Here is a 50,612-nt window from a genome sequence, read left to right on the forward strand (position 1 = left end):
GATCAGGACCATCAAGGCCGGTCTTGCCGTGCACATGCTCTGCGGTGATCAAAGGGCGCATCAACGGCCGGTCAGCACCGGCAAATACACGGGTCTCCGGACGACCGGCCAGTTCAGAAATTTTACGGGCATTCACCTCGGTCAACGCAAGCGGCACATTCCCGGCTACAGCCGTAATGCCGAGTATTTCCAGTTCCGGACTGGCGAATGCCAAAAGTATGGCCAAGGCATCGTCTTGCCCGGGATCGGTATCGATTATGATCTTACGTGCCATTTGTTGCTTTCTCTTGCTCTATATGCCGCACTCACTTGAAGTCTCGTGGTCGATAGACCATATCTGAGTACAGGAGCGAAATGCTGTTGAATTACGGGTTTTGCTTTAGGTCGCTTTACTAAAGGACTGCTTAGATGACACGAATGACACCATTTTCAAGCCCATTGCTGCTTGGATTCGACTCGATGGAAAAAACGCTGGAGCGTATCGCCAAATCCGGCGACGGCTACCCGCCATATAATATCGAGCGTATCCGTTGCAATAATGATCGTGAGCAGCTTCGAATTATTCTCGCCGTGGCGGGGTTTTCCAGCGACGATCTTGAAGTAACCACGGAAGACAACCAGCTGATCATCAGGGGCCGCCAGGCCGATGAAGAAGCACGTGAATATTTGCATCGCGGCATCGCTGCCCGCCAGTTTCAGCGCATTTTCGTTCTTGCAGATGGAATGCGGGTCAGTAATGCCGCTTTGAAGAATGGGCTTTTGTCGATTGATCTTGATCGGCCGGAACCCGAACGATTGGTCAAGCGCATAAACATTGCGGTTGAAGACTAATCACGGCTCTAACGGGACAGGGCTCATGAGAGACTGTCCAAATAAGGAGGCTATAATGCAAGCGAATCCTCTGACAGAACTTGAATTCTCCCGTCTTGGCTCCGGTCAGGTTGCGTACCTGCGTAAGGTCAAGACAGATGATCTCGCCACCAGTTTTCCGGCCCTTCCGCCGATGACGCCAGGTGTTGAGCTCTGGGCGCTTTTTGCTGCCAATGGCGATCCTATCGTGCTTTCCGATGAACGCGACAATGTTCTTGTCGGCGCTCAGGAACATGAGTTGCGCACGGTAATGCTGCAGTAATCGCCTAAGCAATTTCAGGAAAAGTGGAAACCGGTTTTCCGTCCGGAATTGCGTAGATTGGAAACCGCGTGGGTCAGACTTTGACAGTCTGCTCCACGCGGTCTTCTGCGCCGAAAATTTCCAGATAGCGTTTGATTTCCGAAGGTTCGCCCGTGGCCTTCTTCGGATTGTCCGAAAGCTTCACTGCCGGACGCCCATTCGCATAACTCACCTTGCAGACAAGCGAAATCGCATTCAACTGATCGTTGAAGCGTGGGGCGCAGTCCTCGAAGTCATTGGTCAGGTTGGTGCCCCAACCGAAGCTCATGCGGACCTTGCCGTCAAAATGCCTGTAGGTTTCTTCAATCGTATCGACATCAAGACCGTCAGAAAACACCAGCAATTTTTCGCGGGGGTCTTTCCCCTTTGATTTCCACCAGGCCAGAATTTTCTCACCGCCTTCAATGGGCGGTGCGCTGTCCGGACGAAAGCCGGTCCAGTCTGCCACCCAGTCCGGCGCGTCTCGCAGGAACGCCGCTGTTCCGAACGCGTCCGGCAACACGATGAGAAGGTTGCCGCCATAGTAGCGGTTCCAATCTTGAAGCACTTGGTATGGTGATGCCAGCAACTCCTCGCGGTTCTTGCTCAAAGCCGCCAAGACCATGGGCAGCTCATGCGCATTGGTGCCGAGAGCTTCCAGATCATTGTCCATCGCCATCAACACATTGCTTGTGCCGGTAAAGGACGCCCCGATCCCTTCTTTCAAGGCCTCAACGCACCAGCGCTGCCACAGGAATGAATGGCGGCGGCGTGTGCCGAAGTCGGAAATCCGGATATCAGGCAGTGACTGGAGTCGCTCGACTTTCGTCCACATCTTTGCTTTGGCGCGGGCATAAAGCACATCCAGCTCAAACCGGCCCATTTTTTTCATCGCGGCGCGGGAGCGAAGTTCATTGATGATGGTCAACGCCGGAATTTCCCACATCGTGGTGTACATCCATGGGCCATGGAAATTCAGTTCATACTGGCCGTCACGTTTGACCAGCTCATATTCCGGCAATTGAAAGTTCGCCAGCCAGCTAAGGAAATCCGGCTCAAATATCTGGCGTTTGCCGTAAAACGTATTACCGCCAAGCCAGATCATTTCCTTTTTGGAGAAGCGAATCTCGCGAGCGTGATCAAGCTGTTCGCGCAATTCCTGCTCGTCAATCTCATCACCCAGCCGTACTTTGGTGGTGCGGTTGATGAGTGTGAAAGTTGCATCGACCTTGGGATAAACACCCCATATCATCTGTAGCATGAGGAGTTTGTAGAAGTCCGTATCGAGAAGACTCCGGACGATGGGGTCCAGTTTCCATGTATGATTGAAAACACGCCGGGCTATATCGGTCTTGGTCGCCATCGAATGCTATCCTTGCGAATATGTCGCCAGTGGTTTGATTCTAACATTCGCGCCCCGTTTCGATCACGCCCGTAGCGAATGTTAGGATCAGACCACTGTTAAGTTTATGGTTCTAGTGGAGTTTACAAATTTGACATTTGCATAAGGCCATTGGCCAGCGAGAGACAAGCGTCAAATTCCTCCACCAGCCATGTTGCACGGCAGGACAGTGTCATCAAGAAGTGCAATTGATAAACTTGAATTATGCGGCAAAGTTGAATGACGCCGCTCTATTAAATCTTTGTAATCTCACCGATTTGTCATTAACGGCGACATCAAAGCGCTTTATTCTCTCCCACAGATAAGTTGTTCGCTGTGGAACGCAGGTGCAGCTATAATGATTTTGCTGGCTCCCTGAGCGGAACCGGCCTTGGAGTGTTGGATGAAGGTCTGGAAACAAATTCTTGTTGCTGCCGTGGTTCTGGTGGGTGCCGGATCTGGCTGGCTGTACTTTTTTCCCGGCTCCAATGAACTGCTGAAGAAGGCCGGCGTTGATCCGACTTCAACTGCCACGACTGAACCCGCTGCCGGATCGGGCAGGCGTGGGGGCGGGCAGGGGACGCCGCTTGTGGTTGTAAAGGCGGCTACCGACGCCAAAATCAATGACCGGCTATCAGCAATCGGAACCGGCAAGGCCAAGAGCTCCGTATCGGTTACGCCGTTTTCTGCTGGCCGAATGACAGAATTGCTCGTTCAGTCAGGCTCCAAGGTGATGGCCGGAGATGTCATTGCCAAGCTTGATTCCGAAGCCGAAATGATTATCGCGGAAAAGACCCGCACCGCGCTCAAGGATGCACAGAACAAACTGAAACGCGCTGAAAATTTGAGCACGACCAACACGGTTTCGGCGGTCCAGGTATCTGATGCCGAGCTTGCCGTAGAGAATGCCGCGCTTGATGTACGCGAAGCAGAACTGGCGCTTGATCGCCGCGATATCAAGGCGCCGATTAGCGGTATTGTCGGTATCCTGCCGGTTAATGCAGGCAATTACATTACGCTTTCAACCCAGGTTGCAACGATTGACGACCGATCCGAAGTGCTGGTGGATTTTTGGGTGCCGGAGCGTTTCGCTCCGCTTCTGACCATCGGCGCTCCGGTATCGGCAAGCTCGATTGCCCGTCCGGGAGAGATGTTCCAGGGTTCGGTAAGTGCCATCGACAGCCGGGTAGATCCTGCAAGCCGCACTCTGCATGTGCAGGCACGGATAACCAATCCGAAAGACACTTTGCGCGAAGGCATGGCGTTTCAGATTACCATCGCATTTCCCGGCGATACTTACTCCGCAGTTGATCCGCTGGCGATCCAATGGGGAACGGATGGTGCTTATGTCTGGAAAATTGCAGATAACAAGGCGAGCCGGGTTCAGGTTCGGATTGTTCAGCGAAATGCATCCAATGTTCTTGTCGATGCGGACATCAAGCCGGGCGACGAGATTGTTGCGGAAGGTGTGCAGTCAGTGCGCGAGGGTGGACTTGTCCAGATAAAGGGACAACCAGCGCCTAAACAGAATACGGATGCGAGGCCGCTTGCCTCTGCCGGAGAAGCTGGCTGAGGGTGGGTCTGTGACAACACAAAGCAATAATTCGGATACGAGCTTTACCGCCCTTTTCATCCGGCGCCCGGTCATGGCGCTTGTGCTCAATGCCTTGATTGTCGTGGCTGGTTTGGCCGCCTATTACGGCGTCGATGTCCGCGAACTTCCGGACGTTGACCGCCCGGTTGTCACCGTTTCCACGGATTTCGAATCCGCTGCTGCTGAAACAGTTGACCGGGAGTTGACCTCTGCAATTGAGGGCGCGGTTTCCCGTGTTTCGGGCGTCAAATCCATCTCGTCTAGCTCGTCATTCGGCAGCAGTAGGGTTACTGTCGAATTCAATGATGGCGTGGATCTGAATGTTGCTGCCGCCGACATGCGCGACGCGATCAGCCGCATTACCAATACCCTGCCGGAGCAGGCGGATCCGCCGCGGATCGTTAAGGCGGATGCTAACTCCGATGCGGTCATGCGGCTTGCCGTAACGTCTGACACGATGGCCGTGGAAGATATGACGGTTCTGGTCGAGGATCAGATCGAAGATGTGCTCGCATCTGTTCCCGGCGTTGCCGATGTGCAGATAAATGGTGACCGCAACAAGATTTTCCGTATCGATATTGATCAGGGCAAGCTTGCCAGCCTTGGCATGAACGTTGCCGATATTCGCAATGCGCTGACCACCATGGCCTTTGACACGCCGGCGGGGCAGCTCAACAGCAATGACCAGAGCATCGTTGTGCGAGCAACGGCGCCCGTCACCACGCCGGAAGAATTTGAAAACATCATTATCAAGGGCCAGACGAAGATACGCGATGTCGCCACGGTCACGCTTGGTCCCGACATCGGCACTTCCAGCTTGCGGGCAAATGGCAAAACCGGCATCGGCCTTGGCATTATCCGTCAGGCGCAGTCCAACACATTGGATATTTCAACCGGCGTGCGTGCTGCCGTTGCCCAGCTTCAGCAAACCTTGCCTGAAGGCGTTGATATTCGTGTTACCAGCGATGATGCAGACTTCATCAATGGTGCTGTGCATGAGGTGGAGATAGCGCTTGCCGCATCTGTCATCATCATCATTGCCATCATTTACCTGTTCCTTTGGGATATTCGCGCAACCTTGATTCCCGCTGTCAGCATGCCTGTCGCATTGATTGGCACAATTTCGGCGATTTATCTGGCGGGCTTCTCCATCAACATTCTGACGCTCCTCGCTCTGGTGCTGGCGACCGGTCTGGTCGTGGACGACGCGATTGTCGTGCTTGAGAACATTGTTCGCCGCCGTAATCAGGGTATGGGCCCGCGTGCCGCCGCAGTGCTTGGCACACAGGAAGTGTTCTTCGCAGTTATCGCAACCACCGTTACCCTTGCTGCCGTCTTCGTGCCCTTGTCATTCCTGCCCGGACAGACGGGTGGTCTGTTCCGTGAGTTTGGCTTCGTTCTGGCAATCTGCGTGCTGCTTTCGGCAGTCGTGGCCCTAACCCTGTGTCCAATGCTTGCCTCGCGTCTTTTAAGTGCAAGCGAGGCGAGTCATCACGAAGTCGCTCACGCTCCCGGCATTGTCGGACGTGCGGGCAATCGTCTTGGCGGCTGGTACAAAACCTTGTTGCACGCTTGTCTTGCTGGGCCGTGGATCGTGGTTGTGGTGTCCATCCTATTTGCGGGAGCCGCATTTGGTGCGTTCTCGCTTCTAAAGCAGGAATTGACCCCTTCTGAAGATCGCGCCGCTGCATTCCTGCGTATCACGGCGCCTCAGGGCGTTAGCCTCGAATACCTGAATGATGAGATGCGTCAGATCGAGACTTTGATCCAGCCTTTGCGGGATTCCGGCGAAATTGAAAATACATTCTCCATTGCTGGTCAGAACGGAAATACCAATCGCGGCTTTATGGTTCTCAGCCTTGCCAATTGGAAAGCGCGCGCGAGAACGCAGCAGGAGATTGTTTCAGACGTTTCAAGGCGTGTCCGCGCTGTTCCCGGTATTCAGGTCTTCGCGTCGCAACCAAATTCGCTCGGCATTCGCGGTGCGGGCAATGGTTTGCAGTTTGCAGTTGTGGGCACAAGCTATGCTGAACTCGGCAAAACCGCTGCCAAAATCGTTACCGAACTGGAAAAGGATCGCCGGTTTGATCGCCCGCGTCTGACAAACGAACCGACGCAACCGCAATTGGCTGTCACGATTGACCGTGAGCGTGCTTCGGACCTCGGCATCGATATTACCGGTCTGGCTGAAGCATTACAGTCTGTGCTTGATGGCTACAAAATCGGTTCCGTCTATATTGAGGATCGCAGCTTTGACGTAAAACTTGTATCCACGACCAACCCGATCAACGATCCCACCGATCTGGAAAACGTCTTCCTGCGCACGCAGGATGGGCGTTTCGTGCCCATGTCCACCATTGCCAAGTTGACGGAAGTCGCGGTTCCGCCAGCGTTGACCCGTGAGCAGCAGATGCGGTCGGTTGCCATCACTGCAAGTCTATCTCCAGACTTCGCTCTTGGCGACGCCTATGCGGAAGCCCAGACAATTGCCGAGCCATTGCTCCCACCCGGCTATCGTCTCATTCCACTTGCAGAAGCTGCAACGCTTGGGGAAAACTCCTCAAGCATGATCATCACATTCGGCTTTGCCATTCTGATCATCCTTCTGGTGCTTGCTGCACAGTTCGAGAGCTTCATCAGTGCTGTTATTGTGATGGCAACAGTTCCGTTGGGCCTTGCCTGTGCGGTCTTTGCGATGGTTATGACCGGCACCAGCATGAATGTTTACAGCCAGATCGGGCTCGTACTTCTCGTCGGCATCATGGCGAAGAACGGTATTCTTATCGTCGAGTTTGCCAATCATTTGCGCGATCAGGGTCGCAATGTGCGTCAGGCTATCGAAGAAGCCGCCACAATACGCCTGCGCCCTGTTGTAATGACAATGCTCTGCGCGATTCTTGGTGGCGTTCCGCTGGTGCTCGCCAGTGGTGCAGGGGCCGAAGCCCGTATCGCTCTCGGTTGGGTCATTGTGGGTGGTCTTGGTCTTGCAACCGCGTCAACGCTGTTCCTCACCCCAGTCGCCTATCTGCTTCTGGCGGGTTTCTCCAAGCCGAAAGCCGAGGAAGAGGCAAGACTCCAGCGTGAATTGTTACAGGTCAGCACACGCGCACAGCTGCCAGCCGAATAATTCCTCGTACTGCTATTGGAAGAATTATCATGCGTGGTTCGACAAGCTCACCATGAGGAATGTGGTCGCTTTCATTAGTCTACAGCTCACGAAGTCCGGTTCCATAAAGTGTATGATCTTCCTCATGGTGAGCTTGTCGAACCACACATAATTGAAATGTAACGAGATGAACGCTTCTCCCATAAGAACATGATTATTGACCATTTGATAAAAAATTTGACCTTTTGTAAAAATATGCCATTCTTTCCATAACGGAGCCGGACATACCGGCTCATCCTGCAAATGGCGGTGATCCACGGGAACCGGAGACTGCCACAGATATGGGAGATGCCATTTCATGGGATCGATGGATTCAGGAATCCGTGACGTCAGGGCCGGGCGGCTCGCCAACGGCAATTACAGCGAAGTGTTTTCCGATCTGCATCCACCGCTTTCGCGGCATGAGGCTTTCGTTGAATCTGACCGGTGTTACTTTTGTTACGATGCCCCGTGCATGAATGCCTGCCCGACGGGCATCGATATTCCGCTTTTCATACGCGAGATCGCAGCAGACAATCCGACCGGCTCAGCCAAGACCATCCTTGCCGAAAATATCCTTGGCGGCATGTGCGCCCGGGTGTGTCCGACAGAAACCCTTTGCGAGCAGGCGTGTGTGCGTGAAGCAGCCGAAGGCAAGCCGGTCAAGATCGGTCTCTTGCAGCGCTACGCCACTGATCATCTTATGGAAAACGGCCAGCATCCGTTCAAACGCGCTGCACCTACGGGTAAATCGGTTGCCGTTGTCGGTGCCGGTCCGGCGGGGCTTTCCGCCGCCCATCGTCTGGCTATGCATGGGCATGATGTGACGATTTTCGAGGCGCGCCCCAAAGCGGGTGGTCTTAATGAATACGGTATCGCCGCTTATAAAAGCGTTGATGATTTTGCACAGAAGGAACTTGAGTTCGTACTGGAAATAGGCGGCATCACCATCCAGAACGACAAGGCGCTTGGACGCGATATCAGCCTTGATGCCTTGCGCGCCGGTTTCGATGCGGTTTTCCTTGGGTTGGGCCTGCCCGGTGTCAATGAGTTGGGGCTTGATGGCGAGGACGCTGCGGGATGTATCGACGCGGTGGATTACATCTCGGTTCTGCGTCAGAGCAACGATCTTTCGGAAATCGCAGTTGGCCGCGATGTCGTCGTCATTGGTGGCGGTATGACGGCAGTCGACGTTGCAGTTCAGACAAAACTGCTCGGCGCGGAGAATGTCATCATCGCCTATCGTCGCGGACCGGAAAGCATGAACGCCAGTGAGTTCGAACAGGAACTAGCGTTGAAGAATGGCGTGATCATACGCCACTGGCTGCAGCCGCGCGCATTGACCCGCAACGATCGCGGCGAAGTTTGCGGCATCACCCTCGACTATACCGTGCTGAACGATGGCAGGCTGGAGACTTCCGGCGAGAGCGTCACATTGGCGAGCGATCAGGTTTTCAAGGCTATCGGCCAGATGCCGGCGGAAAAGATTCTTGCTGATGCAGGTATGGCACTATCGCGTGGCCGTATCAGTGTTGACGAGGAGCGCCGCACGTCGATCTCGGGAATCTGGGCAGGCGGCGATTGTATTGCAGGTGGTCAGGATTTGACCGTGGCAGGCGTTCAGGATGGCAAGCTTGCCGCCGAATCCATCCATCGGATGCTCTCGATGCAGCCGGAAAAGGTGAGTGGTTTTGCTGAGGCAGTGATTGCCAGCAATGCCGAGCCTGCTGCAGCGCCTTCACAAAATCCTGCCAATCCAGGCCACATTAGCGGCTGAAGGAAACCATCATGGCTGATCTTTCTTCGAACTTCCTTGGTATCAAATCTCCAAATCCATTCTGGCTTGCATCAGCGCCACCAACCGATAAGGCCTATAATGTCGAGCGGGCCTTTGCGGCGGGCTGGGGCGGTGTCGTCTGGAAAACTCTTGGCGAGGAGGGGCCTCCCGTTGTCAATGTGAATGGTCCGCGCTACGGCGCAATTCATGGCCCCGACCGCCGCCTGCTGGGCTTGAACAATATTGAGCTGATCACGGATCGTCCTCTTGAAGTCAATCTGCGTGAGATGACTGAGGTGAAGAAGAAGTGGCCAGACCGTGCGTTGATCGCATCAATCATGGTACCTTGTGAGGAAGAAGCATGGAAAGCCATTTTGCCACGCGTCGAGGAAACGGGATGTGATGGCATCGAGCTGAACTTCGGCTGCCCGCACGGCATGTCGGAACGTGGCATGGGTGCTGCGGTTGGCCAGGTGCCAGAATATATCGAAATGGTGGTGCGTTGGTGCAAGCAATATACGCGCATGCCCGTCATCACCAAGCTGACGCCGAACATTACGGATGTGCGCAAGCCCGCTCGCGCTGCCAAGTCTGGTGGCACTGACGCGGTTTCATTGATCAACACGATCAATTCCATTGTTTCGGTTGATCTCGATACATTTGCGCCCAATCCTTCCATTGATGGACGGGGCTCGCATGGGGGCTATTGCGGTCCGGCAGTCAAGCCGATTGCATTGAACATGGTCGCGGAAATTGCCCGCGATGCGGAAACGCGCGGCCTTCCAATCTCGGGCATCGGCGGTATAACCACATGGCGCGATGCGGCAGAATTCATTGCGCTCGGCTGCGGCAATGTTCAGGTCTGTACTGCGGCGATGACCTATGGGTTCAAAGTAGTCCAGGAAATGATTTCCGGCCTGTCTGACTGGATGGACTCTCGCGGTTTCAGTTCCATCGAAGATTTTCGTGGCATGGCCGTTCCCAATGTTACTGACTGGCAGTATCTCAACCTCAACTACATCACCAAAGCGCAAATCGATCAGGATCTCTGCATTAAATGCGGCCGCTGCCACATTGCGTGCGAAGACACATCGCATCAGGCGATCACGTCAATGGTCGATGGGGTCCGGCATTTCGAGGTGATTGATGAGGAATGCGTGGGCTGCAACCTATGCGTTAATGTTTGCCCGGTCGAAAATTGCATTGATATGGTGCCGATGATCTCGGGTGTTGACCCACGCACCAAAACACCAGTTCGACCCGATTATGCCAACTGGACAACCCATCCGAACAATCCAATGGCTAAGGTCGCGGCGGAGTAAAGGAGTTAACTCAACCTCCGGCTTGCAATGCCGTTTTTGCGTGGTTCGACGGGGCTCACCATGAGGAACGTATTAATTTGCACAGGAGTCTAGTTCTGTGGCAGTGCAGGTTGGCTTTGCAGCCCTACAACTTTCCTCATGGTGAGTCCCGTCGAACCACGCGCAGAGCCGGTGCAAAGGCTAAGTAACCACCATATTCAATCGCGCGGTCGTATCCCGTTGAGAATGATACTCAGCACAGCCTGTGCCGTTTGCTCGCGGAAGCCGGGACGACCAACCTGGCTGCCCATGATGGCGCGGACCTGAACATCGAAATCCGCATAGTGCTGGGTGGTTGCCCAGATCATGAAAATCAGATGGTAGGGATCAACGGGCGCAAGCTTTCCTTCACCTACCCAGCGGCGGATGACGACGGCTTTCTCATCCACCAGTGGCTTCAGGTGCTTGGCAAGAAAGTCACTGATCGCCGGTGCGCCATGCAGCACCTCATTGGCGAATAATCGCGAAGCTTCCGGGTGACTTTCGGACATTTTGATCTTGAGCGTGATGTACTTGCGAAGCTGTTCGATCGGATCTCCCTCGGGATCAATGTCCGCAAGGGGCGCAAGCCATTCGGTCAAGGTTTCTTCCAGCAGCGTCACATAGATGTTCTGCTTGCGGGGAAAATAATAAAGCAGGTTCGGTTTAGACATGCCGGCTTTCTCGGCGATCTGGTCGATTGTCGTGCCACGAAAGCCATAGGTTGAGAAAACATCAAGCGCCGCATCAAGGATCAGGCGGCGGTTGATTTCCTGAATACGGGTCGTTTTTTCCGGTCCGCCACTGGTCTTCTGCTTTGCAGCTTTCGCCATCTACCGATTACTCCACCCACCCGCGACAAAATGGCAATTCCGCTATCACTTGCAACGGGTTGAAATGCCTATAAAGCGCTTGACCACCTAACTATGCTCTTCTAGCCTGCATTTTGACCAACTAGTCAAGTTTTTGGCAATTGGTTTTTGAATCCACCAAAGGTTCAATCATTCGGGAACACAAAACAAGCGGTAATATCCGCAATCAGGAGGCTTCGTCACATGTCTAAAGCGGCACTGGGGACAAACAATCTCGACGCGTTCTGGATGCCTTTCACGGCAAACAAGCAGTTCAAGCAAAATCCCCGCCTCCTCGTCAGTGCTAAAGACATGCACTACAAGTCTCATGATGGTCGCGAAATTCTTGATGGCACTGCTGGCCTCTGGTGCTGCAATGCCGGTCATGGCCGCCCGAAGATTGTAGAAGCAGTTCAAAAGCAGGTTGCAGAGCTGGATTATGCGCCGGCATTCCAGATGGGTCACCCCAAGGCATTTGAGCTGGCTGCCCGTCTTGCCGCCATGCTGCCATCGCCGCTTGACCATGTATTCTTTACCAATTCCGGCTCTGAATCGGTCGATACCGCGCTGAAGATTGCGCTCGCCTATCATCGTGCCAAGGGCAATGGCACCAAGGTCAAGTTGATCGGCCGTGAGCGCGGTTATCATGGTGTCGGTTTTGGCGGCATTTCCGTTGGCGGCATTTCCGGCAACCGCAAGACTTTCGGCAATGCGCTCGGCGGAATTGACCATATCCGCCATACCCACGATCTGGCACGTAATGCCTATACGCGCGGCGAACCGGAATATGGCGTCGAGTTTGCCGATGATCTGGAAAGAGTCATTGCTCTGCATGACGCATCAAATATTGCGGCAGTCATCGTAGAACCCGTGGCAGGGTCGACCGGCGTTCTCATTCCGCCAAAGGGATATCTCAAGCGCCTGCGCGAGATTTGCACCAAGAATGATATTCTCCTGATCTTTGATGAGGTCATCACCGGGTTTGGCCGCCTTGGAACACCCTTTGCGATTGACTATTTCGGCGTCGTGCCTGATCTCGTCACCACTGCAAAAGGCATCACCAGCGGGGTTATTCCAATGGGTGCCGTGTTTGCCTCGTCGGACATCTATCAGGCGTTCATGAATGGTCCTGAAAATCTGATCGAGCTTTTCCACGGCTACACCTATTCAGGTCATCCCGTCGCTTGTGCCGCCGCTCTGGCAACGCTTGATACTTACGAAGAAGAAGGGCTACTGACTCGCGCATCTGAGCTTTCCGATTATTGGGCGGATGCGCTGCATGGGCTCAAAGGATTGCCGAATGTCATCGACATTCGAAATCTCGGACTGATCGGTGCCATTGAGCTTCAGCCTATAGAAGGTGCGCCGACCAAGCGTGCGTTTCAGGCTTTCCTGAATGCCTATGAGAAGGGTGTGCTGATCCGCACGACTGGCGATATCATTGCGCTGTCGCCGCCCTTGACCATCAGCAAAGGCCAGATCGAACACCTGTTCGATACACTGGCTGACGTGTTGAAGAATCTCGCATAGGGAACAGGCAAATGTCGCTGACAGGAAATCTTCGGATCAATGGCGACCGGCTCTGGGACAGCCTCATGGAAATGGCCAAGATCGGGCCGGGTTTGCGCGGTGGTAACAACCGCCAGACCCTGACCGATGAGGATGGCGAAGGCCGCCATTTGTTTCAGTCCTGGTGCGAGAACGCCGGGCTGACCATGGGTGTTGATACCATGGGTAATATGTTTTTCACCCGCGAAGGCACAGATCCCGACGCTTTGCCCGTCTATGTAGGGAGCCATCTGGATACACAGCCAACAGGCGGTAAATATGATGGTGTGCTGGGCGTTCTTGGCGGGTTGGAACTGATCCGCACACTCAATGATCTTAATATCAAGACCAAGCATCCGATTGTCGTCGTCAACTGGACGAATGAGGAAGGCACACGCTTCGCACCGGCCATGCTGGCTTCAGGGGTTTTTGCTGGCATTCACGATGAGCAATGGGCCTATGATCGCGAAGATGCCAAGGGCAAAAAGTTCGGTGACGAGCTTGAGCGGATAGGGTGGAAAGGCGATGAGAAAGTCGGTGCCCGCAAGATACATGCGCTGTTTGAACTGCATATCGAACAGGGACCCATCCTGGAAGCGGAAGGCAAGGACATCGGCGTTGTCACGCATGGGCAGGGACTTTGGTGGCTGCAGATCACGTTGACGGGCAAGGAGAGCCACACAGGCTCGACACCCATGCCCATGCGCAAGAATGCCGGTCTCGGCATGGCGCGTATTACCGAGCTGGTTCACAATGTCGCCATGGCACATCAACCCAGTGCGGTCGGTGCAATCGGCCATGTTGATGTCTATCCGAACTCGCGCAATGTCATCCCCGGTAAAGTGGTGTTTACGGTCGATATCCGCTCGCCGGATCTGGCTACGCTTACAGCCATGAAGACTGAAATTGAAGCGAAAGCACCGGAAATCGCCAAGGAACTTGGCCTGAGCATTGAAATCGAAGAGGCGGGACATTTCGATCCGGTCACATTTGACAAAGGCTGCGTGACAGCAGTGCGCAATGCGGCTGAGCGTCTGGGCTACAGTCACCGCAATATTGTTTCCGGTGCGGGTCATGATGCCTGCTGGATCAACCGTGTTGCTCCGACTGCGATGGTGATGTGTCCTTGCGTTGATGGCCTCAGCCACAATGAGGATGAGGAAATCTCGAAAGAATGGGCTGCTGCCGGAACTGACGTCCTGCTGCATGCGGTTCTGGAGACGGCGGAGATTCAAGCCTGATCTAGATTCACACACAGCAGCATGTTCGGCAAAAGACCAAAAAGGGGAACGAACACATGGCTACGAAACTGATCAAAGGTGGCACGATTATTGCCGCCGACCGCACCTACAAAGCGGACGTGCTGATCGACGGTGACAAGATCGCTGCAATCGGCAATGATCTTGCAGGCGATGAGGTCATTGATGCAACGGGCTGCTTTCTCATGCCCGGCGGTATTGATCCGCACACGCATCTTGAAATGCCTTTCATGGGCACCCATTCCAGCGATGATTTCGACACTGGTACAGCCGCTGCTTTAGCGGGCGGGACCACCATGGTCGTCGATTTTGTTCTTCCGGGCGAAGATGGGCTGCTCGCAGCATTGCAGGACTGGTTCCAAAAAGCGGGCAAGGCGCGCACTGATTATTCTTTCCACATGGCGATAACCGGCTGGAACAAGCAGGTTTTTGATGAAATGCCGAAGGTTGTCGAGCGCGGTATCAATACGTTCAAACATTTCATGGCCTATAAGGGCGCGCTGATGGTGGATGACGACGAAATGTTCGCATCCTTCCTGCGTTGCGCCGAGATTGGCGCCATGCCGCTGGTTCATGCGGAAAATGGCGATGTCGTTGCCCATCTTCAGCAAAAATTACTGGCTGAAGGCAATACCGGGCCTGAAGCCCATGGCTATTCGCGTCCGCCGGAAATTGAAGGCGAGGCGGCCAATCGCGCCATCATGATCGCGGATCAGGCAGGCGTGCCGCTTTATATCGTGCATGTCTCCTGTGAACAGTCACACGAAGCCATCCGTCGTGCGCGCGCCAAGGGCATGCGTGTTTATGGCGAACCACTGATCCAGCATCTTGTTCTCGATGAAAGCGAATACAAGAACGAGGATTGGGACTATGCCGCCCGCCGCGTCATGTCTCCGCCCTTCCGTGACAAGATCAACCAGAATGGATTGTGGGCCGGTCTGGCATCGGGAAGCCTGCAAGTTGTCGCAACGGACCATTGTGCTTTCACCACTGAGCAAAAGCGTTTTGGCGTCGGTGATTTTACCAAGATACCGAACGGCACAGGTGGGCTTGAAGATCGTATGCCCGTGCTATGGACGAAGGGCGTACGGACAGGACGCCTGACCCCGAACGAATTTGTAGCCGCGACATCCACCAACATTGCGCAGATTCTCAATATATATCCGCGCAAGGGTGCCATATTGCCGGGTTCCGACGCGGATATTGTCATCTGGGACCCGAACGCAACCAAGGTCATTTCTGCAAAGTCGCAAAAATCCGCCATCGACTATAATGTCTTTGAAGGCATTGAGGTCACAGGCCTGCCACGCATCACGCTTTCGCGCGGAGAGATTGCCTATAAGGATGGCGAGGTAATCGCGCCGACAGGCAGCGGGCGTTTTGTAGAACGTGAGGCCAATCCCTCTGCAAGCCGCGCACTTTCCACTTGGAAGGAATTGACCGCACCGCGTAGAGTGGAGCGTGATCCAAAGAATATTCCGGCAGGCGTCTGATGACAGTCGTCGCGCTTCGACCCAAGGCAAAGATAATGGCTGATGCGGCGCCAAAAAATGTAATTGACGTCAAGGATTTGTCGCTGGTCTTCCAAACCAATGACGGGCCGGTCAACGCCCTTTCCAACATCAACCTTGCAGTCAATAGCGGCGAGTTCGTTTCCTTCATCGGCCCGTCCGGTTGTGGAAAGACCACCCTGTTGCGGGTGATTGCCGATCTGGAGCAACCGACATCGGGCAGCATATCAGTCAACGGCATGACGCCCTCGCAAGCGCGGGAAAAGCGTGCCTATGGCTATGTGTTTCAGGCGGCCGCGCTTTACCCATGGCGTACCATTGGCGGCAATATTTCCCTGCCGCTGGAGGTGATGGGAATTCCCAAGGAAGAGCGCAAGGCGCGCATCGCCAAAAACCTTGAACTGGTCAACCTTGCCGGTTTCGACAAGAAGTTTCCGTGGCAATTGTCTGGTGGCATGCAGCAGCGCGCATCCATCGCCCGCGCATTATCCTTCGATCCGGATATGCTTTTGATGGACGAGCCATTCGGTGCTCTTGATGAGATCGTCCGCGATCATCTCAACGAGCAATTGTTGAAGCTCTGGGCCAAGACGCAGAAGACCGTGATCTTTGTCACACACTCGATCCCGGAGGCGGTGTTTCTCTCAACCAAAATTGTGGTCATGAGTCCGCGCCCCGGCCGCATTCACGAAATCATTGATTGCAATCTGGGTTCAGAACGCACGCTCGATATTCGCGAGACACCGGAGTTTCTTGAAATTGCCCATCGGGTCCGCGAAGGTCTGCGTCATGGTCATTCCTATGACGAGGCGCATTTATGATGGAGGAGCGTAAAGGCTTTTCAGCCATGCTCCACGACAGGGTAATCCCGGTCGGAACAATCCTTTTGGTCATTCTCGTGCTCTGGTATGGGTTTGCAATATTCCTCAATGCACCTTTTGAGCGTGACCAGGCGGCACGTGCCAACACGACCATTTCCACCAGTCAGCTGATTGCCAATACGATGGTGCAAGAGAGGCCGGTTTTGCCCGCTCCGCATCAAGTCGCCGCAGAAATCCGCAAGACAGTTTTTGATATTTCCCCGACATCCAAACGCAGCCTCATCTATCATGGCGGCGTAACCTTATCGTCTACGCTCCTCGGCTTCGCATTCGGAACGCTGCTCGGTATTCTTCTGGCGATTGCCATTGTGCATTCGCGCACGCTCGACAAGAGTCTTATGCCGTGGATCATCACGTCGCAAACAGTGCCGATACTTGCCATTGCCCCGATGATTATCGTGGTGCTCAATGCGGTTAATATTACAGGGCTTTTGCCCAAGGCGATGATCTCGACCTATTTGTCATTTTTTCCCGTCGCCGTCGGCATGGTCAAAGGCCTGCGCTCGCCGGAAATCATGCATCTTGATCTGATGCGAACCTATAACGCTTCAAAGGCGCAAGTTTTCTGGAAATTACGCTGGCCCGCCTCCATGCCTTATCTCTTCACGTCGATGAAAATAGCCGTCGCGATCAGCCTTGTCGGCGCTATTGTTGGTGAGCTGCCAACTGGCGCAGTGGCGGGTATTGGCGCGCGCCTTCTGGCTGGTTCCTATTACGGACAAACTGTCCAGATCTGGGCGGCTTTGATCGCTGCCGCATTGATGGCCGCTATCCTTGTCAGCCTGATCGGCATCATTTCGACGCTGGTTAACCGGCGTATGGGAGTGCGATCATGAGGATTTCGCGTTCACCTTTGGCCATAGGCGCCTTTGTCCTCTCGGCAGTCTCACTGGTATTTTCGACAGGCGCTGACGTGCAAAGCACATTGTCCTATAGTGCTCCAATAGTCCTTTTTGCCGCCGCTGCTGTCGCGCTGTTTGCTTCAGCGTCCACTTCTTCCACGATTGCCCTGCTCGTTCTCGTTCACATCACGGCTTACAGCCTCATATCACTGCTTGGTTCGATGGGCCCGGCTGGTGCTGCGCTCGGTTACTGGTGCATGGTTATCGCCGCGTGGCTTCTGGCCTGGCTGAGCGTACAAAGGCTTGCCGGTTGGCGCCTTGCGTCTCCCGATGCGCAACGCCTGATAAATCTGGCATTGCCCGTCCTGTTCGGCGCGTGGCTGCTCATCCTTTGGGAAGTGATCGTGCGCGGTTTTGGCGTTCCGGCGATCCTGCTGCCGCCACCGTCCATGATTGCCTCACGTATAGCGGCCTCGGTGCCGACGCTCTGGGCGGATTTTCAGCAGACCTATCTGAAGGCAGCAATTGCCGGCTATGTCATGGGCTGCGGTTCTGGTTTTCTTGCTGCGATCATTGTCGATCGTGTGCCCTTCCTGCGTAAAGGCCTATTGCCCATCGGCAATCTCGTCGCAGCTTTGCCTGTCGTCGGCATTGCTCCTATCATGGTCATGTGGTTCGGCTCCTACTGGCAGTCAAAGGCCGCTGTCGTTGTCATCATGACGTTCTTTCCCATGCTGGTGAATACTGTTGCCGGGCTTGCCGCTTCCGGAGCGATGGAGCGTGATCTGATGCGCACCTATGGCTCTAGCTATGGCCAGACATTGCTGAAACTCCGATTGCCTGCCGCGATGCCGTTTATTTTCAACGCATTGAAGATAAACTCGACGCTGGCGCTGATTGGCGCGATTGTTGCCGAGTTTTTTGGCTCACCGATTGTCGGCATGGGCTTTCGCATATCGGCGGAGGTTGGCCGCATGAATGTCGATATGGTGTGGGCCGAGATATTCGTTGCCGCTCTTGCCGGTTCGCTTTCCTACGGGCTGATTACGCTTGTCGAAAGGGCCGTCACTTTCTGGCACCCTTCTTACAGGACTTGAAAAACAACTTTAAAAACAAGAACAGAGGAGAACTAAAACGTGAAAAAAACCATTGCACTCTCGTTGGGGCTGGCCATCAGCACGCTCATGGCCGGCTCAGCGCTGGCGGCTGACAAGCTTACCCTCCAGCTCAAATGGGTCACACAGGGGCAGTTCGCCGGCTATTACGTTGCCAAAGACAAAGGCTTCTATGAAGAAGCAAACCTCGATGTAGAGATCAAACCGGGTGGGCCGGATGTAGCCCCTCCACAGGTCATCGCCGGCGGCGGGGCCGACGTGGTGGTTGACTGGATGCCGTCTGCGCTTGCAACGCGCGAAAAGGGCCTGCCTCTCGTCAATATTGCGCAGCCTTTCAAACGCTCCGGCATGATGCTGACCTGCCGCAAGGAAACCGGTATTACAAAGCCCGAAGATTTCAAGGGCAAGACACTCGGCGTATGGTTTGGCGGCAATGAATATCCATTCCTGTCATGGATGAACCATCTCGGTCTCAAGACCGATGGAGGGCCGGAAGGCGTTACAGTTCTCAAGCAGGGCTTCAATGTTGATCCATTGATCCAGAAACAGGCCGACTGCATTTCCACCATGACCTATAATGAATATTGGCAGGTCATTGATGCAGGCATTCCGGAAGATCAGCTCGTGACCTTCAAATATGAGGACGAGAAGGTAGCAACGCTCGAAGACGGCCTTTATGTCCTGCAGAAGAGCCTCGACGATCCGGCAATGGTTGAAAAGTTGGCACGTTTCGTCAAGGCCTCGATGAAGGGCTGGGAATATGCCCGCGCCAATCCTGATGAAGCCGCGACCATTGTCCTCGACAATGATGCGAGCGGCGCTCAGACCGAAAAGCATCAGAAGCGCATGGTTGCTGAAATCAACAAGCTGACCGAAGGTTCAGATGGTGTGCTTGATACAGCTGCTGCCGACCGCACAGTTGAAACCTTGCTCGGTGGTGGTTCGGACCCGGTAATCACCAAGAAGCCGGAAGGCGCTTGGACGACTAAGGTTACCGACGCAGCGAAGTAAGGCTCTTATCTCCCCCCTTGTGGGGGAGAAAGGGTTTTCTTGGATTTAGCTTTTTGGCTAAATCCTTAGAAAAGCCAAGAGAGGGGGTAATAAATTATGAATCCCCTCTCTTGCGATTTCTAGCACTTAGCAAGAGCTAAGATGCTGAAATCACATTCTCTCCCACAAAGGGGAGAGATAACGCGCGTAGCGCTTCACCTTACTCCCAATGATCAGGGATTTGCCTCACAGCGCCACGGGCAGCGCTGGTTGCCATCGCACCATAGGCACGAAGTGCGGTCGTAATCTTGCGCTTGCGCTTTTCCTCGGGCTTCCAGGCTGCTGTGCCCTTGGCTTCCATATGGGCACGCCGATCAGCAATAACGGCATCATCAACAGCAAGGTGAATCTTGCGGTTCGGGATGTCGATATCGATAACATCGCCTTCCTGCACCAGACCGATCAAGCCGCCTTCGGCGGCTTCCGGAGAAACGTGGCCGATTGAAAGGCCGGATGATCCGCCGGAGAAGCGTCCATCAGTGATGAGGGCGCAGGCTTTGCCGAGGCCCTTTGATTTCAGATAGCTGGTTGGATAAAGCATTTCCTGCATGCCGGGGCCGCCACGCGGACCCTCATAACGGATCAGCACAATATCACCAGGCTTGACCCCACCATTCAAAATACCCAACACAGCGCTGTCCTGGCTCTCGAAAATCCGGGCAGGGCCGGAGAACTTCAGGATCGACTCATCGACGCCTGCGGTTTTGACGATACAGCCATCCTCCGCAAGGTTGCCGTAAAGCACCGCCAGACCGCCATCCTTGGAATAGGCATGTTCCGCATTGCGGATGACGCCCTTTTCGCGGTCCAGATCAACATCCGCGAAGCGGCGGTCCTGACTGAATGCGACCTGTGTTGGCACGCCGCCAGGAGCCGCCTTGAAGAAATCATGAACAGACTGGTTCTTGCTGCGTACAACATCCCAGCGATCAAGCGCCGCACCAAGATTGGCGGCGTGAACGGAATAGACCGAGGTATCGAGCAGACCCGCACGATCAAGCTCGCCGAGAATGCCCATGACGCCGCCCGCGTGATGCACGTCTTCCATATGCACATTGGCAACAGCAGGAGCAACCTTGCAAAGCACCGGCACGCGGCGCGACAGCCGGTCGATATCACTCATGGTGAAATCGACTTCACCCTCATGCGCGGCCGCAAGCAGATGCAGAACCGTATTTGTTGATCCGCCCATGGCAATGTCGAGCGTCATGGCGTTCTCGAAAGCAGCAAACGACGCGATGGAGCGCGGAAGCGCAGTCTCATCATCCTGCTCGTAATAACGGCGGGCCAGATCAACAACCAGATGTCCGGCTTCAACGAAAAGGCGGCGGCGATCCGCATGGGTTGCCAGTGTCGAGCCATTGCCCGGCAAGGAAAGCCCGAGTGCCTCGGTAAGGCAGTTCATCGAATTGGCGGTAAACATGCCGGAGCAGGAACCGCAGGTGGGGCAGGCGGAACGCTCAATAGCCGTTACTTCCTCATCGGAAATGCGGTCATCGGCGGCTGCGACCATGGCATCGACCAGATCGAGCTTCTTTTCCTTGTCTTCCCAGACAACCTTGCCGGCTTCCATAGGGCCACCGGAAACGAAAACGACAGGGATGTTCAAGCGCAAAGCTGCCATGAGCATACCGGGCGTGATCTTGTCGCAGTTGGAAATGCAGACCATGGCATCGGCACAATGGGCGTTGACCATATACTCGACACTGTCGGCAATGATTTCGCGCGATGGCAGCGAATAGAGCATGCCATCATGTCCCATGGCGATGCCGTCATCGACCGCAATCGTGTTGAATTCCTTGGCGACGCCACCTGCGCTTTCGATTTCGCGCGCCACAAGCTGGCCAAGATCCTTCAGATGCACATGTCCCGGCACAAACTGCGTGAACGAATTCACCACGGCAATAATTGGCTTGCCGAAGTCCTCGTCCTTCATGCCGGTTGCGCGCCATAGGCCGCGGGCACCGGCCATGTTGCGGCCATGTGTGGTTGTACGTGAACGATAGGGCGGCATTTTAAAACTATCCTGATAGTGAATTGCGAAAGAACCAGTCTATAGAAGAACTGCTTCCCAAGCAAAGAATGGAATTTTGTTACCCGAATGAGGCTGTTTTATTGCACTCATTACATAGGGGACATCATTATCGCATGAAACGAGACGTAATGTCTCGGTTGTCACGTTAAAATCGCCGCGGGTTGTCAAAATGCCGTGAAGGTCATGGTCGTGAGCGAGCGCGCTATGCCTTGAATGTCGAGGACATTGTCATTGATGAACTTGCCGACATCCTGATCTTCGGGAATGTAAATCTTGGCCAGCAGGTCAAAGTTGCCGCTGGTGGAGTAGAGTTCCGAGACGATTTCGCGCTCGAACAGGGCAGCTGCCACTTCATAGGTTTTACCGGGAAAGCATTGCAGCTGCAGGAATACGGGTTTCATCTATATGCTCCGGAGGGACTGTTTTATCTGCCCTAGCCTATTGGGGTTGCGCGGGCAGCGCAATGTTCACCCGGTCCAAAACGCATTGCGCGCCGACTTATTGCATACTTCTAATAAAAAGTGATCAAGTAAGGGAGTGCGGGAAATACCCCATATTGTGGCGATATGGACACAACGCCAGCGAGCATGGGGTTGGTGTTGGTCTTTGCGGGTTGGCCTGTATGAATCACCATGTTATCGTTTTCTTAAGCTAGAGAGGCGAATTTTAACGATCACAGGATATGGCGTAATCATACCTGTTGGTTTGTGTCACTTTGTTTGAGTTAGGGATTTTACTGGTTGATGGACTTCAAGCGCCCACAGGCCAGTTTGTTTGCCGCCGCTTTGCTGGCTTGCTCAGCCCTCGTATCGCCTGCGCATGCGTTCGATATTTTTGGCATTCATCTTTGGGGTGAAAAGAAGGAAGACGATGCGGATTCCGTCATCGCCGACCCGCAAAAATATACGGTAGAGATCGCCAACGAAGAAAACGAAGAGACCAAGAAGCTTGTCGAAGGGGCTTCCGGTCTTTTCGCCGACAAGGAAAAGCCTGCCTCTGGCGCTGCTGGGCTTCTCGCAAAAGCCCGAGGCGATTACCGCCGTATTCTTGGCGCGCTTTATGCCGATGGCCGCTATGGCGGTAATATCAGCATCAAGGTGGACGGCCGCGAGGCCAGTGATCTGCCTCCTGATACTGTTTTGCCTGAAACTGCAACAGTGGCGATTTCGGTCGATCCCGGCCCGCAATTTCTTTTCTCCACCGCGCGCATCAAAAACGTCGCGCCGCCGCCAGTGGACAGGAAAGACATTGTCGACCTGCCGGAGAAACAGGGATTTGCAGTTGGAGAGGTTGCCCGATCAACCGCCATCGTAAAGGCTGAGCGTCTAGCCGTCGATGCATGGCGCGAGCAGGGGCACCCCAAAGCGAAGATTGTTTCGCGCGAAGTTACCGCCGATCATGACAACAGCAAAGTTGATGCGACCATCGACGTTGATCCGGGTCGCCGTGCATCCTTCGGCCAGACACAAGTTACCGGCACTGAGCGCATGGACCCGGAGTTTGTTGCTTTCATCACTGGGCTTGAACCCGGCCGGGAATATGATCCCGACGAGATAGAGCGCGCCAAGAAACGCCTGTCGCGTCTTGAGGTGTTCCGGTCTGCCCGTATTGAAGAAGCAGACGCCATCACAAGCGATGGGCTTTTGCCGATAACCGTTGCCGTACAGGAACAGAAACTGCGCCGGTTCGGCGTCGGCGGCAGCTACTCGACACTGGACGGGGCAGGCTTCGAAACCTATTGGCAGCACCGCAATCTCTTCGGCCGTGCTGAACGTCTGCGTTTTGATGCCAAGGTTGGCGGTATTGGCGGACAGTCCTACGATCCGCAGGATTACAATTACATGTTGGGTGTCAGCTTCACCAAGCCCGGCGTCTGGACTCCCGATACAGATTTCATTTCTTCGCTGATTGGCGAGCGCAAGGTACTTGATGCCTATACGCAGACATCAGTCACTGCTGAAGCCGGGCTGACCCATATCTTCTCGGACGAACTTTCCGGTAAACTGACGGCAATTGTTTCCAAGTCAAACTTTGAAGATGATTTTTTCGACAGCCGCGATTTTCTCACCGTTGGTGTGCTCGGCGGCCTGACCTATGATAGCCGAGACAGCAAGGTCGATCCCAAGAACGGCTACTATCTCGAAGGGTTGTTGTCGCCGTTCTACGAAGTCGAGTACGGCAATTTCGCCACCAAGTTTACGGCTGAAGGCCGCACCTATTACGGCTTTGGAGCCGAGGATCGCTTTGTCCTCGCCGGACGCCTGAAGCTCGGTTCCATTGTCGGTGCTGAAATTGGCGAGCTTCCGCCGGATCAATTGTTCTTCGCTGGCGGTGGCGGTTCCGTACGCGGTTATGCCTATCGCAATATTGGCGTGAATGTCAGTCGCGATGGCGATGATTATGTGATCGGTGGCCGCTCGCTTATCGAAAGCTCAGTGGAAGCCCGTGTGCGATTCACCGATACAATTGGTGCGGTGGCCTTTGTTGATGCCGGTTATGTCGGTGAAGAGTCGTTCCCGGATTTTGCCGAGGACATGCGCCTCGGCGTGGGTGCGGGCATAAGGTATAATACCGGCCTTGGTCCGATCCGGCTTGATGTCGCCGTACCGCTTGACCGGACCGATGACGACCCCAGTTTTGCATTCTACGTTGGCATAGGACAGGCGTTTTGATCCGGATTCTTGCAACCCTTCTCCTGCTTCTTATTGTTGGCCCGTCTGTGGCGCAATCACCTGCGCCTGCCAGTCCCGAAGCCGAGAAGTCGTATTTTCTGAGCTTTGTTGAAAACCAGCTTTCGACACCCAATCGCCAGATCGTGATTTCCGATATTCAAGGCGTGCTTTCCTCAGAAGCGAATATTGGCAGCATCACTGTCGCCGACCGTGAAGGTATCTGGCTCAAAGTCACCAATGCCAAGATTGTCTGGAGCCGCCTTGCATTGCTGCGTGGCCGGCTGGATATCAATACGCTGGCTGCGGACAGTATCGATGTCATGCGCAAGCCATTGCCGGATGAAAGCCTGCCATCGCCGGAAGCAAAAGGCTTCAGCCTGCCGGAATTGCCGCTGGCAGTCATTCTGCAGGAATTGAAGATCGGCCGTGTCGCTTTTGGCGATACGGTTTTTGGTCTGAAATCCGAGATTTCCGCCGCAGGTAACCTGACGCTTGATGGTGGTTCGCTCGATTCCAATCTGCAGATCAAGCGGCTCGATGGTCCCGGTGGTGATTTCAGCATCAAGGCAGCCTATGCCAATGAAAGCCAGCAGCTCGAGCTCGATCTTTCGCTGAACGAGCCAGCCAATGGTATCATGGCGAACCTTCTCAATATTGAAGGCCGCCCGCCTGTCATTATGGCTCTCAAGGGCTCCGGTCCGTTAAGTGATCTTGCTTTGCAACTGACGTTGGATGCAGCGGGGAAACGCGTCCTCACCGGCAACACCAAGATCGACAGGCAAGCCGATGGGCTTGGCTTCAAGACGACGCTGGATGGCGAAGTCGCAGCGCTGATACCACCAGTTTTCCGGGATTTCTTTGGCAATGATACCGCTCTGATATTCAATGGTGTTGTGCGGGATGCTGGCGGCTTTGCCCTTGATCGCCTCAACATCAAAAGCAATGCGCTCGTTGTTGATGCGACAGGCGAGACCACGAATGACGGTTTTTTGCGTAGTCTCAAAGTCGACGCAACGATTGCTGACCCAACAGGCAAGAAGGTTATCCTGCCCGTTGCTGGCGGACAGACCACGGTCGATAAAGCCGTATTCGCCGTGGATTTCGGCACCAATGCAAATGATGCATGGTCGAGCACATTGGAAGTCACCAGCCTGACAACAGACATGTTTGCGGCCAAGTCCGTCAATCTGGTTGCAAAGGGCCTCGCCCAGAATATTGACAGTCCGACTGCCCGCTCACTGACCTATGATGTGAATGGCGACATATCCGGCATTACAGCCAAGCGTGCGGATATTGCAGAGGCGCTCGGTGAACTCATTCAGCTGAAGATCAATGGTGACTGGAGGGCCGGTACACCTGTCAATCTCACTCAAGCTCTGGTCGCGGCTAACGGCCTCAGCGCTTCGCTGGCTGGAACGATAAACGAACTGGCCTATCGTGGCGATATCCTGGTGAAAGCCTCAAGCATTTCGCCATTCTCGGCACTTGCCGGTCGCGACATGGCTGGTTCACTAGATTTGAAAGCCAATGGCCTTGTTGAACCGCTGACCGGCGGCTTCGATCTGATGCTGGATGGCAATGCCACTGGCATGAAGCTTGGTATAGATGCGGCAGACAAAGTGCTTGCAGGCGAAACGCGGATAACCGGTGGTCTGGCGCGTGGTGAAAATGGTCTGAGTGCCAAGAACTTCAAAGTCGAAAATCCGCAGACCCTTGTTACCGCGAACGGTACTTTTGCCAGCGGTGCAGCGAATTTCGATTTCGGGCTCGATCTTACCGATCTGGCTCTGCTTTCTGAAAAAGCCGGTGGTGCGCTGAAAGTCAAAGGCAGTGCACGCGGGCAGGACAAGATCATCGCACTCGCCTTCAATGCCGGGGTGCCGCAGGGCACATTGTCTGGCCGCAAGCTGACGCAAGGCGATATCTCGTTCAATGGAACGCTGGTAGAGGATAATGTCGATGGCAAGCTTTCAGGTCTTGCGTTTCTGGACGGTATCCGCGCTGATCTGGCGACGGAAATCGCCGTGCGCAAGGATGAGAAGCGCCTGAGCAACCTGCAATTCATTGCTGGTGGAACGCGCCTGCGCGGTGATGTCACCCAAGACAAGAAAGGGTTGCTGCAAGGCAATCTGACTCTAAGTTCAGCGGATGTTTCAACTGCCGCTGCCCTCTTCCTTGTTGAGGCAACAGGCAAGGCAGATGCAACGATCGCGCTCTCCCATGAGGACGATAAGCAGAACCTCGATGTCAAAGGCCAGATAGATAGCCTCAAAGCCAATAATGTTGCCGTGGGCAAGGCTGATATCGCGCTTGTGGCACAGGATATTTTCAATGTCCCTGCCGCAAACGGCTCTGTGACGGCTGCCAATGTCTCGGCCTCCGGCATCGAGATTACAAGCCTTGATGCACAGGCCGATCAAAGCGGCAAGACGACGAACTTCAATCTGAACGCTGCCCTCAAAAATGGTGCAAAGACGTCGGTCGGCGGCGCGCTTGAGCCGACAGACAAGGGTTTCCTTCTTTCATTGGCTAAAGCGGAATTGACACGCGATAAGCTCGCTGCCCGTCTCGTCCAGCCTGCCGCAATCAATGTTGCCGGCAGCGACGTATCGTTCGGCGATATTATTCTGGACATCGGTAAAGGCAAAGTCACCGTCAGCGGCGAAGTTGCGCAGACGCTCAATCTGGCAGTCGCGATCGAGAAGCTCCCGTTGGATATCGCCAATACGATCAAGCCTGACCTTGGCCTTGGCGGTGAGATCAATGGTACTGCCAAGATCGGTGGCACGCGTGAAAAGCCTGACGTAAACTTCGATATGCAGGCCCGTTCTGTAACGGCAGCCGCATTGAAGAAGGCAGGCTTGGAAGCGCTCAATCTTGACGCTAAGGGCACCTCTACGACAGATCAACTGAATGTTGATGCACATCTGACGGGAGCGAACGGGCTTGATGCCTCGGCGCGCGGTTCCGTGCCCTTGGCGCAGGGCCAACTCGCAGTCGATCTTGATCTGAAGAGCCTGCCGCTGGCAACGCTGAATGGTATCGTCAAGGACCAGAACCTTGCAGGTGCAATTTCCGGACGTGGTCGCGTGACGGGAACGTTGCAAAAACCCAATGCTGAATTTGACTTGAAGGGCTCCGGCATATCAGCAAAGCCGTTGCAGGAAGCTGGGCTCGCACCTTTGCAGCTCAATGCGGCGGGACACTTTGCCAATGAGCGACTGTCATTGTCTTCGGCAAAGGTTGATGGACCGCAGGGCTTTACAGTATCCGCCAGTGGCGAAGTTCCGATCTCCGGCAATGGTCTTGGCATCAATGTCACCGGTAACATTCCATTGTCTCTGGCAAACCGCTTTCTTGCCGATCGTGGCACGCAAGCCAAGGGCAATATTGATGTGACTGCCAATGTGACCGGCACATTTGCCCAGCCACAGATACGCGGCATGTTTTCCGCCAATGGCGCAGAGGTGATTGATCCGGAAGCCAATTTGCGCCTCCAGCGCATCACCTTGCTCGGCAGCATGGAAGGTACGACGGTCACGATCCGTACTCTGACAGCAGGGCTTTCGACGGGCGGTACTGTCAGTGCGACGGGTACGATTTCGACCGATGCAGCGGCAAACTTCCCGGCAAATATCGATATCAAGCTCGACAAGGCGCGTTATGCGGACGGAAATCTCGTCGTCGCTACGGTGACAGGTGCGCTTGGCGTCAATGGCCCGCTTACCCGTGATCCCGTTATTGCTGGCAACATTAATATCGACCGCGCCGAAATAACTGTTCCGGAAAATTTCGGCGGTTCGTCAGCAGTCATCGATGTAAAGCACAAGGACCCTTCAAAAAAGGTCCAGCAGACATTGAAGCGTGCCAAGGCTGATCAGCGCGAAGTTGCCACACCAACTGCACGGCCAAGTGTTGTAAAGCTCGACATCAACGTCACCGCACCGAACAAGATTTTCGTGCGCGGTCGTGGTCTTGATGCGGAAATTGGCGGCTCGGTCCGGTTGACCGGCCCGGCAACAAACATCCAGCCCGTCGGTGGCTTCGACCTTATCCGTGGCCGTCTGGGCATTCTGGGTCAGCGCATTACCTTCACGGAAGGTCAGGTGACACTCGTTGGCGATCTTGATCCTGAGATCAATTTCGTGGCCACGACGCAAAGCAGCGATATTACCGTCAGCGTGACCGTGAAGGGCCGCGTATCGGACCTGCAGATCGTGTTCTCCTCGCAGCCGGAATTGCCGCAGGATGAAGTGATGGCGCGCCTGATCTTCAACCGCTCAATCAGCGAGTTGACGCCGCTGCAGATAGCCCGTCTGGCAACTGCTGCTGCTGAACTGGCTGGTGGTTCAAATTCGTCGCTTATTGATAGTCTGCGCAAGAGCACGGGCCTTGATGACCTTGATGTCGTCACCGACAGCGAAGGCAATGCAGGCGTGCGTGCCGGACGCTATATCAGGGATAATATCTATCTGGGTGTCGAAGCCGGTGCCGGTGGCAATACCAAGGGCACGATCAATCTCGACATCACGCCCAACCTGAAAGCCAAGGGTGCCGTTGGCAGCGATGGCGATTCCGGCGCGGGTCTGTTCTTCGAAAAAGACTACTAAAAGCATTCCAATAAAAGCGCGAAGCGGTTTTACGTTCGGAGAATGCTTTAAAAGGAATAAGGGCGGTGCTTCTGCACCGCCCCTTTATTCGTTTCAGGCCCGTACTGGCAGCACCGGCAGCGGTTCTGCACGGCCAACCACGAACGCGTAGTTGAATGCACCAATGACGGCGACACCGGCAGCAAGTGCAAAAGACGGAATGTAGTTGCCACTGAAAACATCGAGCAGATAGCCGAACAGGAACGGGCTGATAATGCCCGCGATGTTGGACGCAAAGTTCTGGATGCCACCGATTGACGCGACATGGTGTGAGCTTGGCGCAACGTCCGCTGGCAGTGACCAGATGGCAGTCGCCGCAACGGCAAGGCTGCTATAGGAAATGGCCAGGAAGATCAGCGCCATGTAAAGCGAAGTCACCATTGCCGCTGGCAGAATGGCCGCCCCGCCGAGCAACCCCCCAACCATGATGATCTTGCGGATTGTCGTCACGTCGGCACCGTTGCGTATTGCGCGATCTGCCCAGATGCCTGCTGCCCATGCCGCAGCAACTGCCGTAAGGCCGGGGATCATGCCAAAGGTGCCGAGTTCTGCCAGATTGAGGCCACGTGCATTCTTCAGATAATCCGGGAACCATGTCAGGAAGAAATAAATGACGAAGTTCAGGCAGAAGAAGCCGATCATCATGCCCCATATGGTGCGATAGCGGAAAAGATCGCGCCAGCGGATTTTCACAGCTTCCGCATCGTCATTGTCTTCCGTGCGTCCGCCATTGTCGGTGATGTATTGACGCTCAAGATCGTTTGCGCCGGGGTGATCTGCCGGGTCGCGGTACATCATGTACCAGAAGAACGCCCAGACGAGGCCGAGTGCACCGAGGATGATGAACGAATAGTGCCATGTGGCCAGCGCGATAATGCCGGTGACGATGGGCAATGCCAGAACAGTGCCGACGCGTGAACCGGAATCGATGACTGCAGTGGCAAAAGCTCGCTCGCTCTTCGGAAACCAGCGAGAGGCGGCCTTGGTTGCGCTGGGATAGGCTGGTGCCTCGCCCGCACCCAATGCAAACCGCATGCCGAAGAAGCCCCAGAATGTGGTGGCGAGCGGCGTGAGGGCCGTGAACACGGACCACCATACGGCTGCAAGCGAGAAAGACCGGCGGGCGCCAACCTTGTCAGTGAACCAGCCTGCGATCAGCATCATGCCATCATAGGCCCAGAAGAACGCACCAAAGATCAGGCCCTTTTCCGCATTGGTCAGGTTGAGCCCGAGTTCAGCATCGATATAGGGCAAAGCCACGCTCATATTGGCGCGGTCGAGATAATTCATCGTCAGGCCGAGAAAGCACATCGCCAGAATGATGTACCGGACCTTGCTTGCTCCCGCCGGAGCTTTCTGTGGGGGGTGGGCAGCTTTGGTAGCTGAGGACATTTTGTATCTCCCTTTGCCGCATCGGGCCGAAACCAGCGGCATCGCATCATGCAAAAGTTGCGTGTGGCAACTTAACCATTTGTACGGATGTTCCTTGCGAAACGAGGTCAGCTAACAAAGTGCCGGCACAACCGTACCGGCACCTTAATAGCTATAATGATTTATACCATCAGGAAGTTCAGGCCTGCACAACCTGCTGGCGCTGTTCGCCCAGCCCTTCAATGCCCAGCGTAATGATGTCGCCTTCCTTGAGGAACACATTCGGTTTCTGGCCAAGGCCAACGCCGGGAGGTGTGCCTGTCGAAATGATGTCACCTGGATGCAGGCTCATGAACTGCGACAGGTAAGAGACAAGATACTTCACGCCATAGACCATCGTTGCGGATGTGCCATCCTGATAGCGGTGACCGTTAACTTCCAGCCACATCTTCAGGTCCTGCGGGTCCTTGACTTCATCCTTGGTAACGAGCCATGGGCCTGTCGGTCCGAATGTGTCGCAGCTCTTGCCCTTGGTCCACTGGCCCTGACGCTCCGCCTGGAATGCGCGTTCGGAAACATCATTGATCAGGCAATAGCCTGCCACATGATCCATCGCTTCGTCTTCGCTGACATATTTGGCATGTTTGCCGATGACAACGCCAAGCTCGACTTCCCAGTCGGTCTTGACCGAAGTGCGGGGAATTTCAACATCATCATTCGGGCCAACGATAGCAGAGGTTGCCTTCATGAAAATGATTGGCTCCGGCGGCACTGTCGCGCCGGTTTCGGCCGCGTGATCGGAATAGTTCAGGCCGATGCAGATGAACTTGCCAGTTCCGGAAACGCAGGCGCCGTAGCGTTCAACTTCGACGATTGGCAGCGAAGCAGGGTCAATGGCAGCCAGCTTCTTCAGGCCTTCCGGAGAAATCGCATCGCCGGCAATATCCTTCACATGCCCTGAAAGATCGCGGACTTTGCCGTCCTTGTCGACAAGACCGGGCTTTTCCTGGCCAAGCGGGCCATAACGCAAGAGTTTCATTGGTCAACCTTCTCTTCACTGGTGAGTAGTGGCCTAGTATGTAGCACGGCCACCGGAAATGTCGAATACTGCGCCCGTCGTGAATGAACATTCTTCACTGGCAATCCACGTTATCAACGAAGCAAGCTCTTCAACCTTGCCAAAACGCTGCATGGGAATCTTCGAAAGCATGTAATCGATGAACTCCGGCTTCAATTGCTGGAGAATCGGCGTGTCCACTGTCGCAGGCGTTATCGCATTGACGGTGATTCCATCGCCAACAAGCTCCTTGCCGAGCGATTTTGTCAGGCCGATCACTGCTGCCTTGGATGCACTGTAGGCAGAGGCATTGGGATTACCTTCTTTGCCAGCAATGGACGCGACATTGACGATCCGGCCATAGCCATTCTTCTGCATGACCGGCACGACAAAACGATTGCAGTAGAACAGGCCGTGTAGATTGATGTCGAAGACACGCTTCCACTGATCGATAGGGTAGTCGGCAACTTTGGCATTAGGCCCGGTGATGCCAGCGGAACAGATCAGCACATCGATCTTGCCGAAGGTCGAAACAGTTTCCTGTGTCGCTTTGTCGACCTGATCAGGATCGGACACATCCAACCTGACGCCATGCGAAGAAGCGCCCAACGCTGCTTTCGCCTCATCGATCTTTGTGGCATCCATATCCCACAGGCTGACCGTGCCGCCTTCTGACACGATCCGCTCTGCTGTCCGAAAACCTATGCCGGAAGCACCGCCGGTAATGACTGCATGCCGTCCTTCATAGCGCCGTATGGAATTCGCCATGCTTCCTCCGCTCTATCTGTCTGACGTATTGTCCTGATCCTAGTGATTGTCGCGCGGCAGGCCCTTGGTCTGGGCAATTCGCTGGTAGCCAACGGCTGGCTTCAGCACCATACCTTCATCAAGCTGACCGACCATGCCACGCTGGATTTCCTGCCAAGGGGTCTGGCTGGCGGGGTATTTATAACCACCGGCAGCGAGCAGATCATCCTTGCGCTTCTGCAGTTCCTCATCGTCGATGAGGATGTTTGCGGTGCCCTTGTTGAGGTCAATGCGCAGATGATCGCCCGAACGCACCAGCGCAAGACCGCCATTGACCGCAGCCTCTGGCGAAGCATTGAGGATCGACGGCGAGCCGGAAGTTCCGGATTGACGGCCATCGCCGAGGCAGGGAAGCGCATGGATGCCCTGTTTCAGCAGATAGGCCGGAGGTTGCATATTGACCACTTCAGCCGCACCGGGATAGCCGATAGGCCCCGTACCGCGCATGATCAGAATGCTGTTTTCATTGAGGCCAAGCGCAGGATCGTCGATCCGGTGATGATAATCCTCAGGTCCGTCAAATACTTCGGCAATGCCTTCAAAGGCTTCTAGATCGTCAGGATTGGAAAGATAGCGCTCGCGGAACTCGTCAGAGATAACGCTGGTCTTCATGATGGCGCTATCGAAAAGATTGCCCTTGAGGTTGATGAAACCCGCCTTCTTTTTCAACGGCGCATCATAGGTCTTGATGACATCGGTGTTGAGGTTTTCCGCATGTTCGCAGTTCGAACCGATACTCTGACCATTGACAGTCACAGCAGATGGATGCGGCAGCTTCCCGGCCTTCATCAACTCCGCAACGACGGCGGGCACGCCGCCCGCGCGGTGGTAGTCTTCGCCGAGATATTCACCGGCGGGCTGCAGATTGACCAGCAGCGGCACGTCATGGCCGATTGTCTGCCAGTCATCATTATCCAGCGGAATATTCAGATGGCGGGCAATGGCATTGAGATGGATTGGCGCATTGGTGGAGCCGCCGATAGCCGAATTGATAACGATGGCATTTTCGAATGCGGCACGAGTCATGACATCGGAAGGCTTCAGATCTTCGCGTACCATATCGACAATACGCTTGCCGGTATCATAGGCAATCTGTCCGCGTTCGCGATAAGGCGCGGGAATAGCTGCGCCACCGGGCAATTCCATTCCAAGCGCTTCTGCCAGAGAATTCATGGTTGTTGCCGTGCCCATCGTGTTGCAATAGCCCACGGATGGAGCGGAAGAAGCAACGATATCCATGAACTGATCATAATTGATTTCGCCGGAAGAAAGCTTCTCGCGGGACTTCCAGACGATCGTGCCGGAGCCTGTGCGTTCGCCGCGATGCCAGCCATTCAGCATGGGGCCGACAGAGAGGGCGATGGCGGGAATGTTCACTGTGGCAGCGCCCATCAGCATGGCCGGGGTGGTCTTGTCACAACCGATTGTCAGCACAACACCATCGAGTGGATAACCGAAGAGAACTTCAACAAGGCCAAGATAGGCAAGGTTGCGATCAAGCGCGGCACCCGGACGCTTGCCGGTTTCCTGTATCGGATGGACTGGAAACTCAAAGGGAATGCCGCCCGCAGCAATAATCCCATCGCGCACACGCTTGGCCAGTTCAATGTGGTGACGGTTGCAGGGCGAAATGTCCGAGCCGGTTTGGGCGATGCCGATGATCGGCTTGCCGGACTGCAATTCGCCACGGGTGAGGCCGTAATTCAGATAGCGCTCCAGATAGAGCGCTGTCATCCCCGGATTGTCAGGATTGTCGAACCATTCCTGCGAGCGAAGTTTTTTCGGGGCTTTGTTGGTGGTCATTTTTGAGAAGGCTCCTGGGGGGTCTGGACCAGCCAAGCTGGTCGAAATGGTATGAGGCTTTTCGTTTGGATAGGAGGAGAAAAGGCGATGGCAATGTTTATCCATTGTAGAGCCTTTTCGACAAAGTAGGCGGGCGAAAAGACCATATCCTCCGGACGCCGAGACGGCTGCAAGCTGCAGTGTCGAACCGCTCGGCCGGGGGGAAGGCCCCGCCCTTCGCATTTCTCCTCGCATCTTTTTGCCGTTTCAGGCGCTATTTCGATCATATTGGTTGGTCCAGACTCCTGTTATTCCTTGACCGCGCCGGTCATGGAAGAAACGTAATAATCGACAAAGAACGAGTAGAGGATAACAACGGGCAGCGACCCGAACAGTGCGCCCGCCATCAACGAACCCCACTCGAAAACATCGCCTCGCACCAGCTCTGTCAGCACGCCAACCGGCACAGTCTTGTTCTCAGAGGATTGAATGAAGGTGAGTGCATAGATGAACTCATTCCACGACAATGTGAAGGCGAAAATGCCTGCAGAGATCAGTCCGGGCACGGCCAGCGGCAATATGACCCTCACCAGAATCTGCCAGCGGGATGCACCATCCACAAGAGCACTTTCCTCAAGTTCAAAAGGGATCGAGCGGAAGTAACCCATCAGCAGCCATGTGCAGAATGGAATGAGGAAGGTGGGATAGGTGAAGATCAGCGCAAGCTTGGTATCGTAGATACCGAATTTGAACACGATCACCGCCAGCGGAATGAACAGGATTGAAGGCGGCACCAGATAGGCGAGGAAGATCAGAAGCCCGACCGGCCGCGAACCGGAGAAGCGGACGCGTTCAATGGCATAGGCGGCAAAGACTGATGCAGCCAGTGAGAGCACAGTCGCACAGACGGAAACCACGATCGTGTTCCACAGCCAGCCGGGATAGGAGGTTTCGAACAGCAGATATTTGATGTGATCAAGTGTGGGCTTTACCACCCAGAACGGACTGTAATTGTTGTAATCAGTCAGCTGGTCATTGGGTTTCACCGCTGTGATTGCCATCCAGTAGAACGGGAACAACAGCACGATTATGAAAACCAGAAGTGGCAGGTAAAGCACGACGATGCGCCGCGGCAGCCGGTTGAGATAGCTCATGCCCTGCGCCTCGTCGTTGAGCGGCTGGACTGTCGTTTGTTCGGAAATGCTCATTGTCGTTCTCCCTCCGCTCAATCTTGTCCGCCCTGTTGCCATTTGCGGCGCTGAAGGCCGAAAAATGAGAACAGAATGGAAGCGAGGAGGAACGGGATCATGGCAACGGCAATGGCTGCACCTTCGCCAAGTTGCCCGCCGGGGATGCCACGCTGGAAAGATAGCGTTGCCATAAGGTGGGTAGCATTAACCGGACCGCCTTTGGTCAGCACGTAGATCAGCTGGAAATCGGTGAAGGTGAACAGCACCGAGAAGGTCATGACCACCGCAATGATCGGTGTCAGCATCGGCAATGTGATGAAGCGGAAACGTTGCCAACCTGTTGCGCCGTCAAGTGATGCGGCTTCGTGCAGTGACTGCGGGATTGTCTGCAAGCCTGCAAGCAGCGAGATTGCAACGAAAGGAATGCCGCGCCAGACATTGGCGGCGATCACCGAAGCGCGTGCATTATTGGGATCACCAAGGAAATTGATTGGTCCGTCGATCCAGCCGAGCTGCATCAAGGACCACGAAACAATTGAAAACTGCGCATCGTAAATCCACCAGAAGGCGAGCGCGGACAATACTGTCGGGACGACCCAGGGCAGGAGGATAATGGCGCGGAAGAATGATTTGAAAGGCAGGTGTTCGTTGAGGATCATCGCCAGCCAGAGCCCCAGCCCGAACTTCAGCACGGATGCGATAAAGGTGTAGAGGACCGTATTGTAGACTGCCATCCAGAAGACGCTGTCATTGGCCAGAGCCTGATAATTTTCGAGGCCGATGAATATGCCATCGCGACCGATCTTCGCATCAGTGAAGCCGAGCCAGACACCCAGTCCGAGCGGGTAGGTGAGAAAGCATATGAGGAATACTGCTGCAGGCAGCATGAAGAACAGGCCGACCGCAGTGTTGCTGCGGGCCATTGCGCCAAAGCCAGAGTTTCGTTTTGCAGTCGGCGTCATTGTCATCGGATATCTCCGGTTGCGTCGGCTTCGAATGTTAAAAGAAAGCCTTCCGCCGCGTTCCGGCGGCGGAAGGCTTTTACTGGTTAGGTGGCGTAGTAGCGGTTGGCGCGCTTTTCCGCCTGTGCAATGGCATCCTCTGCCGTCATCTGGCCGGTCACTGCTGTGGCATACATATCGACCAGTACATAATCCGCCATGACACCTGCGGATGCTGTTCCGAGCGGTCCGGCAAAGCCATTCGGGCGAAGTGTTTCGGAAGCGCGTGCATAGGCTTCATGGATCGGGTTGGATTTCCAAACCGGATTGGCAGCAAATTCCTTGAGCGGCTGGCAACAATAGGCGCTGGCCCCTTCAATCCACGAATTCATGTTCTCGGCTTGATACATGAATTGCAGATAGGCTTTTGCGGCTTCTGGATATTTAGTGTGTTTGAAAATCGAAATGGTCGAGGTTTGATGCAGTTCGATTGACTTGCCGACCGGGCCGATAGGCAGGTTGGTCGAGCGCATATCTTCGGCAATATCCGCCATGGATGGATCTTTCTTGGCTGCATAATAGGCCGAAACGCCATTTGCGGTCAGCGATACCTGCCGTGCAAGGAAAGCGCGGTTATTGTTGACGTCCTGCCAACTTTCAGTGCCCGGGATGAAGGTCTTGTAGAGTTCCTGAGCATACTTCACCGAAGCCAGAGTTTCAGGGCTGTTGATGACAACCTTGCCGCTCTCGTCAACCATCATGCCGCCATGGCTCCAGAGCAGCCAGTGGGCATAATTGTTGCCGTCGCCCACTGCCTTGCCATGGGGAAAACCAGCCGGTGTGCCCTTGGCCTGCAGCGCCTTGCACAGTTCAAGAAAGCCCGCCGTATCCTTCGGAAACTCCTGAAAACCGGCAGCTTTCATGTGGCTGTCGCGATAGATGACCGCATTGCCGATGGCGCAGAGCGGAAGAGCGATAAACTTGCCGTCGCGCTTGGCATAGCCTTCAAGACCGGCATACCAGCCGCCATGAGCGCCGCCGAGATATTCGCCAAGCTCGGTCACGTCGATCAGTTTGTCGGGATATTGCTGAGGATCGTCAAACCAGCTCATGACCATATCTGGACCGGAGCCGACATTGGCAGCAACAGCAGCCTTCGGGCGCACGTCCTCCCAGCTTTCCTTGTCGACGCGCACGGCAACGCCTGTGGCGTCGGTGAACTTTTTAGTATTGGCCAGCCATGCAGCTTCTTCTGCTGGCACGAATGGAACCCAGCGCAGCAGGCGAAGCGTAGCGCCTTCTTCAGGCTTGTAGGCGGGCGCTGCGGCTTGCGCAAAGGCCGGTGTCAGGCCAAAACGGTTCAGCCCGGCGGCGGCGACTAGTCCGGCGGATGCGCCGAGAAGATGTCTTCTATTGATGGTCATTCTTGCTCCTCCTTGGTTGTAAAAGGCTTCTGAAATGCTCCCACATTTCAGGCCATGACAGTGCCGGGGCTTTATGACGAAGACCTGCTCCCGACCGGCAGGCACCGCTTATCAAAAGGCTCTAGACCAGCCGCTTGCCAGTCTCCGCATCGAACAGATATGTTGCTTCCGCGTGGATCGACAGACCAACTGTCTCGCCGGGCCTGGCGCTGATACGCTGGTGGAAAACGCCGGTGACGAGGTCGCCGCCAACGCGCATGATCATCTGGGTTTCGGAGCCGGTAGGCTCGATAACGACGACTTCGGCAGGAATGCCACCTTCGGCAATGGTCATGTGTTCCGGCCGCAGACCGTAGACCAGTGCACGTCCCTTGGCACTTTCCGGTGCCTTGGCAACGGGCAGTTCAACGCCGTTATCAGTCTTGAACTTGAGCGCGCTGCTTGGATCAAGCTTGCCTTTGATCATGTTCATGGCAGGGGAACCGATGAAGCTGGCAACGAACAGGTTGGCTGGCTGATCATAAAGCTCAAGCGGAGCACCGATCTGCTCGACCAGACCGTCATGCATGACGACAATTTTGTCGGCCATGGTCATGGCTTCGATCTGGTCGTGCGTAACATAAACAGTCGTGGTCTTCAGCCGCTGATGCAGTTCCTTGATCTCGGCGCGCATGGCGACACGCAGCTTGGCATCAAGGTTGGACAAAGGCTCGTCGAAAAGGAAAACCTGCGGATCGCGGACAATGGCGCGGCCCATGGCAACCCGTTGACGCTGTCCGCCGGAAAGCTGGCGCGGGAAGCGGTCAAGCAGCGGAGTCAGCCCGAGGATTTCCGCCGCAGGCTTCACGCGCTTGTCGATCTCGGCCTTCGAGGCACGCTTCAGCGTCAGCGAGAAAGCCATATTGTCGGCGACAGTCATATGCGGATAAAGCGCATAATTCTGGAACACCATGGCGATGTCGCGTTCCTTGGGCGCAAGGCCGTTCACGACCTGGCCGCCGATTTTGATTTCGCCTGCGGAGATATTCTCCAGCCCGGCGAGCATCCGCAGCAGCGTGGACTTGCCGCAGCCGGAGGGCCCGACAAGGATGACGAATTCGCCATCTTCAATCTTGATGTCGACACCCTTGATGACGGGGTGCGTACCGAATGATTTTCGTACGTCGGCGAATTCAACCGATGCCATGCGCTCTCCTCCAGGAATTATATCAGGCGGCACTTCTCCCAAAGTGCTGCCCTATGATTTATCCGCGTCCGACCAATGGCATTTTCGTCGCCATGATCGTCATTGTCAGTACATTCGCGTCCAGCGGCAGGCTTGCCATGTAGACCACCGCATCTCCAATATGATGCGCCGGTATTGTCGGCTCGCTGGCAATCTCGCCATTGGCCTGTATGACGCCGCCCGCCATTTTTGATGTCATTTCAGTCGTGGCATTGCCGATATCGATCTGACCGCAGGCAATATCGAAAGGCCTGCCATCCAACGCCGTCGATTTCGTCATGCCGGTTACGGCATGTTTTGTTGCCGTATAGGGTGCCGTGTTGGGACGTGGGGTCTGGGCCGAGATTGAACCATTATTGATAATGCGTCCACCACGGGGCGATTGCGCCTTCATCAGCTTCATTGCCTGCTGTGTGCAAAGAAACACACCGGTCAGGTTTGCGCCGACAATTGCGTTCCAATGCTCGAATGTCAGTTCTTCCATGGCAATGTTCGGAACATTAATGCCTGCATTGTTGACCAGAAGGTCCAGTCGGCCAAACTCGCTTTTGATCGCCTCGAAAAGCGCTGCGACGGAGTTCGGATCGCTCACATCGGCGGTGATGGGTTTGACTGCGCCGCCGGTCTCGGTTGCTAAAGTCTTGGCCGCATCTTCAAGCACATCCTTGCGTCTGCCGGAAATCACAACCGTATAGCCAACGCCCAGCAAGGCAGTGGTGATTGCCTTGCCAACGCCGGTACCGCCGCCTGTCACCAGAGCGATTTTGCCTTTACCTGAATCGATCACACTCATGCTGGAATCTTTCCGCCCAATTCATCGTCAATATGAGCCTTGATGATGTCGTCAAAGGCGGTCTCCGCCTTGAAGCCGAGCTTGGCCGCGCGCGATGTGTCAAAATCCGTAGCCCAACCGGCAACGATCTTCTGGATTGTTGCGTCTGGTTCACGCCGAATAAGTTTTACGGCCCTGTCACCGGCCACACGCTGCAATGCGGCGATCTCCTCTCCGACAAGCGCAGAAAGCCCGGGCATGGAAAGATTGCGCCGTGGCCCTACTTTTTCGAGATCCAATGTCGCGGCATGAATGAAGAAGCCGACTGCGGAGCGTGGGCTGGCAAACCAGTGCCGAACATTTTCATCGACTGGAAGAATGGCTTCCTGCCCCGAAAGTGGTTCGCGCAGAATGTTGGAGAAAAAGCCGGAGGCGGCCTTGTTCGGCTTGCCGGGGCGAATGCATATGGTTGGCAGGCGAATGCCGATACCGTCAAAGAAGCCTCTGCGGCTATAGTCGGAAAGCAAAAGCTCGGAAATGGCCTTTTGCGTGCCATAGCTTGTGAGCGGTGTCGTGAAAAACTCGTCGCCGATCTTGTCCGGAAAGGGCGTGCCGAAAACAGCAATAGAAGAGGCGAAGATGACGCGCGGTCTGTAAGGCTCGCGCTGTCCCTCAATCCTGATGGCTTCAAACAGGGAGCGCGTACCGTCAAGATTGACCTTATAGCCTTTTTCAAAATCGGCCTCTGCTTCACCGGAAACAATGGCCGCAAGGTGAAAGATCATATCAGGGCGAGTGGCGATCAGTTTTTCTGGGATACCGGGGTCTGAAAGGTCTGCTGCGATCGTGTTGGATATGCCGGCAAAGGCCGCTGGTGCCACCGGTTCAAAAACATCAACCAGCGTCAGTTTGTCGATATCGGACCCAAGCGCGCCCGGATTGGCCGCGATCTTGTCCAAAAGCTTGCGGCCAACCATTCCGGCTGCACCGATCACCAAAACATGCATATGCGGTATTCCTCCCTGCGAAGCCCCTCCCGGGCTAAAGGCAATTCCAGAAAAAGTAGGTGCCGGTTTTCCGTCCGGAATCATGACAACAGAATTGATGCGAACAGTTCTAATGTTAGCGCTGTCATAAAGTTATGCACACTGACTAGCTTTCATCAAGTATTTTATGGTAGCGCTGTCATTATTCTTTAGAAATGCCTTGGATGGGACACCATGGCCCGCAAACGCAACGCTAATCGAAACGCCGGTACACCGACCTTGGCTGATGTTGCGCGGCTTGCGGGCATGAGCGAAATCACGGTTTCCCGCGTTGTTCGCAATCAGGGTCCTATCGCGGATGCAACGCGAACCCGCGTTCTCGCTGCAATCGCCCAGCTTGGTTATATTCCCAATCGCGCCGCAGGCAGCCTTGCCTCCGCTGCCTCGACACTTATGACGGTAATACTGCCATCCCTGTCCAATATCGTGTTCCCGGACGTGCTGCGCGGCATACACACGGCGATTACCGAAACAGCGTTTCAGCCGGTTATCGGCGTCACCGACTATGATCCACTGATCGAAGAGCGCATTCTTCTGTCATTTCTGGCTTGGCAGCCTGCCGCAGTCATTCTCGCTGGATTGCATCACACACCCACAGCGCGAAAGCATTTGGAGCAGGGTAGGTTTCGCGTTGCCGAACTGATGGATATTGATGGTGATCCCGTCGATATTGCTGTGGGCATGTCACACCGCCAGGCTGGCTATGAAACCGGACGCCATCTCATCAAGCGAGGATACCGCAAGTTTGGCTATGCCGGGCATATGCTGGTTCATGATGATCGGGCCAAGGCGCGTTATGAAGGCTTGTGCACTGCTTTGCAGGAAGCGGGGCTTTCGCTGGTTGCGGAAATGCGCTCGCCCGGTGGCGGCTCGACAATTGCCGGGCGTGAGCTTCTGGAAAAACTGCTTGCCGCGCATCCCGATCTGGATGTCGTGATCTTCCCAAATGATGATATGGCCATGGGCGGTATTTTCCATTGCATGCATGCGGGCATTGCCATCAAGGAGCGGCTAGGCCTTTTCGGCTTCAATGGTTTGGATATCGGACAGGTCATGCCTCTGCCGCTCTCCACGATTCTGTCAAAACGATTTCTGATCGGCAAAACCGCTGCAGAAAAACTGCTGGAAAGCCGCGAACGCCCGGCAGAAAAAACAATCATCAATACCGGGTTCGATATTATCGAGGGCGGAACGGCTTAGTTGCATCAACTTCATGCGTGGTTCGCCCTCCTGAGCTTGTCGAAGGGCGAACCACGCACAACGCCAATGCATTCGATATACCCGATTTATCCAATCCGGTGAAAACTTAGCCGGTTTCGCTTCTGCCATGATTGACATATTGTTGTTTTCGTTTTCGTATAGAACTCACCAAAACGAAAATGAAAGCTTGTTCCATGTTTCTTGCTCCCCGGCATGCCGAAATCCTGGAGATGGCCAAGGAGCATGGTCGTGTGCTGGTCGATGATCTTGCGCTGCATTTCAATGTGACCCCACAAACCATTCGCAAAGACCTCAATGATCTGTGCGACCAGCGGTTTCTCACCCGTATTCATGGCGGTGCATTGTTCCCTTCAGGAGTGCAAAATCTTGAATATGAAGCGCGGCGGCTGATAGCTGCCAGCGAGAAGGAAGCCATAGGCCGGGCCGCCGCAACGCTGATCCCGGATAATGCTTCGCTCTTCGTCAATATAGGCACCACAACCGAAGCGGTGGGGCAGGCGCTGCTTGACCGCAGAGGTATGATGATCATCACAAATAATATAAATGTTGCCAATAGGTTACGTGTTTACCCGGATATCGAGGTGGTCATTGCCGGCGGTGTCGTTCGTGGATCGGATGGCGGTATTGTCGGCGAAGCGGCAGTGGATTTCATTCGCCAGTTCAAGGTCGATTTTGCCGTGATTGGAACCTCGGCAATAGATAGCGATGGAGCTCTGCTCGATTTCGATTTTCGCGAGGTCAAGGTTGCGCAGGCGATCATGGCCAATGCGCGCCACGTTATCCTTGTTTCGGACTCAACAAAGTTCGAGCGAACGGCACCAGTGCGCATAGGACACCTTTCGCAAGTCAATACATTCATTACAGACCGCTGCGAAAGCGAGGCGATACGCCAGATATGCATCGATGCGGACGTTCGATTGATTGAAACCTCTGTCTGACACACCTCTTGTGCGTTCTTCAGTTGCGCGCTATAGTTCATTTTAGTTTCGTATTGCTTTCGAAATTTCAGCACTTTCCTTTCGCAGTTGCGAATTGATGGTGCGATGCGAAATGAGGGTGGGGAAAGATTTGACTGGCCAGGTTTACGATATCTTCGTCATAGGCGGCGGCATCAATGGCTGCGGCATTGCGCGTGATGCAGTGGGTCGCGGCTATTCGGTTTTCCTTGCCGAGATGAATGACCTTGCCAGCGGCACATCCTCCGGTTCGACCAAGCTTATCCATGGCGGTCTGCGCTATCTCGAACATTACGAATTTCGCCTTGTGCGCGAGTCATTGATGGAGCGTGAGGTTCTTTGGGCCTGTGCCCCGCACATTATCTGGCCAATGCGTTTTGTATTGCCGCATCACAAGGGCTTGCGTCCAGCATGGCTGCTGCGGCTTGGTCTTTTCCTTTATGATCATATTGGCGGGCGCAAGAAGTTGCCCGTCACCCGTACATTGGACATGACCCGCGATCCGGCTGCAAAGCCGTTGAAATCGCTCTATACAAAAGCGTTTGAGTATTCCGATTGCTGGGTTAATGACGCCCGCTTCGTTGCGCTCAATGCACGAGACGCTGCCGATCGCGGTGCGATTATCCGCACGCGCACTAAGGTCATCAGCGCTGTAAGGGAAAGTGATCACTGGACCCTTACATTGCAGGACAGCCTGACCGGCGCAAAGGAAGAGGTGCGGGCGAAGCTTGTGGTCAATGCTGCCGGCCCTTGGGTGGATGAAGTGTTGACTGGCGTTGTCGGCAGCAACAATGCGCATAATGTCCGTCTGGTGCAGGGCAGTCATATCGTCGTGAAAAAGAAGTTCGACGATCCGCGCGCCTATTTCTTCCAGAATACTGATGGCCGCATCATCTTCGCTATTCCCTATGAGCAGGATTTCACCCTGATTGGCACAACCGATCAGGATTATCATGGCAATCCTGCCGAAGTGAAAATCAGCGATACAGAAATCGATTATCTCTGTGCCGCAGCCAGCGAATATTTTGTCGAGCCGGTCAAGCGTGAAGATGTAGTCTGGACCTATTCCGGCGTGCGTCCGCTTTACGATGATGGTGCATCCAAAGCGCAGGAAGCCACCCGGGATTACGTGTTGAAGACCGACGCTCCGGAAGGTCGTGCGCCAATCCTGAATATCTTCGGAGGCAAGATCACCACATTCCGCCGGTTGTCGGAACATATGCTTGAAAAGATCGAAGATCAGCTCGGCAAACGCGGCAAGCCATGGACTGCAACAGGCACTTTGCCCGGCGGCAATTTTGCTGTGACGGCTTTTGATAGCGAGTTGCAGAAGCTGAGGATAGATTATCCATTCCTTGATGCAGCGCATGCGCGTCGGCTTTTCCGGCTTTACGGCACAAAGGCCCGTACTTTGCTTGGTAATGCAAAGTCTCTTGGTGATTTGGGTAAGCATTTTGGATCGGATTTATACGAGGCTGAAGTGCGCTATCAGATAGAGCAAGAATGGGCACTGACCGCGCAGGATGTACTGTGGCGCAGAACCAAGAAGGGCTTGCATCTAAGTGCCGATGAGGCTGGGGCTCTGGATCATTTCATGGAAGGCGCAGTCGACAGACGGCGCGCTATTGCTGCAGAATAAATATACCGTTGATGCGTGCTGAAAGCGCGTGTCGGCTCTGGGAGGAGAAGTAATGCTGGAACTGCGGAATGTATCCAAGATGGTGGGCGGCAAGTCGCACCTCAGCGATATATCGCTGACTTTGGAACATGCGACGCTGAATGTTCTGCTCGGGCCCACCCTGTCCGGCAAGACCAGTCTCATGCGCATCATGGCCGGCCTTGACGTGCCAACTTCCGGCTCGGTGTGGTTCGATGGTCAGGATGTGACTGGCGTTCCAGTTCAGAAGCGTTCCGTCGCCATGGTGTATCAGCAGTTCATCAACTATCCCGCTTTCACGGTCTATGAAAACATCGCCTCGCCCATGCGTGTCGCAGGCGCCGACAAGGCGACCATTGATCGGGAAGTGCGCAAAGCCGCTGAAATCCTCAAACTCACGCCTTATCTTGATCGGACGCCACTCAGCCTTTCCGGTGGCCAGCAGCAGCGCACGGCGCTGGCCCGTGCTATCGTGAAGAATGCCAAGCTGGTGCTGCTCGATGAACCGCTGGCTAATCTCGATTACAAGCTGCGCGAGGAATTGCGTCAGGAATTGCCACGGATATTCGCCGAGTCCGGCACGATCTTCGTTTATGCGACTACCGAGCCGCACGAGGCATTGTTGCTTGGCGGCAGCACAGCAACGCTTTCAGAGGGCCGGGTAACACAATTCGGGCCTACCATTGAGGTATTCCGTAAGCCGGATGACCTTGTTACCGCACAGACTTTTGCCGATCCGCCGCTGAACACAATCGCGCTTGCCAAATTCGGCAAGGCCTTCCAGCTGGAAGGCGGCTTGACCCTGCCAATCCCTTCGCATCTGACGGACATTGCTGACGGCACTTATACAATCGGCTTCCAGCCGCATCACATCAATACGGTGCGCAGCAATGCCGAAGAAATCGGATTGAAGGCGCGCGTTACTGCAACTGAAATTACCGGCTCTGAAAGCTTCGTACATCTGTCCTTTGCCGATGCGCGCTGGACCATGCTGGCGCATGGCATCCACATTCATACACCCGATGAGGAAATTGATATCTTCATCGACCCGCGCAACCTGATGATTTTTGACGGCAACGGCAGTTCTGTTCGCCGCGCCCAGAAACTGGCGGCATAAAGATGGCTCGCATCGACCTTAATCACATTCGCCACGCCTACGGCCCCAATCCGAAGTCGGATAAGGATTATGCGTTGCGCGAAGTTCATCACAGCTGGGAAGATGGCGGCGCCTATGCGCTGCTCGGCCCATCTGGCTGCGGCAAGACCACATTGTTGAACATCATTTCCGGGCTTATCCACCCGTCGCATGGGCAATTGCTGTTCAACGGGCAGGACGTTACCAACCTTTCGACGCAAGAGCGCAACATTGCGCAGGTGTTCCAGTTTCCGGTCATCTACGACACCATGACCGTCTACGACAATCTCGCTTTTCCGCTGCGCAATCGCGGCGTTGCCGAATCCGAGATCGACGCCAAGGTGCGCGAGACGCTGGAGATGATCGACCTTGCAAGCTGGGCGAATAAGAAAGCCCGTGGCCTGACTGCCGACCAGAAGCAAAAGATTTCGCTCGGTCGCGGACTTGTCCGCTCTGACGTAAACGCCATCCTTTTTGATGAGCCGCTGACGGTTATCGACCCGCATATGAAATGGGTGCTGCGCTCGCAGTTGAAGCAGTTGCATCAGCGTTTCGGTTATACGATGGTCTATGTCACGCATGACCAGACGGAAGCCCTGACCTTCGCCCAGAAAGTGGTCGTCATGTATGACGGTGAGATCGTGCAGATCGGTACACCGGAAGAATTGTTCGAACGGCCTAAGCACACATTCGTTGGCTATTTCATCGGATCGCCCGGCATGAATGTCATGCCGGTGAAGCTGGCCGGCGGTACGGCGCAAATTGGTGCGCACCAGATACAACTTCCTACACCTGTTACGCCAGCCGATGCCAAGAAGATCGAGCTTGGCATCCGCCCGGAATATGTTCGCATTGGACGCTCCGGCATGCCGGTGAAAATCGCCAAGGTCGAGGATATCGGGCGTCACAAGATTGTACGCACACGCCTCGAAAATCAGGACATCGCAGTCATCGTCGGCGAGGGTGAAGATATCCCTGCCGATCCACACATCACCTTCGACCCGAAGGGCATAAATATCTATGCCGATAGCTGGCGCGTGGGAGGAAACTGATCATGGAAAAGACCTGGAACAACAAAGCCTGGTTCATGGTTCTGCCCGTGCTGCTTCTCGTGGCTTTCTCGGCAGTGATCCCATTGATGACCGTGGTCAACTATTCGGTGCAGGACACGTTCGGCAATAACCAGTTCTTCTGGGCCGGTACGGAGTGGTTCACGGAAATGCTCACATCCGAACGCTTCCATGCGGCGCTTGGCCGGAACCTGTTTTTCTCTTTCATCATTCTCATCATCGAGATTCCGCTCGGGATCATCATCGCGCTCAACATGCCGCGCAAGGGCTGGGGCGTTCCCGTCTGTCTCGTTCTGATGGCGCTGCCGCTGCTCATTCCATGGAATGTGGTCGGCACGATCTGGCAGGTATTCGGACGCGTCGATATCGGTCTGCTCGGCCATACGCTTGAACGTCTCGGCATCAATTACAACTATGTGCAGAACCCGATGCATGCATGGTTCACTGTCATCATCATGGATGTCTGGCACTGGACCAGCCTTGTGGTATTGCTCTGCTATGCCGGGCTGGTTTCGATCCCCGACGCCTTCTATCAGGCGGCCAAGATTGATGGCGCATCGCGTTGGGCTGTGTTCCGTTATATCCAGCTGCCAAAGATGAACCGCGTATTGCTGATCGCCGTCCTTCTTCGGTTCATGGACAGTTTCATGATCTATACCGAACCATTCGTCGTCACCGGCGGCGGTCCCGGCAATTCGACAACCTTCCTGTCCATCGATCTGGTCAAGATGGCGGTCGGTCAGTTCGACCTTGGACCTGCCGCGGCCATGTCGATCATCTACTTCCTTATCATCCTCCTGATGTCATGGGTGTTCTACACCGTCATGACCAACTATGACGCGGAGCGCTGAGATGTCAGAATCTGTTGCCCGCACCACGTCAGACGTCAGCCCTGAACAGGCCCGGATCGACAAGGCGCTTGCCCGCCGCATGCGCAAGCGCGGCGATGAGTCGAAGTTCTGGTGGCTGATCCCGACGCTTTACATCGTCTTCCTGATGCTGCCGATCTACTGGCTCATCAATATGAGTTTCAAGACCAATCAGGAAATCCTTGGAACGTTTTCGCTCTGGCCTCAAAGCCCGACGTTGAATAACTACGCGGTCATTTTCACGGACCCTTCCTGGTATAAGGGCTATATAAATTCGATCATCTATGTGGTGATGAACACGGTAATCTCCGTGCTTGCCGCATTGCCTGCGGCCTATGCGTTCTCACGCTACCGCTTCCTCGGCGACAAGCACCTGTTCTTCTGGCTGCTGACAAACCGCATGGCGCCTCCTGCTGTTTTCGCCCTGCCATTCTTCCAGCTCTACTCGGCCTTCGGTCTGATCGATACGCACATCGCTGTTGCCCTCGCGCATTGCCTGTTCAATGTGCCGCTGGCCGTTTGGATTCTCGAAGGCTTCATGTCCGGTGTTCCCAAAGAGATCGACGAAACCGCCTATATTGACGGTTACTCATTCCCGCGCTTCTTCGTGAAGATATTTATCCCGCTTATTGCCAGCGGCATCGGTGTTGCTGCCTTCTTCTGCTTCATGTTCTCATGGGTAGAGCTGCTCATCGCCCGTACGTTGACAACCACGGCGGCAAAGCCGATCGCGGCTATCATGACGCGTACGGTTTCCGCCTCGGGCATGGACTGGGGCGTGCTCGCCGCAGCGGGCGTGCTGACTATCATCCCCGGCGCTATCGTCATCTATTTCGTGCGCAACTATATCGCCAAGGGCTTTGCCCTGGGGAGGGTATGATGGAAAATACACGGCGCTGGCCGATAGCTCTCCTCGCTGTACTTGCCGCCTATGCGGTTCTGGCTGGCCTGCTTGTAACGGCTGTGCCCCTGAAAAGCGGGGCACGCGACTGGTTCGGTCCCCTTGCCGGTGGCGGGTGGATGGCGTGGACCTTCCCGACGGCGCTGTTCTTCCTGACCATCTTTGCGCTCATATCGCTGATGGCCGTCTGGGAATATGCCTCACCGGGTGGCAATCCGCGCATCGGCATTCTGCGCTTTGAAACAACGCGCGGCGACAGGCTTTTTGTGTCGCTGCTTGGCAGCGCTTTCATCCACCTTGCATGGCTCGGTCTTATTGGCCCGAATGTCTGGTGGGCACTTGCAATCTCTGTGGTTTACGCCATCGGCGTGTTCCGCTTTGTCTAAAGCATCGGACCAAATCCGATGCGAGTAATTGAATGCCCGGCACCCGCCGGTCCTTCAAAACATGCAAATCGCAACTCTGGGAGGACTAAAATGCGAACGCGAATACTGACAACAACGACAGCACTTGCGCTGCTATTGGGGGCCGGAAGTGCCTATGCGGGCATGGATGAAGCCAAGGCTTTCCTCGACAAGGAAATTGGCGATATGTCATCCCTTGACCGTGCAGGTCAGGAAAAGGAAATGCAGTGGTTCATCGATGCGGCAAAGCCTTTTGCCGGCATGGATATCAAAGTGGTTTCAGAAACGATCACCACCCATGAATATGAATCCAAGACATTGGCCAAGGCATTCACGGACATCACCGGCATCAAGATCACCCATGACCTTATAGGTGAAGGTGACGTCGTTGAAAAGCTGCAGACACAGATGCAGTCCGGCGAAAACGTCTATGACGCCTATGTCAACGACTCGGATCTCATCGGCACCCACTGGCGCTACCAGCAGGCTCGTAGCCTGACTGACTGGATGGCCAATGAGGGCAAAGATGTTACCAATCCCGGCCTCGACCTTGATGATTTCATCGGTACCAAGTTCACGACTGCTCCAGACGGCAAGCTCTATCAGCTGCCTGACCAGCAGTTCGCGAACCTCTACTGGTTCCGCTATGATTGGTTCAACGACGAAAAGAACAAGGCCGACTTCAAGGCGAAGTATGGATACGACCTCGGTGTGCCGGTCAACTGGTCGGCCTATGAGGACATTGCCGAATTCTTCACCGGCCGTGAAATCGATGGCAAGAAAGTCTATGGTCACATGGACTATGGCAAGAAAGATCCATCACTTGGATGGCGCTTCACCGATGCCTGGCTTTCCATGGCCGGCAATGGTGACAAGGGCCTGCCAAATGGTCTGCCGGTCGATGAATGGGGCATCAAGGTCAACGAGAAGTCACAGCCGGTCGGTTCCTGCGTCGCTCGCGGCGGTGATACAAACGGTCCGGCTTCGGTCTACTCCATCCAGAAATATCTGGACTGGATGAAGGCATATGCACCACCGGAAGCACAGGGCATGACCTTCTCGGAATCAGGTCCGGTTCCTGCACAGGGCAACGTTGCCCAGCAGATATTCTGGTATACCGCCTTCACTGCCGACATGGTCAAAAAAGGTCTGCCGGTCATGAATGATGATGGTACGCCGAAATGGCGCATGGCACCTTCACCGCATGGCGTTTACTGGAAAGACGGCATGAAGCTTGGTTATCAGGATGTGGGTTCCTGGACCTTGCTCAAGTCAACACCGGATGATCGCGCCAAGGCGGCCTGGCTCTATGCCCAGTTCGTCACATCGAAGACTGTTGACGTCAAGAAGAGCCATGTGGGTCTGACCTTGATCCGCGAAAGCTCGATCCAGCATGAAAGCTTCACCAAGCGTGCTCCGGAACTCGGTGGTCTGATCGAATTCTATCGTTCGCCTGCTCGCGTTCAGTGGTCGCCAACCGGCACCAACGTTCCTGATTATCCAAAGCTGGCTCAGCTCTGGTGGCAGGCAATCGGTGATGCATCCTCCGGTGCCAAGACTGCACAGGAAGCGATGGATTCACTTTGCGCCGAACAGGAAAAGGTCATGGAACGTCTGGAACGCGCTGGCATTCAGGGCGATATCGGACCGAAAATGGCTGAAGAACATGATCTTGCTTACTGGAATGCCGATGCGGTCAAGAATGGCCACCTCGCACCTCAGTTGAAGATCGAGAACGAAAAAGAAAAGCCACAGACCATCAATTATGATGAGCTGGTCAAGAGCTGGAACAAGTAAATCTCAAAGCATTGAGGGGAGAGGGCGGCGCTTCGGCGCCGCCTTTTTTGTTTGTACAACAGCTCCGAATAGCTGCTTGTCAGAACCTGACGCTGAGGTCGGCCTTGACGGCGTTGTCATGGTTCTGGGATGAGAACTGCCCGGTATAGCTGAGGCCGAGCGTGGCTGACCTGCTGATGCCGAGGTC

Annotated in this window: 39 protein-coding genes (1 of these 39 only partly in view); 24 read left to right on the forward strand and 15 right to left on the reverse strand. The window is 54.8% G+C overall.

Going from position 1 to position 50,612, the window contains the following annotated elements; all coding sequences use genetic code 11:
- Positions 1-274, reverse strand: partial view of a nucleoside hydrolase gene (locus PMI41_RS19190; protein WP_008127641.1) — the beginning only. The gene continues 665 nt to the left of window position 1, outside the view; the window shows 274 of its 939 coding nt (coding positions 1-274); the start codon lies at positions 272-274; its stop codon lies beyond the left edge, outside the window.
- Positions 275-408: 134 nt separating this feature from the next.
- On the opposite strand from PMI41_RS19190, the gene PMI41_RS19195 reads away from it, so the two are divergent.
- Positions 409-831 carry an Hsp20 family protein gene (locus tag PMI41_RS19195; RefSeq protein ID WP_008127642.1) on the forward strand — a complete coding sequence of 141 codons (423 nt, stop codon included), beginning with the start codon at positions 409-411 and terminating at the stop codon, positions 829-831.
- Between the two features lie 55 nt (positions 832-886).
- On the forward strand, positions 887-1,132 hold the full coding sequence (locus PMI41_RS19200) for a DUF1150 family protein (protein WP_008127643.1): 246 nt from the start codon (positions 887-889) through the stop codon (positions 1,130-1,132).
- Between the two features lie 73 nt (positions 1,133-1,205).
- Here PMI41_RS19200 and pncB read toward each other — a convergent pair whose 3' ends face one another.
- Complete coding sequence (gene pncB / locus PMI41_RS19205; RefSeq protein WP_008127644.1) at positions 1,206-2,513, reverse strand: nicotinate phosphoribosyltransferase; 1,308 nt, start codon at positions 2,511-2,513, stop codon at positions 1,206-1,208.
- Positions 2,514-2,934: 421 nt separating this feature from the next.
- On the opposite strand from pncB, the gene PMI41_RS19210 reads away from it, so the two are divergent.
- The 4 genes from PMI41_RS19210 to preA all read left to right on the forward strand — a co-directional run bounded on the left by PMI41_RS19210 (position 2,935) and on the right by preA (position 10,369).
- A complete protein-coding gene (locus tag PMI41_RS19210; protein ID WP_008127645.1) occupies positions 2,935-4,104 on the forward strand; it encodes an efflux RND transporter periplasmic adaptor subunit in 1,170 nt (389 codons plus the stop codon).
- 10 nt (positions 4,105-4,114) lie between these two features.
- On the forward strand, positions 4,115-7,252 hold the full coding sequence (locus PMI41_RS19215) for an efflux RND transporter permease subunit (RefSeq protein WP_008127646.1): 3,138 nt from the start codon (positions 4,115-4,117) through the stop codon (positions 7,250-7,252).
- A 337-nt stretch (positions 7,253-7,589) separates the two neighbouring features.
- On the forward strand, positions 7,590-9,047 hold the full coding sequence (locus tag PMI41_RS19225) for an NAD(P)-dependent oxidoreductase (RefSeq protein ID WP_008127648.1): 1,458 nt from the start codon (positions 7,590-7,592) through the stop codon (positions 9,045-9,047).
- An 11-nt stretch (positions 9,048-9,058) separates the two neighbouring features.
- Positions 9,059-10,369 (forward strand): NAD-dependent dihydropyrimidine dehydrogenase subunit PreA, encoded by a 1,311-nt coding sequence (gene preA, locus PMI41_RS19230; protein WP_008127650.1) that lies wholly within the window; start codon positions 9,059-9,061, stop codon positions 10,367-10,369.
- Between the two features lie 197 nt (positions 10,370-10,566).
- Here preA and rutR read toward each other — a convergent pair whose 3' ends face one another.
- On the reverse strand, positions 10,567-11,220 hold the full coding sequence (gene rutR, locus PMI41_RS19235) for an HTH-type transcriptional regulator RutR (RefSeq protein ID WP_008127651.1): 654 nt from the start codon (positions 11,218-11,220) through the stop codon (positions 10,567-10,569).
- A gap of 222 nt (positions 11,221-11,442) precedes the next feature.
- On the opposite strand from rutR, the gene PMI41_RS19240 reads away from it, so the two are divergent.
- Genes PMI41_RS19240 through PMI41_RS19270 form a run of 7 tightly spaced genes read left to right on the forward strand, consistent with a single transcriptional unit; the run spans position 11,443 to position 19,405 of the window.
- Positions 11,443-12,768: an aspartate aminotransferase family protein gene (locus PMI41_RS19240; RefSeq protein ID WP_008127652.1), complete on the forward strand. Its 1,326-nt coding sequence runs from the start codon at positions 11,443-11,445 to the stop codon at positions 12,766-12,768.
- Positions 12,769-12,779: 11 nt separating this feature from the next.
- Positions 12,780-14,027 (forward strand): Zn-dependent hydrolase, encoded by a 1,248-nt coding sequence (locus PMI41_RS19245; RefSeq protein ID WP_008127653.1) that lies wholly within the window; start codon positions 12,780-12,782, stop codon positions 14,025-14,027.
- A gap of 56 nt (positions 14,028-14,083) precedes the next feature.
- On the forward strand, positions 14,084-15,538 hold the full coding sequence (hydA, locus tag PMI41_RS19250; protein ID WP_008127654.1) for a dihydropyrimidinase: 1,455 nt from the start codon (positions 14,084-14,086) through the stop codon (positions 15,536-15,538).
- On the forward strand, positions 15,538-16,377 hold the full coding sequence (locus PMI41_RS19255; protein WP_008127655.1) for an ABC transporter ATP-binding protein: 840 nt from the start codon (positions 15,538-15,540) through the stop codon (positions 16,375-16,377). Before hydA ends, PMI41_RS19255 begins: the two co-directional genes overlap by 1 nt.
- A complete protein-coding gene (locus PMI41_RS19260; protein WP_157179446.1) occupies positions 16,377-17,273 on the forward strand; it encodes an ABC transporter permease in 897 nt (298 codons plus the stop codon). The genes PMI41_RS19255 and PMI41_RS19260 overlap by 1 nt, the downstream gene beginning before the upstream one ends.
- On the forward strand, positions 17,270-18,376 hold the full coding sequence (locus PMI41_RS19265; RefSeq protein ID WP_008127657.1) for an ABC transporter permease: 1,107 nt from the start codon (positions 17,270-17,272) through the stop codon (positions 18,374-18,376). The genes PMI41_RS19260 and PMI41_RS19265 overlap by 4 nt, the downstream gene beginning before the upstream one ends.
- Before the next feature lie 39 nt (positions 18,377-18,415).
- Positions 18,416-19,405 (forward strand): ABC transporter substrate-binding protein, encoded by a 990-nt coding sequence (locus tag PMI41_RS19270; protein WP_008127659.1) that lies wholly within the window; start codon positions 18,416-18,418, stop codon positions 19,403-19,405.
- A 199-nt stretch (positions 19,406-19,604) separates the two neighbouring features.
- Here PMI41_RS19270 and ilvD read toward each other — a convergent pair whose 3' ends face one another.
- Together ilvD and PMI41_RS19280 are read right to left on the reverse strand one after the other, a co-directional pair.
- Complete coding sequence (gene ilvD / locus PMI41_RS19275; RefSeq protein ID WP_008127660.1) at positions 19,605-21,458, reverse strand: dihydroxy-acid dehydratase; 1,854 nt, start codon at positions 21,456-21,458, stop codon at positions 19,605-19,607.
- 185 nt (positions 21,459-21,643) lie between these two features.
- Positions 21,644-21,880, reverse strand: a complete 237-nt coding sequence (locus PMI41_RS19280) for an Lrp/AsnC ligand binding domain-containing protein (protein WP_008127661.1) — start codon at positions 21,878-21,880, stop codon at positions 21,644-21,646.
- A gap of 342 nt (positions 21,881-22,222) precedes the next feature.
- On the opposite strand from PMI41_RS19280, the gene PMI41_RS19285 reads away from it, so the two are divergent.
- Positions 22,223-24,151 (forward strand): autotransporter assembly complex family protein, encoded by a 1,929-nt coding sequence (locus PMI41_RS19285; RefSeq protein ID WP_008127662.1) that lies wholly within the window; start codon positions 22,223-22,225, stop codon positions 24,149-24,151.
- A complete protein-coding gene (locus tag PMI41_RS19290) occupies positions 24,148-28,761 on the forward strand; it encodes a translocation/assembly module TamB domain-containing protein (protein WP_008127663.1) in 4,614 nt (1,537 codons plus the stop codon). The genes PMI41_RS19285 and PMI41_RS19290 overlap by 4 nt, the downstream gene beginning before the upstream one ends.
- Positions 28,762-28,854: 93 nt before the next feature.
- On the opposite strand, the gene PMI41_RS19295 is transcribed toward PMI41_RS19290, so the two are convergent.
- The 10 genes from PMI41_RS19295 to denD form a co-directional block, all read right to left on the reverse strand.
- A complete protein-coding gene (locus tag PMI41_RS19295) occupies positions 28,855-30,192 on the reverse strand; it encodes an MFS transporter (protein WP_008127665.1) in 1,338 nt (445 codons plus the stop codon).
- Positions 30,193-30,370: 178 nt separating this feature from the next.
- Positions 30,371-31,210 carry a fumarylacetoacetate hydrolase family protein gene (locus PMI41_RS19300; protein WP_008127666.1) on the reverse strand — a complete coding sequence of 280 codons (840 nt, stop codon included), beginning with the start codon at positions 31,208-31,210 and terminating at the stop codon, positions 30,371-30,373.
- A 33-nt stretch (positions 31,211-31,243) separates the two neighbouring features.
- The gene (locus PMI41_RS19305; RefSeq protein WP_008127668.1) at positions 31,244-31,996 is read right to left on the reverse strand and encodes an SDR family NAD(P)-dependent oxidoreductase; all 753 of its coding nucleotides are present in this window, start codon (positions 31,994-31,996) and stop codon (positions 31,244-31,246) included.
- A gap of 39 nt (positions 31,997-32,035) precedes the next feature.
- Positions 32,036-33,838 carry an IlvD/Edd family dehydratase gene (locus PMI41_RS19310; protein ID WP_040855845.1) on the reverse strand — a complete coding sequence of 601 codons (1,803 nt, stop codon included), beginning with the start codon at positions 33,836-33,838 and terminating at the stop codon, positions 32,036-32,038.
- Between the two features lie 287 nt (positions 33,839-34,125).
- Entirely contained in the window at positions 34,126-35,025 is a 900-nt protein-coding gene (locus PMI41_RS19320; RefSeq protein ID WP_008127670.1) for a carbohydrate ABC transporter permease, read from the reverse strand.
- Between the two features lie 17 nt (positions 35,026-35,042).
- A complete protein-coding gene (locus PMI41_RS19325; protein WP_008127671.1) occupies positions 35,043-35,975 on the reverse strand; it encodes a sugar ABC transporter permease in 933 nt (310 codons plus the stop codon).
- Positions 35,976-36,055: 80 nt separating this feature from the next.
- Positions 36,056-37,372, reverse strand: coding sequence for an ABC transporter substrate-binding protein (locus tag PMI41_RS19330; protein ID WP_008127673.1), 1,317 nt, complete (start codon positions 37,370-37,372; stop codon positions 36,056-36,058).
- 121 nt (positions 37,373-37,493) lie between these two features.
- Positions 37,494-38,558: a sn-glycerol-3-phosphate ABC transporter ATP-binding protein UgpC gene (gene ugpC, locus PMI41_RS19335; protein WP_008127675.1), complete on the reverse strand. Its 1,065-nt coding sequence runs from the start codon at positions 38,556-38,558 to the stop codon at positions 37,494-37,496.
- Positions 38,559-38,616: 58 nt separating this feature from the next.
- Entirely contained in the window at positions 38,617-39,390 is a 774-nt protein-coding gene (locus PMI41_RS19340; protein WP_008127676.1) for an SDR family oxidoreductase, read from the reverse strand.
- Positions 39,387-40,376 (reverse strand): D-erythronate dehydrogenase, encoded by a 990-nt coding sequence (gene denD / locus PMI41_RS19345; RefSeq protein WP_008127677.1) that lies wholly within the window; start codon positions 40,374-40,376, stop codon positions 39,387-39,389. Before denD ends, PMI41_RS19340 begins: the two co-directional genes overlap by 4 nt.
- Positions 40,377-40,589: 213 nt before the next feature.
- On the opposite strand from denD, the gene PMI41_RS19350 reads away from it, so the two are divergent.
- The 9 genes from PMI41_RS19350 to PMI41_RS19390 all read left to right on the forward strand — a co-directional run bounded on the left by PMI41_RS19350 (position 40,590) and on the right by PMI41_RS19390 (position 50,425).
- Positions 40,590-41,615: a LacI family DNA-binding transcriptional regulator gene (locus PMI41_RS19350; protein WP_008127678.1), complete on the forward strand. Its 1,026-nt coding sequence runs from the start codon at positions 40,590-40,592 to the stop codon at positions 41,613-41,615.
- A 194-nt stretch (positions 41,616-41,809) separates the two neighbouring features.
- Complete coding sequence (locus PMI41_RS19355) at positions 41,810-42,574, forward strand: DeoR/GlpR family DNA-binding transcription regulator (RefSeq protein ID WP_008127679.1); 765 nt, start codon at positions 41,810-41,812, stop codon at positions 42,572-42,574.
- 130 nt (positions 42,575-42,704) lie between these two features.
- On the forward strand, positions 42,705-44,231 hold the full coding sequence (gene glpD, locus PMI41_RS19360) for a glycerol-3-phosphate dehydrogenase (protein ID WP_244423977.1): 1,527 nt from the start codon (positions 42,705-42,707) through the stop codon (positions 44,229-44,231).
- A 52-nt stretch (positions 44,232-44,283) separates the two neighbouring features.
- The gene (locus PMI41_RS19365) at positions 44,284-45,366 is read left to right on the forward strand and encodes an ABC transporter ATP-binding protein (protein WP_008127681.1); all 1,083 of its coding nucleotides are present in this window, start codon (positions 44,284-44,286) and stop codon (positions 45,364-45,366) included.
- A gap of 2 nt (positions 45,367-45,368) precedes the next feature.
- Entirely contained in the window at positions 45,369-46,436 is a 1,068-nt protein-coding gene (locus tag PMI41_RS19370) for an ABC transporter ATP-binding protein (RefSeq protein ID WP_008127685.1), read from the forward strand.
- A gap of 2 nt (positions 46,437-46,438) precedes the next feature.
- Positions 46,439-47,305, forward strand: a complete 867-nt coding sequence (locus PMI41_RS19375) for a sugar ABC transporter permease (protein ID WP_008127687.1) — start codon at positions 46,439-46,441, stop codon at positions 47,303-47,305.
- Positions 47,306-47,384: 79 nt separating this feature from the next.
- A complete protein-coding gene (locus PMI41_RS19380) occupies positions 47,385-48,203 on the forward strand; it encodes a carbohydrate ABC transporter permease (protein WP_040855975.1) in 819 nt (272 codons plus the stop codon).
- A gap of 140 nt (positions 48,204-48,343) precedes the next feature.
- Positions 48,344-48,610: a DUF2160 domain-containing protein gene (locus PMI41_RS25645; RefSeq protein ID WP_040855978.1), complete on the forward strand. Its 267-nt coding sequence runs from the start codon at positions 48,344-48,346 to the stop codon at positions 48,608-48,610.
- A 90-nt stretch (positions 48,611-48,700) separates the two neighbouring features.
- Positions 48,701-50,425: an ABC transporter substrate-binding protein gene (locus PMI41_RS19390; RefSeq protein WP_008127690.1), complete on the forward strand. Its 1,725-nt coding sequence runs from the start codon at positions 48,701-48,703 to the stop codon at positions 50,423-50,425.
- Positions 50,426-50,612: the final 187 nt, after the last annotated feature.

This window comes from Phyllobacterium sp. YR531, assembly GCF_000282595.1.
Taxonomy (GTDB): Bacteria; Pseudomonadota; Alphaproteobacteria; order Rhizobiales; family Rhizobiaceae; genus Phyllobacterium.

What these genes read in the sequence shown, in the direction of transcription:
- PMI41_RS19350 (WP_008127678.1), top strand. Translation starts at nt 40,590, where the DNA reads ATGGCCCGCAAACGCAACGCTAATCGAAACGCCGGTACACCGACCTTG.
- PMI41_RS25645 (WP_040855978.1), top strand. Translation starts at nt 48,344, where the DNA reads ATGGCGTGGACCTTCCCGACGGCGCTGTTCTTCCTGACCATCTTTGCG.
- PMI41_RS19305 (WP_008127668.1), bottom strand. Translation starts at nt 31,996, where the DNA reads ATGGCGAATTCCATACGGCGCTATGAAGGACGGCATGCAGTCATTACC.
- PMI41_RS19300 (WP_008127666.1), bottom strand. Translation starts at nt 31,210, where the DNA reads ATGAAACTCTTGCGTTATGGCCCGCTTGGCCAGGAAAAGCCCGGTCTT.
- PMI41_RS19255 (WP_008127655.1), top strand. Translation starts at nt 15,538, where the DNA reads ATGACAGTCGTCGCGCTTCGACCCAAGGCAAAGATAATGGCTGATGCG.
- preA (WP_008127650.1), top strand. Translation starts at nt 9,059, where the DNA reads ATGGCTGATCTTTCTTCGAACTTCCTTGGTATCAAATCTCCAAATCCA.
- PMI41_RS19330 (WP_008127673.1), bottom strand. Translation starts at nt 37,372, where the DNA reads ATGACCATCAATAGAAGACATCTTCTCGGCGCATCCGCCGGACTAGTC.
- PMI41_RS19245 (WP_008127653.1), top strand. Translation starts at nt 12,780, where the DNA reads ATGTCGCTGACAGGAAATCTTCGGATCAATGGCGACCGGCTCTGGGAC.
- PMI41_RS19390 (WP_008127690.1), top strand. Translation starts at nt 48,701, where the DNA reads ATGCGAACGCGAATACTGACAACAACGACAGCACTTGCGCTGCTATTG.
- PMI41_RS19285 (WP_008127662.1), top strand. Translation starts at nt 22,223, where the DNA reads ATGGACTTCAAGCGCCCACAGGCCAGTTTGTTTGCCGCCGCTTTGCTG.
- PMI41_RS19210 (WP_008127645.1), top strand. Translation starts at nt 2,935, where the DNA reads ATGAAGGTCTGGAAACAAATTCTTGTTGCTGCCGTGGTTCTGGTGGGT.
- PMI41_RS19310 (WP_040855845.1), bottom strand. Translation starts at nt 33,838, where the DNA reads ATGACCACCAACAAAGCCCCGAAAAAACTTCGCTCGCAGGAATGGTTC.
- PMI41_RS19320 (WP_008127670.1), bottom strand. Translation starts at nt 35,025, where the DNA reads ATGAGCATTTCCGAACAAACGACAGTCCAGCCGCTCAACGACGAGGCG.
- PMI41_RS19195 (WP_008127642.1), top strand. Translation starts at nt 409, where the DNA reads ATGACACGAATGACACCATTTTCAAGCCCATTGCTGCTTGGATTCGAC.
- hydA (WP_008127654.1), top strand. Translation starts at nt 14,084, where the DNA reads ATGGCTACGAAACTGATCAAAGGTGGCACGATTATTGCCGCCGACCGC.
- ugpC (WP_008127675.1), bottom strand. Translation starts at nt 38,558, where the DNA reads ATGGCATCGGTTGAATTCGCCGACGTACGAAAATCATTCGGTACGCAC.
- pncB (WP_008127644.1), bottom strand. Translation starts at nt 2,513, where the DNA reads ATGGCGACCAAGACCGATATAGCCCGGCGTGTTTTCAATCATACATGG.
- PMI41_RS19325 (WP_008127671.1), bottom strand. Translation starts at nt 35,975, where the DNA reads ATGACAATGACGCCGACTGCAAAACGAAACTCTGGCTTTGGCGCAATG.
- PMI41_RS19365 (WP_008127681.1), top strand. Translation starts at nt 44,284, where the DNA reads ATGCTGGAACTGCGGAATGTATCCAAGATGGTGGGCGGCAAGTCGCAC.
- PMI41_RS19225 (WP_008127648.1), top strand. Translation starts at nt 7,590, where the DNA reads ATGGGATCGATGGATTCAGGAATCCGTGACGTCAGGGCCGGGCGGCTC.
- PMI41_RS19265 (WP_008127657.1), top strand. Translation starts at nt 17,270, where the DNA reads ATGAGGATTTCGCGTTCACCTTTGGCCATAGGCGCCTTTGTCCTCTCG.
- PMI41_RS19260 (WP_157179446.1), top strand. Translation starts at nt 16,377, where the DNA reads ATGGAGGAGCGTAAAGGCTTTTCAGCCATGCTCCACGACAGGGTAATC.
- PMI41_RS19340 (WP_008127676.1), bottom strand. Translation starts at nt 39,390, where the DNA reads ATGAGTGTGATCGATTCAGGTAAAGGCAAAATCGCTCTGGTGACAGGC.
- PMI41_RS19370 (WP_008127685.1), top strand. Translation starts at nt 45,369, where the DNA reads ATGGCTCGCATCGACCTTAATCACATTCGCCACGCCTACGGCCCCAAT.
- PMI41_RS19375 (WP_008127687.1), top strand. Translation starts at nt 46,439, where the DNA reads ATGGAAAAGACCTGGAACAACAAAGCCTGGTTCATGGTTCTGCCCGTG.
- denD (WP_008127677.1), bottom strand. Translation starts at nt 40,376, where the DNA reads ATGCATGTTTTGGTGATCGGTGCAGCCGGAATGGTTGGCCGCAAGCTT.
- PMI41_RS19295 (WP_008127665.1), bottom strand. Translation starts at nt 30,192, where the DNA reads ATGTCCTCAGCTACCAAAGCTGCCCACCCCCCACAGAAAGCTCCGGCG.
- rutR (WP_008127651.1), bottom strand. Translation starts at nt 11,220, where the DNA reads ATGGCGAAAGCTGCAAAGCAGAAGACCAGTGGCGGACCGGAAAAAACG.
- PMI41_RS19240 (WP_008127652.1), top strand. Translation starts at nt 11,443, where the DNA reads ATGTCTAAAGCGGCACTGGGGACAAACAATCTCGACGCGTTCTGGATG.
- PMI41_RS19380 (WP_040855975.1), top strand. Translation starts at nt 47,385, where the DNA reads ATGCGCAAGCGCGGCGATGAGTCGAAGTTCTGGTGGCTGATCCCGACG.
- PMI41_RS19280 (WP_008127661.1), bottom strand. Translation starts at nt 21,880, where the DNA reads ATGAAACCCGTATTCCTGCAGCTGCAATGCTTTCCCGGTAAAACCTAT.
- ilvD (WP_008127660.1), bottom strand. Translation starts at nt 21,458, where the DNA reads ATGCCGCCCTATCGTTCACGTACAACCACACATGGCCGCAACATGGCC.
- PMI41_RS19355 (WP_008127679.1), top strand. Translation starts at nt 41,810, where the DNA reads ATGTTTCTTGCTCCCCGGCATGCCGAAATCCTGGAGATGGCCAAGGAG.
- PMI41_RS19200 (WP_008127643.1), top strand. Translation starts at nt 887, where the DNA reads ATGCAAGCGAATCCTCTGACAGAACTTGAATTCTCCCGTCTTGGCTCC.